Genomic DNA, 55,770 nt, shown 5'->3' with positions numbered 1-55,770 from the left:
GGTCGACGCGAACAACAACAAGCGCATGTCGGTCGCGCTGAATGCGTTGACGCCTGGGAAGTATTCGGTGGTGTGGGTCGCGGTTGCCGCCGACGGGCATCGCACGACCGGTCATTACGCGTTCGACGTGAAGTGAACGTGTAACGATGAAATGCGGCCACGCTGCGATTTCGTGCGAGATTGCAGCATGGCCCGTTCGTGATGGCGGGTTGGCTCGCCAGCTTACTGCGGCAGGGTTGCCGTAAAGGCTTCGGGCGAACCGTTCAACGCGTCGTACAGCTCGCCAACGGGCAAGTCGCCGATTTCGTTGTGGATATAGGCGTTAAACGTGCGTTCGTAGAGCGCGCGCCCGGCGTCGGTTTCCATCGTCATGTCGAAGCCGTTGAGAACCAGGCCGGCGATCTCGTCGGCTTCGAGCAGGATGTGTTCAGCTTTTTTTCGTTCCATGGTGGTGCTCCGGTACGGCAGTGTCATGGAATTTTAGAGGCAACGGCGCAGAAGTGGTGGCGAAATAAACGGGGGGCGATTCGGCTTTGAGTCAATGCGGAACGGGTCTTGCCTCTGAGCGCTTAGGCAGGCGTGATACGGTGGTGCCTCTTATGGAGGCACGCTCTATGCGTCAAATCATCTCTCCCGCGTTTCTGACCGCGGTTGCCATGGCAAGTGCGCTTGCCGCCTGCGCTAATCCTTCATCCAATACGGCATCGAATAGGCCCGGCGCCGATCGCGATGCGCATGGGTGCATCGGTTCGGCCGGATATTCGTGGTGTGAGGCGACGCAACGTTGCGAACGGCCCTGGGAACTGGCGAAACAGAAGGGATTCGCCGTGTCCGAAGAACAGTTCACGCGATATTGTTCGAGTCGAACGCCCGACTAGCGTGGAGCAAAGCGCCGCTTGATGAATCGCCGCTACACGCGCCGTGTCGAGTCCACGACATCGGAAGCCAGCATGGCAACGAGTTCGCGGGTGAACAGCGGGAGGTCTGCCACACTGCGCACGCAGATGTTCAGGCGCCGCTGCGCCCACTCGTCCTTGAGCGTGACCATGACGATATCCTTCACGCGTGCATGCTTCCACGCCACCGAGGCCGGCACGATCCCTATGCCCGCGCCTGCGGCGATCATCCTGCATGCCGCGTCGAACGAACCCACCTCGATGCGTATTCTGAGCGCCCTGCCAAGCGCGGCCGCGGCGCGGTGAACGAAGGCGTGAATGGCGCTCGAGGCCGGCAGGTCGACAAAATCGTTGTCCAGCGTTTCGGCAAAGTTCACCGCGTCACGTTGGGCAAGCGGATGATCCGGCTGGGTCACCAGCACCAGTCTTTCGTTCTGGTAGGGCAGCATCTCGAGCTGCCCCGCGTCGATATTGCCGGCAACGATGCCGATATCGGCCAGGTTGCCGGTCACGCCTCGCACGATATCGTCGCTGGGCGCTTCGCGCAGTTCGATGTTCACATGGGCGTGCTCGCAAAGAAAACGGCCTAGCGTGTCGGGCAGCGCGCCGGTAATGGCAGTCGTGTTGGTCCAGACCCGGATGTGCCCGGTCATCCCGCTGCCGAACTGCTCGATGTCTCCGGCGAGCCGCTCCACCTGTTCACGCATCAACAGTGCATGACGGATAAAGCACTCGCCGGCCGGCGTCGGAATCATGCCCTGACTCGTTCTGTACAACAGCCGCACGCCCAGAAAGTCCTCGAGATTTCTCAGGCGGCTGCTGGCTGCCGGGGCCGACATGTGACACAGGCTCGCGGCGCGTGCAAGATTGGCTGTCTCGCCAAGCGCCGTGAGCAAGCGCAGATCGACGAAATCAAAATGCATGGTGGCTGTCGGGTTGTTTGATCGCTTCTTCCTGCAAGCCTGGTGCGGACACGGCTTCGAGCGTCTGACCGCTCGCCTCGACGCGAAGGAAGAGCAACGCGACACACAGTGCAACGAGCACGCAGGCAACCATCGCTACCACACCCGATACCCCGAAGTTCGAATAGAGCAGGACGGCGAGATAAGGCGTGCACATCGACGCAGCCCGCCCGCACGTGCCTGCCACGCCGGTGCCGCGCAGACGGTGCGTGGTCGGAAACAGCTCCGGGATATAGACGAACAGACCGAGCGTGCAGACCGTATAGAGCGCGGTCACCAACGCGAAGCCCATCACAGAGATGGCAACGGGGTCGCGCATCTGCACGTAGAAGTATCCGAGCACGATCGAAACCAGCGCGCTGGCGATCAGCGCCCTGCGGCGGCCGAGACGGTCAGCGATCGCGAAGCCAACGACGGCCCCCATCGGTGCGCCGAACGACATGAGGAACACGAACCCGAGCGAGCGCGTGATGCTCAGCCCTTCATTGACGAAGAACGCCGGCAGCCATGCAACGAAACCGTAAAGGGACACGTTCACCGCAATGGCGGTGAGCGCCGCCACGAAAGTCCGGCCTTTCATGCCGGGCGCGAAAAGCGCAGAGAACGGCGCGGCCAACGCCTCGTGGCTCGTCACTCGGGTGACAGCCGGCAGGACGCCGCCCGTGTGGCGCTCGACCTCCTGCTCGATGGCGGCCACCGTTCGCTCGGCTTCCTCCAGCCGGCCCACGGTCTCCAGCCAGCGCGGCGACTCCGGCATGCGATGACGCAGCGCCCAAACGACGATGGCGCCCACGCCCGCGATCGCGAACATATAACGCCAGCCAAGATGCGGAATGACCCAGTAGCCCACGGCGGTGGCCGCGAGCAGCCCCGAATTGGTGATAAGCGCCAGCAACGAAGTCCAGCGGCCGCGGCTTGCCGGCGGCACGAACTCGCACAGCGTGCCGGCCGCGACCACCAGTTCGGCGCCGAGGCCGACGCCCATGATGAAGCGCAGCAGGATCAGCCAGTAGATATTGGGCGCGAACGCGGCAATGAACGACGCGCCGCCGAAAATGGCGAGGTTGGCCTGGTACGAAAAGCGGCGTCCGAAGCGGTCGCCCAGATAGCCCGAAAGGCCCGCGCCGATCATCATGCCAAGGAAGGTCGCCGACAAAAAGAACGAGCCGACGCGCAGGTCGGCGAAGCCTGTCTTGACCATGGCCGCCAGCGCGCCATTGGCAAGATAGATGTCGAACGCATCGAGAAATGCGCCCGCACTGATCAAGCCAAGAATTTTCCAGTGAAACCGGCTGATGGGTAGCCGGTCGAGGCGGGCGCCGGAATTGACGATTGCCATGCTGTCTCCTGTGTTGGGTCTGGCCCGGCGCAACGCCGATCGATGCGTCTGGCATCGCCATAGGACGCGTCGGCTTGCGCAGCCTGAGTTGGCTGCCAGACTGCTCGCAATACAGGGAGAGGGGAATTCGTTTTTCTGGAACGGGGAATTTCAGCCAGACTAACGGCTGCCCGAATCAAGGCGAACGTGGCGAGGTCGCAGCACGTGCACGCCGCTGTCTGGGCGCGCCTTTCGCACCGATTTGAATCATGTCGCGCTCGAGCGCGCCCGGCAATTCCGCTTTCAGCAACTCGACCCATGCGCGCGTCTTGGCTTCGAGAAACTTCCTCGAGGGCATCAGCACATACACACCGACGTCGGGCGAGCGCCATTGAGGCAGAACGTGTACGAGTTCTCCGCTGCGTATGCGGTCCACCGCAGCGAAGCCGGGCAGCAGCGCAATGCCGAGGCCGCTGCACGCCGCCTGCACGACGGCTTCGGGCTTGTCCGCCACCAGCGGGCCCTCGGGCTGCATCGAATGGGTCGTCTTGCCGTCGGTCAGCTCCCAATGCAACGTGGTCGACGGATTCACGAGACGCAGGCAGGCATGCCCCGCGAGATCCGCTACGGTTCCCGGCGCGCCATGCCGCTTGAGGTAGCCTGGCGTCGCGCATAACACGCCGTGGACCTCGCCAAGCCGCTGCGCAACCAGACTCGAATCCGGCAGGCTGCTCGTCAGATACACGCTCACGTCCACGCCTTCGGCCAGCAGATTCGGTACGTACTGCGAAGCACTGTATTCCACGCTCACCGCCGGGTACTGCGCGCAATATTTCGTCACGAGCGGCACCACGTAGCGGTCGCCGAAGCTTGCCATGCACAGCACCCGCAGCCTCCCGCTCGGCGCCATGCGCGCGCCGCTCGCCTCCCCTTCGGCTTCCGTCACCAGGTCGAGGATCGTGCGGCACTGGTTCGCGTAGCGCTCGCCCGCGCTCGTGACCGACATGCGCCGTGTGGTTCGCTGCAGCAGCTTCGTTTGCAAACGATTCTCAAGCTCCGATACGAGCCGCGAGACCTGCGCCGTGGTCAGCCCCATGTGCTCCGAGGCCGCCGTGAAGCTCCCGGCATCCACCACGCGCACGAAGGCGGTCATCGCGTGCAGCAAACCGTAGTCGAGATTCTTGCGCATGACGTAATAAATTTTCAGATCAGACTGTATTTTTGCATGGTAGCCGGGTAGTTAGGATCAGGGCGTACGTCAATGCACGACGTCTGGGCCCCACGGCAACCGAAGGGGCGAAGCTTCTTACAGGTTTGTTACTGAGGTGATCCAAAATGAATGGCGCTGAAAGTTTGTTGCGTTCGCTGGTCGCAAGTGGTGTGGACGTGTGTTTCGGAAACCCCGGCACGTCGGAGATGCATTTCGTGGCGGCGCTCGATTCCGTTGAAGGCATGCGGCCGATACTCGGCCTTTTCGAAGGCGTTGTCACCGGCGCCGCCGACGGCTACGGCCGCATGGCCGGCAAGCCCGCCGCCACGCTGCTGCATCTCGGCCCGGGCCTCGCCAACGGACTGGCCAACCTTCACAACGCGCGCCGCGCGTCGAGCCCGGTCGTCAACATCGTCGGCGATCATGCTTCGACGCATGCGCGTTACGAAGCGCCGCTCACGTCCGACATCAAAGGCTTTGCTCGCCCGGTTTCGAGCTGGATTCACTCGTCGAGCAGCGCGTTGACGGTGGGTGCCGACGCCGCGCGCGCCGTGCAGGCCTCCATGGCCGACGGCGGCCAGATCGCCACGCTGATCCTGCCCGCCGACACCGCCTGGTCGCAAGCCGACGGCGTGGCCGCACCGCTGCCCGTGCAGGCACCCGCGCTCGTGAGCGCCGACACCATCGAGCGGATTGCGGCCCTCGCCCAAAGCGGCGTGCGGACCGCCTTCCTGCTCCGAGGTCAGGCATTGCAGGAGCGCGGTCTGCGCGCCGCCGGAAGGATCGCCGCGAAAACGGGTGCCCGCCTGCTGTGCGACACGTTCGCGCCGCGTGTGGCGCGCGGTGCGGGACGTGAAGTGGTCGAGCGTCTGCCGTATTTCGCCGAGCAGGTGGTCGAATTCCTCGCCGGGACTGAGCTGATCGTGCTTGTCGGCGCGCAGCCGCCGGTGAGCTTTTTCGCCTACCCGGACAAGCCGAGCTGGCTCACGCCGGAGGGTTGCCGCATCGCCGTGCTTTCGCATCCGCATGAAGACGGCCCGGCCGCGCTCGAAGCCCTTGTCGAGGCGCTGGGCGCACAGCATGCGATCGCCCGAATCAACGCCCGCGCCGCGGTCGAGTTCTCGCCCGAGGGCGCGCTCGATGGCGAGTCGATCATGCGCAGCGTCGCGAAGCATCTGCCCGACAACGCCATCATTACCGAAGAGTCGTCGCTCGCGATGGCGTACTCGGGCCTGCTCGAGACCGCCGCGCCGCACGACCTGCTGGCGCTCACCGGCGGCGCGATCGGTTGCCTGATGCCCGTTTCGATCGGCGCGAGCGTGGCATGCCCGGACCGCAAAGTCGTCAACCTTCAGGGCGACGGCAGCGCCATGTACACGCTTCAGTCGCTCTGGACGCAAGCGCGGGAAAAGCTCGACGTCGTGACGGTGATCTACGCGAACCGCGGCTACAAGATCCTCGCGAACGAGCTCAAGCGTGTGGGCGCACGCACGGACGGCGCGCACGCCGCTTCCATGTTCGATCTGCAGGACCCGTCGCTCGACTGGGTTGCTCTGGCTCGCGGCATGGGTGTGGAAGCCGTACGCGCCGAGTCGCGCACCGACTTCGACGCCGCGTTCGCCGCAGCAATGAAGCGCCGCGGCCCGATGCTGATCGAAGCCGTGATCTAAGCGCACCGTTTGCGTCCCACGCGTTCAACGAGCGATTTCATTTTCTGATGAGGTTTAGGATGTCAAAGCCATTCATGCTGCCCGCCGAAGCGACGGCCGCGCAGATCCGCGCGCAACTCGATGCAATGAAAACGGCACAACTGAAGGAGGGGCCGCCACCGCTGGCCGTTCGCCGCGACCGTATCGATCGCGCAATCGACCTGCTGCGTTCGAACAAGGACGCGCTGGTCGAGGCCATCAACGCGGACTATAGCTGCCGCGGCAAACAGCAAACGCTGCTCGCCGATATCCTCGCCTCGATCGAAGGCCTGCGCTTCAATCGCGAACATCTCGAGGCGTGGATGGCGCAGCCGGCGACGGCCGAGCCGTTTCCGGGCGTGAAGGCCCGCGTCGAGTATCAGCCGCTCGGCGTCGTGGGGATCATCAGCCCGTGGAATTTTCCCGTCGTGCTGGCGTTCGGACCGCTTGGCGGCGCGTTCGCTGCGGGCAACCGGGCCATTCTCAAGCCGTCGGAGATGACGCCGCAAACGTCCGAGCTGCTAGCTGAACTGATCGCCCGCAATTTCGACAGCGACGAACTCACCACCGTGCTTGGCGGAGCCGAAACCGGCGCGGCGTTCAGCGCGCAGCCGTTCGACCATCTCGTGTTCACGGGCAGCACGCAAGTCGCGCACCATGTCATGCGGGCGGCGTCGGATAACCTGGTGCCCGTGACGCTCGAACTGGGCGGCAAGTCGCCGGTCCTCGTGGGCAACGACGCCGATCTCGCCCTCGCGGCGCAGCGCGTGCTCACGGTGAAAACCTTCAACGCCGGTCAGATCTGCCTTTCGCCGGACTATGTGCTGGTTCCGGCGAACCGCGCCGATGCCTTCGTGCAGCACGCAAAAGCGGCGGTTGCGCAAATGTATCCGACCATGCGCGAGAACCCCGACTACACCGCGATGATCAACGTACGCGGTTTCGAACGGCAACTGGCGCTTGTCGAGGATGCGCGTCAGAAAGGCGCGAACGTGGTGAACCTCGGCCCCGCAAGCGAAGACCTCTCTGATCCGGCGGTACGCAAGATGGCGCCGACGATCGTTCGGAATGCAAACGACACGATGCGCGTGATGCAGGAGGAAATCTTCGGCCCCGTTCTGCCCGTGGTGACCTACGAAACGCTCGATGAAGCGCTTGCATATATCAATGCGCGGCCGAGGCCGCTCGCGCTTTATCACTTCGGCAATGACGCCCTGGAGCAACACGAGGTGGCGAGCCGAACCACTTCGGGGGCGCTGGTCGTCAACGATGCGATGACGCATGTGTTCTTCGACTCGCTGCCTTTCGGGGGCGTCGGGGCATCCGGCATGGGCCATTACCACGGCGAATATGGCTACCGCACGTTCAGCCATGCGAAGCCGGTTGTCGTTCAAAGCGCCGGCGGCGAGTCGAATCTCCTGATGCGCGCGCCTTATCTGGCGGCTACGGAAGCCGCCGTCAAAGGCATGATCGACTCCTGACGCATTGGCCGTGGCTGGCCGCGTGCGAAACGCGGCCAGCTCGCGCGATGATGCATCGCATCATCAACGCCTCGCGCACTGACCCGCATGACCCATCATGCCTTGCCGCAGTTGTCGTATGATGGATTGAACGTTCCGGTTGGCAGCGCGCCAACCCTCGCCAATCCCTCATGGGCCCTCCTCTGAGCCGTTCAGCCGTGACTGAAGTGACAGAAGCGACGACCGTGGCGAGGCCACCTCTCCTGCTGACCACCAAGGTCATTGCGCCCCGCTTGCCCGCGGGTTTGGTCGATCGCCCACGGCTGAAGGCCTTGAGCGCACAGGTGGAGATACGGCGCATCACCGTCATCAAGGCGCCTGCCGGTTTCGGCAAGACGTCCCTCGCGCTCACCTGGCTCGACGCGCTGCGCGCGAACGGCGCGCAGGTAGCGTGGCTCTCGCTCGACGCGGACGACGACGAGCCGGCCCGTTATTTTCATCACCTTGCACATGCCTTGCAGCGCGCGTGCCGCAGCGTTGGCACATCCGCCATCGGGCTGACCGCCGAGTCGTCGTTCGTCCCGGCGAATTCGCTTGTCGCAACGCTCATCAACGAGTTGGCCGAAGTCGACGACGAACTGCACGTCTTCATCGACGACTATCATCTGATCCACTCAGCGGCCATTCACGAAGCGATGTCGCTATTCATCGCCAATGTGCCTTCTAATGTGCACGTCGTGATCTGCACACGTACCGATCCGCCGCTGCCGCTCGCGAAGCTGCGCGCCGGCAACAATCTCTGCGAGATCGATGCGGCCGCGCTGCGATTCAATTTCGACGAGACGCGCCGTTTCGTCGAACACGAGTGCCCCGGCAAGCTCGGCTTTGGCGATCTGAAGTCGCTCTATGCCACGACCGAAGGATGGGCGGCCGCCTTGCGCATTTCGGCGTCGGCGTTGGCGCGGCAGGATCGCCCGCAGGGCTGGCAATCGAACATGCAAGCGGGCATACCGCCGGGCACGAAACCGGGCGGCGTGTCGAAGCCTGTGTCCGACTACCTCGAAGACCTGCTTCAGCATCTGCCACCGCAAACGCAGGCCTTCATGCTGCGAACCGCGATTCTCGAGCGGCTGAGCGCGCCGTTGTGCGAAGCGGTGACGGGCGTCGCATCCAGCCAGGCCATGCTCGACGACATCGTTGCGCGCCAGTTGCTGCTCGAGCCGATAGACCTCGAAGGACGCTGGTTCCGCTATCACCGGTTGATGGCCGACTATCTGCAGCGGCGTCTGGCAGCCACGCACCCTGGCGAAGTCACCGAGTTGCACCGTCGCGCGTGGCATTGGCACGCCGCCCAACAGCATTGGACCGATGCGATAAAGCACGCGATAGCCGCTGGCGCCACCGACGAAGCCATCGCCATGATGGAGCGCTGCGCGAAGGCGCTTCTAAAGAGCGGAGACCTGCTCACGCTGGTCGGCTGGCAACGCCAGTTTCCCGCCGACCTCATGCGCGCGCAAACGGCGGTCACCGTTGCGACCGCGTGGGGCATGGCACTCGCCATGCGCTTCGGCGAGGTCAACGCGATGCTCGATTCGATCGAGCGCGGCGACGGCCAAACCGAGTCGGCCGACACGATTCAATGGGACTGCCTCGCCATTCGTTCTGCGCTCGCGGCCTTGCAGGACGATCCGCATCGCGCGCTGGAACTCGCGCGCCAATACCTGGGCCGCCCGTCAACGGACGCATGGACGACCAATGCGGTTTCCAACGTCGCGCGCTTTAGCTACTGGAAAACCGGCAATCTCGACGCGCTTTACGCCACGCCATGGATTCCCGATTCACTGGAAGAAGACCAGCGCAGTGTCTTTTCGTCGGTCTACCGCCTGTGCCTGCTCGGTCATGTGGAGTTGCAGCAGCTCCACGTTTCGATTGCGGAGCGCCGCTTCAACGAAGCGATGCAACTCGCCGAACGCTACGCGGGACCTCATTCCGTATCGGCTGCGTTGTGCGCGCCCATGATCGCGCAAATCCGCTATGAGCAAGGCCGCCTCGACGAAGCCGAAGCCCTGCTGCTCGAACTCATGCCCGTCATCGACCGTGCCGTTCTGCTCGATAGCGTTCTGATTGCCTACCGCATTCTGGTTCGCATTGCCGTCGCGCGCGAAGACTATGCGGGCGCGCATGTGCTGATCGATCAGGCGCAAATACTCGGCCAGGCGCGCGGCTGGAACCGGCTGCTTGCGGCAGCGCTGGTCGAGCGCACGCGGCTCTATCTCGCCGAAAATCGTGTTCCTGAAGCCGCTGCATGCGTGGCAGACCTTCGCGAACTCGCCGCTCCGCGTGAGCCGACCGCTACGCCTGTTTCACCCGAAATCGAGAACTACCGCGACCTCGCAGCGGCCTGCCTCGCCCTGCAACGACACCTCGTGCCCGAAGCCATCGAGTCCCTGCGCATGGCGCTCGCGCGTTGCGAACGCATGCAGGGCAACTATCTGGCGCTGCGCCTTCGAACCCTGCTCGCCGTGGCCTGGCTCAGCGCGGGAGAACCCAGCCGCGCGCTCGAGACATTTCGCGAAGTCGCAGATATTGCGGCGCCTACCGGCATTTATCGATCCATCCTCGATCAGGGGGCCGCAGTCGGACCGCTCCTGCGCATGGCGCACGAACGCATGCGCAGCGCAGCGCGCACGCCGGAGGTGACGGCATGGCTCGACCGTTTAATCGAAGGCTGGCGCGCGATGTATGAGCCGCAGAGCAAGCCGCGCCGCGAGGGCGAGCGCGAGCCGCTCAGTTCGCGGGAGCGCAATATCGTCGAGTTGATCGCGCAGGGGCAATCCAACAAGGAAATTGCCCGCACGCTGGGCATCACGCCCGAAACGGTCAAATCGCACCTGAAGAATATCTTCGCGAAGCTCGCGGTGGACAAGCGGGCTCAGGCTGTTTCGCGCGCGCAGGCGCTTGGGCTTGTCAAGCATAGTTAGACGTCGCGTCATCACATTGCGACGAGTACGCACGCGTGTATCAGCACGCCCACGAGCCCGCCTACGAACGTGCCGTTGATCCGGATGAACTGCAGATCGCGGCCGATTTCCGCTTCGAACTTGCCGCTGACCTCTTGCGCGTCCCATCCCTTCACGACGTCGGTGATCAATCCCGAAAGCTGATGCCGATAGCGCAACACCAGCATCCGCGCAATCTCCAGCCACCACGCATTGAGCTTGTTCTGCATTGCGCTAGCGCTGACCATGGTCTTGCCAAAGGAGGTCAACGCGCCGGCGATCATGTCGCGCGCGACCGACTGCTCGCTCGCGGCGTCGGCGGCAACGCGCGCGCGAACGCGGTCGAGCAGGAGGCGATAATAGTCGCCCGCTTTGAAGTGGCGAATGCAGTCGCGCAGCAAGAGTCTGCCGAATCTGCGGTATTGAGCCGCCGTTTGCAGGTCGCGCGACAACTCAGCCACGGCCGCATCGAATTGACGGCGCAGTTCGTGATCGGGATTCGCCGCCACTTCGTGGACCAGCGCGACCACGCCCTCGACGAACTTGTTGACGATATAGGTGTCGAGCGGCGCGGGCGTGAACCGCGATGCCTCGTTGAATTTCGCCTTGATCATGCCGACGTTGGCCGTAAGCCACCGTTCGACAGCGTCCAGCCCTCGATCGAGCAGCGGCTGATGGCGATTGCCTTCAGTCAGGACACCCAGGATCTGCCCTGCTACGCGCGACACATCGAGTGCGCGCAATTGTGGCAGGAGCAGTCGATCGAACAGATCTTCGACGTCCGACTCGTCGATACGCTCCAGCAAGCGCGGAAGCGACTCGACCACGACATCGGCAATCGTCGAACTGTTCTCCTTTTCGGCAAGCCACATGGCCAGCGCGCGTGCCGCGTTGTATTCACTCAAGCGCCCCACCACGAGTTCCGTGGTCAGGAAATTCTGCTCGACGAAGTTTCCCAGGCTTTCCGCAATGCGCGCCTGGTTTCGGGGAATGATGGCGGTATGCGGCATGGCGATGCCAAGCGGATGGCGGAACAACGCGACCACCGCATACCAGTCCGCGACCGCGCCTACGGTGCCCGCTTCGGCAAACGCGCGCACCCATGCAAGCCACGGATGGCTCGCCTGCCAGGCAATACTCACAACGAGCAAGGCGATCATCGCCGCGAGCAAACAGGTGGCCGTCGTGCGCATGCGCTTGAGCCGAGCCACTTTGATGCTCACGGGCGCGCGCACGTTCACACCATCAACGCGCTCGCTATCGTCGGTCACCGAACTCAACTCGCCTCCTGCTCGAGAAACGCTTTCACCAGCGGAGCGATTTCCTTTGCGCGCGTAATCAGAAACAGGTGACCGTCGTCGATCACATGGAGCGTCGCGTCGCGAATGCGCGCGGCGAGAATCTTTGCATTGGTGAGCGGCACGATCGGGTCGTCGTTGCCATGTATCACCAGGGTTTTTTGGCGCAGCGCGCCGAGCCACGGCAGGCTCGTCCAGCCCGACGCGGCCAGCAGTTGATACAGATAACCACGGCCGCGCGGCGCCTGGATATGGCGGCTGTGTTCTTCGAGCAGCGCGGCATCGCGCCGGTAGGCGCCGCCGTATATCTCGGCGCCAACCTGCTTCAGATAAGCCGGGTCTGTATATCGCCGCGGCCCAACCAGCTTCGACAGCACCGAAAGCCGCGCGGGCACCATGATCACCCCCGGCGACGTCGCGGCGAGTATCAGCCGGCGGCACCGCCTTGGGTAAAGGTGCGCGAACTGCTGCGCGAGCGCCCCGCCCCACGACACGCCCAGCACATCGACAGGACCCGCATAGCCGAGCCGCGTGAGCAGCTTGTCGGACAATACGGCGAGCGTCGAGAAGCGGTACGGAATGAGGGGCGCGGGCGAGCCGCCAACGCCCGGCACGTCGAAAACGATCACGGTGATGTCTTCGAGCGCATCAACGAAAGGCTCGACCAGTTCGAGATTGGCGCCAATGCCATTGAACAACAGCAGCGGCGGGCACGCATCGCGGCCGCGACGCACACCGACGCGCAACCACTGACCATCCAGATCGATCATCTGAATTTGCATGGCGTCGACTACCTCTGGGCTCGTTCGTGTATCGGTCATCCGGTTTTTCCCCTGGCTCGGCAATTCGTTTTCGTTGTGGATCGTGGCGGCTCGCTATATCACTTCTTCGGCTGCATCAGCGCCTTGATCTCCTCTACATGCTCCGCAAGGCGCTTCGTGACGACCGCGATGCTGTCGGTCTGGGCGCGATACGCCGCATCCGCGAGTTCCTGCATGTCGATGAACGCCTTTTGCAGCGCGTCCTTCACGCCCTCGCCAGCGCTTGCGACGCTTTCGCTTCCAGGCGTCGACAAACGCGTCACCAGCGACTGCAGTTCGGTCATCTTCGAGCGGAGAATCTCCACCTGCTTTTGACCGAGTTGCTGCACGCCGGCGAGCGCGGTCATGTTGGCCTCGGTGAGCGCCTCGACGTCCTTGCGACGCGATTCGAGGAACGCGCTCACATCCACGCCCGGCAGCTTGAACTGCGAGATGAGCTTCGTATATTCAGCGAAAATGCCGTTGGTGTTGGTCGTTGCCATGATTGAATCTCCTGATTGAATCGAATAAACGCTTAAGTAGCGGGTTGAAAATCGTTAGTCTTGCAAAACATACTTGCCGGGCGCACTTGCCGTTGCTGGGTGCTTTTTGCTGCCGTTCGCTGCCGGCGCGGCGCGCTTCTCGCCTGAGCGGGCCACGAGCCAGTCGCGCCAGTTGTTCCACCACGAATCCTTCTCGGCCTGTGCGTTGTCGAGCCACGCATCGGAATTGGCGGGCAACGAAGGATTGAGGAAATACTTCGCTTTCGGATTGCCGGGCGGATTGATCAGGCTTTGAATATGCCCGCTCGAACTCAGCACAAAGCGGGTCTCGCCGCCAAAGCGCCGGGCGGTGTTATAAACGCCCTTCCACGGCGTGATATGGTCGGTCATACCCGCCACCACGTACTTGTCGCAATTCACCTCGGACAAGTCGATAGGCGTGCCCAACACCGTCAGCGCGCCGGGCTTGCTGAACAGATTCCCGGTGAAAATGTCGAGCAGTTCGCCGTGGAATTTCGCCGGTAAGCGCGTCGTGTCGTTGTTCCAGTAAAGGATGTCGAACGCCGGCGGCGCGTTACCGAGCAGGTAGTTGTTGACCCAGTAGTTCCACACCAGATCGTTGGGGCGCATCCACGCGAACACGCGGCCCATTTCTTCGCCGGCCAGCACGCCGCGCGAAATGCTGTGCTGCTTGGCGGCCGCCACGGCCTCGGGCGTCGCAAAGAGGCCAAGCTGGGAATCGGCCGTGTTGTCGAGCACGGCAACCATCAGCGTGGTGGCGTTGACTGTCTTCTCGCCGCGGGCCGCCAGGTGGCCGAGCAAGGCCGAAATCGTCATCGCGCCAGAGCACGCGCCGTGCAGATTGATATCTTCGCTGCCGGTGATTTCACGCACGGCCGTAATGGCCTCGATCAGCGCAGTGACGTATGTGTCGAGGTCCCAATGGCTTTGCGCCGCGGTCGGGTTGCGCCAGCTGACCACGAACACCTGCAGTTCGTTGTCGAGCAGATAGTTGACGATGCTCTTACCTTCGGACAGATCGAAAATATAGAACTTGTTGATCTGCGGAGGCACGATCAGCTGCGGCCGGCTATAGACCTGCTGCGTCGTGGGCGAGTATTGAATCAGTTCCAGCAATTCATTGCGAAACACCACCGAACCTTTCGAAGTCCCGAGGTTCTTCCCCACTTCGAATGCTGTCTTGTTTACCTGCGCCGGCATGCCCTGATTCTTGAGCATGTCCGTCACGGCATTGTTGAAGCCGTCCAGCAAGCTGATTCCGCCCGAATCGACCACCTTCTTGAGCGCAGCCGGGTTGCCCAGCAGCGTGTTGGTCGGCGAGGCCGCATCGGTAATGAGCGAGACCACGAACTTCGCGCGCTCCCGGCTGTTCGCGTCGAGCCCCGAGCGCTCCACGAAACCGGCAAGCGAGTCGCGCCACGCGAGATAGCCTTGCAGCGTCATGCGATACATCGGGTTGTCCTGCCACGCCGTATCCGTAAAGCGTTTGTCGCCTTGTGGCGACGCAGCCTTGGAGCTGCCCGAAACGATGCTGAATATCTCGCGCGCCAGCGCCATTTCCTGCTCCATCACGAGCGCCGGCTGTCGCATTGCCTGAGCACCGATCTGCTGCACGGCCGCGAAGATATCGCAGGGGCGCAGCCCGACGAACGGATTGGGGCCCGGCAGGGCTTGCTCGACCGAAGCGGCCAAAGCCTTCGCGTTCTCGCTTTGCTGGGGCATTTCACGGGTTACCGCCATTTTCGACTCCTCAATAGTCTCTTTTCGTCGCGTATCACGCAATCAGCATTGCGAGGGTTTGCGCGACCAACGCGGGCTTGTCTTCGCCCTCGATCTCCAGCGTGTTCATCGTCTTGACGAGCACGCGGCCTCCTCCCTTGTTCTCCGCCGACTCGAGCGTGACGCGGTTGCGCACGCGCGCCCCAGCCTTAACGGGCGTCATGAAGCGCACCTTGTCGAGCCCGTAGTTCAGTCCCGCCGCCGCATCCTTGGGGACGATGCCGATTTCCATCGCAAGGCTCGCCAGCAGCGACAACGTCAGGTAGCCGTGGGCGATGGTTCCGCCGAAAGGGCTCTCGCGCCTCGCACGCTCCACATCCACATGGATCCACTGCCGGTCGCCGGTGCACGCTGCGAACGCGTCGATACGTTCCTGATCGACGAGAACCCAATCCGATACGCCCAGTTCCTGGCCCACAAAGTCGCCGAGCGTCTCGACGCGGTAATTTTCCAGACTCATCGCTTCCACTCCTCGCATGTTCCCGACCATTCAGGCGATCTGCTCGCGCAGCGCTTTCTTGTTGACCTTGCCGACGCTCGTTCGCGCCAGCGTCTCGACGAACTTGACGGTCTGCGGCACCGCATACTTCGAGATCCGTCCTGATGTCGTGAACGACAGCACGTGCTGCTTGATGTCTTCCTCCGTCACCGCCGCGCCTTCCTTGAGCACCACGAGCGCGACTGGCCGTTCTCCCCACTTCTCATCCTTGATGCCGATAACGGCGACTTCCGAAACGCCGTCGTACTGCGAAATCAGGTTTTCGATTTCCAGCGACGACACCCACTCGCCGCCCGACTTGATGACGTCCTTCAAGCGATCGGTAATCTGCACGTTGCCGGTCGGGTCGATATTGGCGATATCCTGCGTATGCAGATAACCGCCCGCCCAAAGTTGCTCGCTCGCCTCGGGATTCTTCAGATAGCCTTGCGTGAGCCACGGCGCACGCGCGACGATCTCGCCCGTGGATTTCCCGTCATGCGCAAGATCGGTCATCTCGTCGTCCACCACGCGCAGATCGACGAGCGGCACCGGCAGCCCGGTTTTGCACCGCAGGCGAATCTGCTCGTCGGCATCCAGCTTTTCGGCGCCCGGCGGCAATTGCGCGAGGCTCAGCACCGGACAGGTTTCGGACATGCCATAACCGGCGAACACGTCGATGCCGCGCGCCACTGCCGAAGCGGCCAGGCCCTGCGGCAACGCGCTGCCGCCAATAATCACTTTCCACTTGCTGAAGTCGGTTGCCTTCGCCTCGGCGCACGTAAGCAGCATGTGCAGGATCGTGCCCACGCAATGCGAGAAGGTCACGCCTTCGTCCTCGATGAGTCTCGCAAGACGCTCCGGCACATAGCGGCCCGGATAAACCTGCTTCACGCCCATTACCGTGGCGATATAAGGCATGCCCCATGCGTGGACATGAAACATGGGGGTGAGCGGCATATACACGTCGCCGCGATGAAAGCGTTGACCGGCAATCGGCGCTGCGAGCGCCGCCATGAGCGAGATGGTGTGCAACACCAGCTGCCGATGCGTGAAGTAGACGCCCTTCGGCAAACCGGTCGTGCCGGTCGTATAGAACGTCGTGGCGCGCGTGTTTTCGTCGAACTCCGGGAAGTCGTAGCTCGTGCTGTTTGCGGCCAGCATCGCCTCGTATTCGTTCGAGAACGCAATCGTATGGGCCGGCGCTTCGCTGCCCGGCTCGTCGATCCACACAAACTTGCGCACGGTTTCGAGCTGATCCTTGATGGACTCGACTACGGGAATGAAATCAGTGTGTACGAACAGGACTTCAGCGCCAGCGTGATTGATCGTATAAGCGATCTCCGCCGGAGACAGACGCACGTTCACGGTCTGCAGCACCGCACCCATCATCGGGATAGCGAAGTAACTCTCGAGATAACGGTGACTGTCCCAGTCCATCACCGCGACCGTGCTGCCGTATTCCACGCCGAGCTGGGCAAGACCGTTGGCGAGGCGCGCAATGCGCTCGCGAAGGGTCGCATAGCTCATGCGCACCTGGCCGCGATAGACGATCTCCTGCTCCTGTGCCTGAGCAAAGGGCGTATGCAGCAGTTGCTTGATTAACAGCGGATAAGCGTAGGCATTGCTGGCGTGAGCCGTCTTCACGTCGTCCGACATTGATATCTCCTGGGTTCCTGAACATGGATCGCATGAACGCCGATGCTTTGTTTTTCGTTCTGATCGGAGCGACGTTCCGTTGAAGCAATGATCCCGGCATCGGGACGCCCGCAATATCCCCCGGATGGGGGAGCGCAGCAAATACCCCGAGATAGCCCGATAAAACGCGATTCGATGATTTGAAAATCTCATCACAGCAATTCGCTGTGATTGTTGGATGTGATCGGATGCACGCCTAAGATTTGGCGCAGCAGTCGCCAAACGGAGCTTTCCATGCCAATGACCCATGTTTCGATGCGCGCCGGCCGGCCCGCGCCATTTCGCACCGCAGTCCTGAAGAGTATTCACGAGTCGCTGCACGAGGCGCTCAGCGTTCACCCGCAAGCGTTCTTCATGACAATCACCGAGCACGAAGACGCCGACTTCCTCGCGAACACGACGTTCCCGTTCAAGCGCAGCGCGGACCTGCTGCTGGTTCAGATCACGCTGACCGCCGGCCGCAGCCCCGACGACAAGAAACGCTTCTACGAGCACCTCGTCAGCAAACTGCAAGCAACGCTCGGCGTGGACCCCGCCGATGTCTTCATCAACATCATCGAAGTGGCCAGCGAAAACTGGTCGCCCGGTAACGGGATTGCCGGCCGCAATGCGGTCATTCCCGCTGCGAATTCGTCCGCCGCTTCCACCGCCAGCTGACAGCGACGTTAGATAACCTGAAAGCCATTCTCTGGCCGCAAACCCAATCAATCTGGAGTCTTCATCATGACCAGGCCTTACGCTGTTCCTCTCTCGCCCCGTGGACTTTCGAGCATCGCGCCCCCGCCGCCGTGGCACTATTCCGGCGACTTCATCCTCGTCGAATTCTGGGCCGATCCCGCTGCGGTCGCCGCCGTGCTCCCCAAAGGTTTGAGCGCCGATCCGGCGTCGCCGGGGCATGCCACGGCCCTCTTCATCGACTGGCAATTCACCGGCAGCAACGACGAGATGCTCGACCCGGCGCGCTATCAGTACCGCGAATTTTTCATCCTCGTGGACGCGCTGCACGACGGCAAGCCGGTTTCGTATTGCCCGTACATCTTCGTGGACAACGACTCCGCGATGATGCGCGGTCTGATTCAAGGCTTCCCGAAGCGCTATGGCCAGGTGCATCAAACGCGTTCGTTCGCGGCGCCGAGCCCCGCCGCCGCACCTGTTGCCGCAGGCACGCGCTTCGCCGCCTCGGCGAGCGCCGCCGGACAGCGTCTTGCCCGCGCCGAGGTCAAGCTGGAGAAGGCCGTTGAAGACGTTTCGAAACTGGGCATTGCGGGCCGACCGGTTGTGAACCTGCGCTATTTCCCGCGCCTCGCCGCTGGCCAGCATGAAACGCCGGCCGTGAACGAACTCGTGCTCTCCGTCATGAACAACGCGCAGATCGCCGGCGTGTGGACGGGTGAAGGCAAGCTCTCGTTCCCGGTCGCCGAAGGCGAAGAGATTTCGGATCTCCAGCCTGTGCGTGTGGGCGCTGGTTTCCGCGGTTCCATGGCTTATAGCGTGACGGACCTGAAAACGCTGAGCGACAACACGAAGTAAGCGCACTAAAACAATGAGGGCCGCGGCGTGACTCCCCCGTTTGAGGGAGGTCACGCCATCTTTCGACGAATAAAATGCGGTGCATGTAAGCGGCCAGCGCCGCGCTCGAACATTGATCTGCATATTGACTGCTTCACATGGCCCTCATGATCGACACGTCCGACGAAATGCGGACCAACCAGTGGTTCAGCGCGTTACCCGCCGAAGAACAGGAAGCGCTGATCGGCAGCAGCGAACTCATGACGCTCGGCCCGGGCGAATATCTTTTCCATCGCGGCGACGCACCAAGTGCGTTCTATGGCGTCAAGAGCGGACGCCTCAAAGCCTCTACCGTTCGCGAAGACGGCAAGGAAGCGATCCTTGCCGTGATCGAACCGGGCAACTGGTTTGGGCAGACCTCGTTGACTAGCCGCCAACCGCGTCCGCGTGACGTCATTGCACTCGACCGGTCGAGCCTCTTTGTCGTGAAGGCCGCTGCCTTCGAGGAACTGATGCAGCGCAGCCACGCGTTCGTGCGCGCGATTGCGGAGTTGCAGTCGCTCCATATGAACTGGCTTTACCGCATGGTCGAAGACGCGACGCTACATTCCACGCGTGCGCGCATTGCCCGCCGCCTGCTCTCGCTCGCTGCGGGCGATGTGACACTCGCGCCGCAGTGCCGCCAGGACGTGAGCCTTTCGCAGGACACGCTCGCCATGATGCTGGGCATCACGCGCCAGACGCTTTCGCTGGAACTCAAGGCGATGGCGGAAAAAGGTGCGATCACGCTTCGGTATGGCCGCATCGAAATCTTGTCGAAAGACCTCCTCTCGTCCTTTCAGGATTACCAATGATTTCGTCCACGAGCGCCCGCTGGATTCGCGGGCGCTCATTTGGCCCGCCTAGAACAGATGCCGCAAGCCTGCCGTCACGCCAAGCTGGGTGCTGCCGAAAGCCGAACTCACTGCGTTGATGCCCTGGAACTGCGCGCCAATCATGCCGCCCCGGTACAGCGAGTAATCGACTTCGACGTACGTATCCGTGCGCTTGGACCAGTTGTAGTCGGCAAGCAGCTGGAACTGCGTCGCGTTGCCGTCACCGGACTGAGCCTTGCCGGTCTGGATCGTGCGCCACACGTTCGCCGAGAGATGCGTGGCAAAGCCGATCTGCTGGCTCACGCCACCAAAGAACATCTCTCGTGCGCTGAACGTATTGAATTTCAGCGCGGTCAATGCGGGCACGGAGAACGGGCCGTTAGGGAAATTGCCGACGAAGCCCGAGTCCTGCCGGTTGACCATCCAGCCTGCATTCACGGTGGTCGAGGCGAACGTGTACGAACCGCCCACGGCCCAAGATTTGAAGTGCTGGGACCCATTCACAGCGTCGCGCGAGTCGAGATAGGCGGCGGAAAAGGTCAGCGGCGCAGCGGGCAGATACAGAATGGACGCGCCAATCTGGCTACCCGCACCGAACTGCCCCGCCTGGCCGCCAAACGCGTACGAGACCTCGGCGGTCAGGTACTGATAGCGCACGGCGTACTTGACCATGTTGCTCGTCCATACGCCCTGGGCCATCGTGACTTCCGGCCGGAACTGATAGAACGACGGTAGCCAGCGGTTCGATATGAACGACCCCAGCACGGCGTCGGCGAACGGATTGATCTGGCGACCCATTGTCAGCTTGCCGAACGTGTTCGATTGCAGGCCGACAAACGCCGTATTGAAGAACGGATAGGCCGGGTCCATTTGCCCGTTGTTCGGAAAGAAGCGATTTTCCAGGGTGAAAATAACCTTCGTCCCGCCGCCAATGTCTTCCGCACCCTTGATGCCAAAGTGGCTTTCGCTCGCGCCGCTCAACATCTGAAACTGCGAATCGCCTGCCGGGTTCGCGTGTGTCGTATAGCGCAGGCCGGCATCGACCAGACCGTAGAGGGTCACCGACGATTGCGCAGCCGCCGATGCCGAATACAACGTAGCCGCAGAAATGGCGCCGGCCAGCACGCCCGCCGTGCGGCCTCGCGGTCTCCTTCCAACCCGGCTACTCGCCACCGAAGCGACGTTGACGGGCAATCTCCTTACCTTCCTCATTCCATGACTCCAATCTTATGTTTATGTTGTACTACGAATTAATTTGACCAGATCGACACGCGCTTTTTGCGCGAAGATGCTGGAGGTCTCCCCCGCTCAAATTCTGTTATGCCTTGTGGCGCTTTTTATCGCCTTGTCGAGGCATCGTGCCCAAGACGATAAGTTGCCCGAGAAGGCGTCGCCAAACCGTCAGAAACTTTACATTTCCGGGCGCGCGTCAATTGCAAGGAATCTTGCAGTTGGATCACGACGATTCTGGTAGGCCTTTGCGCCGGTTTTCCGCCTCCTGCAACACGCGCCACTGAACCTTGCCGCTCGCCGTGCGCGGCAAGCTATCGGCAAACGCGATCACGCGCGGAACCTTGTAGGCCGCCATGCGTTCGCGAGCCCACGCGACAATGTCGTCTTGCGTCGTACACGCACCACTGCGTAGAACGATAACGGCCTTGACGGATTCGCCCCTGCGCGCGTCGTGAGTCGCGATCACGCAGGCCTCCTGCACGGCAGGATGTTCGAACAGCATGGCCTCGACCTCGGCGGGCCACACCTTGTAGCCCGATGCGTTGATCATGCGCTTGAGCCGGTCGACAACGAAGAAGTAGCCCTCCTGATCGACATAGCCGAGATCGCCCGTGCGCAGATAGCGCCGCCCATCGATCGAAGCGAACGCGTCACGCGACGCCTGCGGCGCGTTCCAGTAGCCGTCGAACACTTGCGGCCCGCTCACGAGGATTTCGCCCGTCTCGCCTTCTCCAAGGGTCTGCAGCGAATCGGGGTCGACTACGAGCGCATAAGTGTTGAAAACGGGCACGCCCATGCATTGCGGCTTGCTGCGCGTGCGTGGGTTGATGTGCGTTGCCGCCATCGTTTCGGTGAGCCCGTAGCCCTCCACGTAGGCAATGCCCCAGCGCTTCTCGATCTCCTGCGCAACCGCCTGGGGCATCGCGGCTCCGCCTCCACTCAGATAGGTGATCGAGCCGAGGTCGAAGCTCGCGATGTCTGCGAGATTCAGCAGATCGATCACCATCGTCGGCACGGTGACCCATGTGCTCACGCGGTGGCGTTCGATCAGGTGCGCTGCGCATCTCGCGTCCCAGCGGGTCATGATCACCATCGTCGCGCCGATGAAGACCGGCATGTTCATGCAGTTCTGCATGCCCGTTACATGAAAAAGCGGCACGGAGCACAGCATCACGCTCTCACCGGGGAGTTCGGGCCACGCGCCGCAAGAAACGGTCGAATGCATCACACTGCGGTGCGTATGGATGCATCCCTTCGGGTGCCCCGTGGTGCCGGACGTATACGGAATCACCGCCAGGTCATCGGGTCCCGCTTCGTGGGCGCGCGCAACGTACGCATGAAGTAGCGCGTCGTACCAGCCGGTAATGCTGGCATCGCTTTCGGACGGCAGTGCGTTGAGCTGCGGCTCGGGGACAGTCAGGATATCGGGCAGCGGCAGATCCGTCTGCAGGTCTAAATAGTCGGCATAGCGCGCCGTCACGACATGGCCCACCTGGCGCCCCATGAGCGGCCGCACGTGCTCCAACAACTCTTCGCCAACAAACGCGACTCGCGCGCCACTGTCTTCGAAGATATGTTGCAGCTCGGCGGTCCGGTTCATCGGATTGACGGGCACGACGACCGCGTCCGCGCGCAGCACCGCGTAGAACGCGATGACGAACTGCGGACTGTTCTGCATGAAGAGCACGACGCGCTCGCCACGACGGACTCCACAATGCTGTTGCAGGAATCCCGCCATCGTCTCCACTTCGTCGCGTAATTTCCCGTAGCTCAGGGCACTGCCGTAGTAGAGAATGGCGTCCTTCTCGGGATGACGATTCGCGCAGACTTCGAGATTCGCGTAGAGCGAGGTCTGCGGTGTAGCGAGTTGACGCAATGATGTTGCCGTCATAGGCACTCCAGACATGAAACAGGATGCCTCCGCACCTGGCGCAGTGCCCGGCGCAGAGGTTTTTCTTCACTGCGGCAGCAGTTTGCGGCTCCACTGGGCGATCGCTTCGAGCGTTTCGGCGGTCTCGGGCAAGAACGGGAACAGCGTGAAGACGTGAACGGAGTCGTCCACCATCTTTAGCGTCACGTTCGCCCCGGCGGCTTTCGCGCGCTCGGCAAAGCGCGTCGTGTCGCTTTCCAGCACTTCGCCATGCACGGCCGCGAGATACACCGGCGGAAGATCCGTGAGATCGGCGAACAGCGGCGACACCATCGGGTCGGTCGGCTCGTGGCCCTGGAAGTAGCCCGCGACGAGATTGGTCAGCGTCTCGCGATTCGCGGCCGGGTCGTCGCCCGAGTTCGCTTGCACGGAAGGGCCGCTCAGCGTGAGATCCGTCATCGGGCAGACGGCGATCACGCCGGCCGGCAGCGGCAGCCCCGCGCGGCGCAGCGCCGCCGCCAGCGCGAGTGCGAGACCACCACCGGACGACTCGCCGCTCAGGAAGAGCGTGGCGGGATCGACGCCCGTGGCGAGCAGGCCGCGATACGCGCTGAATGCATCATCGATGGCCGCCGGATACGGATGCTCGGGCGCGAGGCGATAGTCGACCGTGTAGCACGGGCCGTTCAGCGCATGCGAAAGACGGCTTGCGTATTCCACGGAACTATTAGCAGAACCAAGCACATAGCCGCCGCCGTGAAAATGCAGCACGGTCGCCTGCTTCCCCGCGCCTTCCGCTGTTACGCGCAGCGAGCGCACGCCATCGAGATCGACTTCCTTCACATGGGTGCTCGCCGGTGCGGGGAATTGCCCCAGCAGGAAGCGCTCGTATGCGGCGTGCTGGCCGCGGTCGCCGCGCGCCACGTCGTCGGGCGTGAAGACGCCCTTCCAGAGATCGAATGCACGCTGGCTCTCGGCGCGCTCCATGCGCTTGCCTTCACGCGCCGCGCTCAGGCCCACCACCTCGCCCGGCGGCAATTTGGCCGCCGCGATGATGTCGTGCCCCCAGGCGAACGACCACGAAATCTCGCCCAGCGGATCGATGCGCGAAAGCCCCTTGAGCCGCCCGTTGCGCTGACGCACGCGCGCCGCGTCGGGCTCGTGCGCCCAGTCGACCACGTAGCGCGCGCCCGCCTGAATGCGCTTCGTGCGCGGCTGGCGACGCCGTTCGTATTCGAGCAGCGCATCCTGCACACCGGCGCTGCCGTGATTCTTGAGGCAAGTGGCGAGCACCCATGCGTCCTCGATCGACTGGCAGGCGCCTTGTGCGAGATACGGCACCATCGCGTGCGCGGCGTCGCCGAGCAGCGCGATGCGGCCCGTCGTCCAGCTCTCGATCGGATCGCGGTGATACATGCCGGTGATGAACGTGTTGTCCACCTGCGCCAGCATCTTCTGCACCGTCGGCTCGCAGCCCTCGAACGAGCGTCGCAGTTGCTCGACATCGCCCGACTGCGTCCACGACTCGCGGCTCACTTCGGTTGCCGGCACGGAGGCGAGAATGCTGTACAGATCCTTGCGAACCCAGTACGACACGATATTGCGGCCCACGCCAAACCAGTTGTTGCCCGCCACGGGAAGGCTCAGCCCTTCGAGCCGGTCGGCCGGGATCAGCGAGCGCCACATCAGGATATTGGCGAACTGCTTCTCCTCCGGCCCGCGCAAGGCCGTGCGTACGGCCGAATGAATGCCGTCCGCGCCGATCACCACGTCGCCGCGGATCACCTCGCCGTTCTTCAGCGTGACCCAGGCGCTGTCCTCGTCCTGCGAAACCGATTCGCACTCCGCACCAAGACGCACCACGCCCGGCGGCAACGCCTTCGCGAGCAGGTCGATCAAGTCGGCGCGGTGAATGTTGTAGAGCAACGCGCCGTAGCGCGCCTCGGCTTCCTTGCCGAGCGGCGCGTAGTAGAGGCGCCGGCCCGTCGACAACTCGAGGTAATCGAAGCCTGCCGGCACCGTCGCGACGCTCGCCACGGCGCGTTCAAGCCCCAGTTCACGCAGCACGATCGTGCCGTTGGCGGCGATCTGCACGCCCGCTCCGACCTCGGTCAGCTGCGGAGCACGCTCCAGTACAATCGGCTCGATTCCTTGATGCAACAAGGCCAGCGCCGTGGTGAGGCCGCCGATGCCGCCTCCTGCAATTACGACTTTCATGCTAAGTTTCTCCTACCGGGTTAATTAACCCAGTGTAGTTAGTTATATCGATACGGTAAAGTAATGACGACACCAGGAAAACCCCTTAGATCGGACGGCGCCGAGACGCGAACGCGCCTGAAAGAGGAGGCGCAGCGGCTGTTCGCGCTGCGCGGGCTGGAGGGGGTGTCCGTGCAGGACATCATTTCGGCGGCGGGTCAGCGCAATAGCGCCTCGCTGCGCTACTACTTCGGGAACAAGCTCGAACTGGCGCGCGAACTGGTCGTAGATGGCGCGCGCCTGATCGACGAGGACCGCCAGGCGCGGGTGGACAAGCTGGAAGCGCAAGGCGCGCCAAGCGTGCGCGCGGTATTGGGGGCGTTGCTCTTTCCCATGCTCGAACTGGCCGATCGAACGGGCCAGCCGACGTACATCCGCATGATCGCCAACCTGCAGCTGAACGATCGCGCGTTCCTGCGCGAGGCGCTGGAGAACAAGTGGAATGCGGGCTATCAGCGCTGCAATGCGCTGCTGCGGGACCTGCTGCCCGAGATCGATCCGGCGATTGTCGACCACCGGCTGTCGCTCGTCGGCATCTATGGCAATGCCGCGCTGGCCGCCTGGGAGGCAAGCCGGGACAGCGGCGAGCCGGGGCGGCTCTGGGCCCCCGGCTACGCCGTGTCGAACTTGATGGATACCTTCGAAGGCATGCTCGTTGCGCGGCCTTCGGAGGAAACGCAATCGCTGTTGGGCGAGTCCAAAAGCAATCGCGAGACAGCTCGTTAGCGCGTCAGATACGGGCTTTCTTGGCCCGGTTCATAGGGCCGCGCCTTGACCTCCATGCGCGCAATGCTCTGAAGATGCACCTCGTCCGGGCCATCGGCGAACTTCAGTGCACGCCCCCACGTCCAGCTGTCCGCGAGCGGCGTGTCGGGGCTCAGGCCCATCGCGCCGAAGGTCTGGATCGCCCGCTCGCAGACGGCGGTGTGCACGCTCGGCACGAGCGCCTTGATCATCGAGATTTCCTTGCGCGCTTCCTTCGCGCCCACGTTGTCGATCATCCACGCGGCCTTCAGCACGAAGAGCCTCGCCTGATCGATTTCGATACGCGACTTCGCGATCCATTCACCCACCGTGCCCTGCTGATAAAGCTTCTTGCCGAACGCCGTGCGCGCCTGCGCGCGTTCGATCATCAGTTCGAGCGCCAGTTCGGCGGCGCCGATCGAACGCATGCAGTGGTGAATGCGTCCCGGCCCCAAGCGCGCCTGGGCGAGCGCGAAGCCGCTGCCCTCTTCGCCAAGCAGATTCGAGCGCGGCACGCGCACGCCCTTGAATTCGATCTCACAGTGGCCTTCCGGCGCCGTGTGATTGACCACCGTGATATTGCGGATGATCGTCACGCCCGGCGTGTCGCGCGGCACGAGAACCATGCTTTGCTGACGGTGCGCGGGCGCGTCCGGGTCCGTCTTGCCCATGACGATGAAGATCTGGCAATTCGGGTGCGCGGCGTTCGTGATGAACCACTTGCGGCCATCGATCACATAGTCGTCGCCATCGAGGCGAATGGACGTGGTGATGTTGGTCGCGTCCGAGGAGGCGACCGCCGGTTCCGTCATCGCAAACGCCGAGCGGATCTTGCCGTCGAGCAGTGGCTCGAGCCACTTCTTGCGTTGCGCCGGCGTGGCGAACATGTGCAGCAACTCCATGTTGCCCGTGTCCGGCGCGTTGCAGTTGAATACTTCGGAGGCCCAGGAAACGCGCCCCATGATTTCGGCAAGCGGAGCGTACTCGAGATTGGTTAGCCGCGTGCCCGGTTCGTCGTCGCGCAGATGCGGCAGGAACAGGTTCCAGAGACCTTCCGCACGCGCCTTTTCCTTCAGTTCCTCCATGAAGGAGACGGGATATTGTCCCGCGCTCACTTCTTCATGCCATTGGTGAATGCGCGGCACGATATGCGTGTCCATGAACGCGCGCACCTGCGTGCACAGCGCTTCGACTTTCGGGCTATAGGCAAAGTCCATTTTGCTCTTCCTTCAATACGGGTGTATGTCGTGCGGCGCGAGCGTCAGTGACGCGCGCCGCTCCATGGTCAGATCGTCAGGCCGCCGTCGACGACGATGCACTCGCCGTTGGTGTAGCTCGCCGCATCGGAGACGAGATACAGCACGGTGCCGGCCATTTCGCGAGGCTCCGCATGGCGGCGCAGCGGAATCTTCGCCATCCAGCTCTCGTACAGGGCCTCGTCCGCGAACAGGGCGCCTGCGAATTTCGTTTTGGTGAGGCCGGGCAGCAAGGCGTTCACGCGAATGCCGAGCGGGCCGCACTCCTTGGCGAACGCGCGCGTCATGTTGACCACGGCGGCCTTCGTGATCGAATAGATGCCTTGCTTGTCGCCAGGTTGCAGCGCATTGACGGAAGCCGTGTTGACGATCGCGCCGCCGCCGTGCTCGCGCATCAGCTTGCCCGCTTCGACCGACATGAAGAAGTAGCCACGCAAGTTGACCTCCACCGTCTTTTCGAAAGACGAAAGATCGGTGTCGAGAATGTGGCCGAAATACGGATTCGCCGCCGCGTTGTTCACGAGTATGTCCAGCCGGCCATGTTTCGCGCGAATATGCTGGAACACGCCTTGAATGTCGTCGAGACGCCCAACGTGGCACGGATACGCCTCGGCGCTGCCGCCCGTCTCCCTGATCTCGCGCGCCACGCTCTCGCAGTCATCGAGCTTGCGGCTCGAGACGATCACATGAGCGCCCTGTTCTGCAAGCAGCTTCGCGATTTCTTCGCCAATGCCACGGCTCGCGCCCGTGACCAGTGCAATCTTGCCGGTCAGATCGAACAAATTAGTAGTCACAACTGTCTCCTCAATGTATCCGCGCGTACGCGCCTAACGCCAGCCGTCAGATGACGTCGACGCCCATCCTCGCCAGCGAGCCGGCCATTTCACCGACCTGGCGCGCCTTCTCGTTCGATGCGTTGCCGCCCAGCGCACGCTTTTTCACGCCCTGCGCGATGGCGGCGAGCCGGAAGAAGCTGAACGCGAGGTAAAAATTCCACTTCTCGATCGACGCAATGCGCCGCAAGCTGCAATACCGCTCGACGATCGCGGCCTCGTCCGGCACGCCAAGCGCTGCCCGGTCCAGCCCCGCGAGACCGCCGATATGCCCTTTCGGCGGGAGCCGCAGGCACATGCAGAAGTACGCGAGGTCGGCGAGCGGATTGCCGAGCGTGGAGAGTTCCCAGTCGAGCACGGCGCGAACTTTTGGCGTGCCGCGGTGGAAAATCAGGTTGTCGATGCGAAAGTCGCCGTGCACGAGCGCGGGCTTGCCCGCTTCGGCCGGACAGTGCGCGGGCAGCCAGTCGATCAGCGCTTCCATGGCGTCGAGTTCATCGGTCTGCGCCGCGCGATACTGTTTGGTCCACACATCGACCTGACGCGAGAAGTAGTTGCCCGCGCGGCCATAATCGGCGAGTCCAACGGTCTCGACATCCACGTCGTGCAGGGCCGCCATCGTGCCGATCAGCGCGTCGTAGACGGCGCCGCGTGCTCCTGCGGCCAATGCGGGCAGGGACGGGTCCCAGTAGATTTCGCCGTCTTCGAAACTCATCACGTAGAACAGGCTGCCGATCACATCGCGGTCCTCGCACAGGTGCAAGGCCCGCGCGACGGGAACCGGCGTATCGCCAAGCGCACTCAGCACGCGGAATTCGCGGTCCACCGCATGCGCCGACTTGAGCAGTTCACCCGGCGGCTGACGCCGCAGCACATAGCGGCCGCTTTGCGCTTCGAGAAGAAACGTGGGGTTCGACTGTCCGCCAGCGAACTTCTCGACGGTCATGGGCCCCTGAAAGCCGGGCACGTGCGCGGCCAGATAGCGCGTGAGCGCGTCGACATCGAACTGAAGACTTGCATTCATCATGGAGCGGGCATCCGGATTCGAGTCAACCATAGGTGACGAGTTCGCGCCGCTCAGCCTGGTCGAGGTGCGGCAAGGTGTTGAAGGTGACCAGCGACACGGCGCTGTCGTTGAAGACGTACTGGCTCACGCTGCTGTTGCGGATCTGCATGTTGAGCGCGATGGCGGCCGCGGCGCTCGCCTGCAGAATCTGCTGCGTGAAGACGGCGATCGGGCCGCCCGAACTCACCACCAGCACGCGCTTGCCGCCCGCGCGCTGAATGGCAAGACGCGCGCGCTCGACGCGTGCCTGGAACTGCCCCCAGGTCTCGGGAACCCTCCCGGGCAGCTTATCCTCGGACCAAAGCTGCAAGACCTGCTTGAGCCCTTTGTAGAAGTCCTTCTTCGAGCCTTCGGCCTGCAGGCCGGGCGCGAGGCCGCTCTCGCCGAGCGCGGCAAAGAGGGCGCCAAAATCGTACTCGTTCAGATCCGCGTCCTGCACGATCTCCACGGGCGCGCCGCGCATCGCCGTGAGCAACGCGTCGGCCGTTTGCGCGTGCCGCCGCATCGTGCCGGTGACAACGCGATCGAACGTCAGGCCTGCCTGCGCGTAGTATTCGCCCAGCCAGCGCGACTGGGTGCCGCCAGCCGATGAAAGCTCGTCATAGTTTTCAGCGCCGAAAGACGCCTGCCCATGCCGTACCAGATAGAGTTCCGCCATGCCAACCTCGCTTGAACATGACTGCAACCATACCGGGGCGCGAAGTATTCAGGAAATTTATTCTTGTGATACTGCGGCATAACGATTCGTGACACCCCGGCTACTGCCGCTGCTTGCGCATGAGACGGCCGATCTGCTCGCGCAGCCAGCGATGCGCGGGGTCCGCCGTCACGCTGCGGTGCCAGTAGCCATGCGTCTCGAGATCGGGAAGATCGAACGGCAGCGCCAGGATGCGCGCGTCATAGCGCTTGAGCAGCATGAGCGGCGCGGTCAGCACGAGGTCGGTGCGCATCGCGATCAGGGGCGCGACGAGGTAGTGCTGGACGCGGGTCTGGATCGTGCGCCTCACGCCGAGCTTGTTGAGTTCCGTGTCGACGAGACCGGGCCCCTGCCGGCGGCTCGACACGTGAATATGGCCAAAGCGCAGGTAGTCGTCGATCGTCAGCTTCTTCTTCGCGAACGGATGCTCGTTGCGCACCATGCACGCGTAACGGTCGCTGCCGAGCGGCTCCTGTTCGAGATACGGGTCGTCGATGAGGGGCGCGTCGATCGCCAGATGGACTGCGCCGCTCGCGAGCGCTTCGGGCACGTCGCGGCGGGTCGTGAAGTAGCTTTCGATGCGGATGCCGGGCGCGAGGCGCTGCAGCACGTCTTCGAGCGCGGGCAGCAGCAACGCCTCGGTCAGGTCGTTCATGCTGAGCCGGAAGGTCCGCTGCGACGAAGCCGGATCGAAGCGTTCGCCGGCATGGGTGCTCGAATCGAGCAGTTGAAGCGCCTCGCGCACGCGGCCGATGATGTTCTCGGAAACCGGCGTGGGCATCATGCCGGCCGGCGTGCTGACAAAGAGCGGATCGTCGAATGCCTTGCGCATGCGCGCGAGCGCGTTGCTCACGGCGGGCTGCGTGATGAAAAGCAGTTCCGCTGCGCGCGTGAGGTTGCGCGTTCGATAGACGGCTTCGAAAACGACGAAGAGATTTAAATCGACTTTGGATGGGCGCATAGCCCGAGCCTAACCGCCCGGTCGCAATGCCGTCAATCGAGGGCGTGATCGGGAACCCCGCATCGCATGGCGTCGTGACCGCGAGCGGCAAGCCCCTCGCGGCTGCCCGAGTTGGACGTGGCTGAGCCGCCTGGCAAGTTCGTCGTCCCCCTGCGAATCGCTCCTGTTCAGTCGGCAAGCCGCCACGCGCAACCCCGGCGTATGATTTCCTCCAATGATGCTTGAGGGCCCTTCGCCATGAGCACGGGATATCAACACACCGGCCGCCTGCTCGATCTCGACGCCGTGCAGGCCTTCGTGCTGGTGGCCGACCTCAGCAGCTTCACGCGGGCGGCCGAGGTGCAGGACACCACGCAGTCGGCCATCAGCCTGAAAATCAAGCGGCTCGAGGAACGGCTCGGCAAGCGCTTGCTGGAACGAACGCCCCGGCACATTCAACTGCTGCCCGAAGGCGTGGCGTTTCTCTCTGCCGCGCGCGAGTTGCTGAGCGCACATGACCGCGCGTTGGCCAGCGACGTTCGCGAGCAGCGCAGCCTGCGCCTTGGCATCATCGATCACACCGCTGCGGAAGAGTTGATTCCCCTGCTTGCGCGCGTATCGAGCCACGACCCGACCTTGCGTGTGGAAGTGCGCATCGGCGCTTCGAGCGAGATGCTCGAAGCGTACGACGCCGGCGAACTCGACGCTGCCTACGCGCGGCGCGACCCGGCACGGCGCGATGCGGAGCGCCTCTTCGTCGAGCACTGCGCATGGTTCGCGGCGCCGCAGTGGTCGCCCAACCCGGACGAGCCGTTGCGCGTGGCTTCGCTATCCGCACCGTGCGGGGTGCGCGCCAACGCGCTCAAGGCGCTGGACGAAGCCGGCATCCCGTGGACCGAGGTGTTTGTCGGCGGCGGTATCGGCACGGTTGGCGCGGCCGTCATGGCAGGACTCGCCGTGGCGCCGTTGACGAGACGAGGACGGCCGCCGCGCGCGGTGGACGTGGGCAGCCGCTTCGGATTGCCGCCGCTCGCACCGATCGAAATCGCGGTCTACACGCGCGTACGCGACGCGTCCTTGAAAGAAGCCATTCGCATTTTTGGCGCCGCGCTGCGCAATGCGAATACGCGCTTCTGAAGGCAGGGGTCAGAACTTCTGCTGCAAGCCGACCATCACGCCAAGCTGGTTCATGCCGGTCGCGACCGTACCGCCAGCCGCGACCGCGTTCGCGGCCTGTGCACTGTTGAACATGTAACCCACCGACGTGTACACCATGGTGCGCTTCGAGAACAGGTAATTCACGCGCCCGATGAGTAGCGTCGAGTTGGCGTCCTTCGCGCCCTGAGAGCCGCGCTGAAGATAGCGCACGCCCTGCGTGTCGAAGAAGAACGCGGGCGTGACATAGTACGTGGCCCCCGCAAAGAAGATATCGGTCTGCAAATGGGTGGCGGCCGCGAGGTTGTTCCTGATCCACCCAAAACCGATCTTCGCCGAGCCCAATATCACGTAACCATCGACGATGTTGTGCGTATCCGTGTAGCGGCTGTTGTTCAGCGGCGCCGTGGCGCCCGCGCCGCCGCGCAATACGTCATACGAGGCCGCCACGCCAAAGCTCGCCGAATCGTATGCGAGGAGCGCCGTATATTGACGGCACGCCAGCATATTGCCTGGAACCTGCCCGGGGCAGTTGGTTGCACTGGGTCCGGCTGGGCCCGCGGCGTCGCGGCCGAAGCTGTAAGTGCCGCCAATCGTGACGCCGTGGAATTTGCCCATATAGCCAATCGCGTTATCGCTGCGGGCGTTCGGCAGATAGGAATCGAAGACGCTCAGCGAATGAATCGACGGGCCAATCACATCCGCGTTGAACAGCGCGTACATCGTCATGCCCATCTGCCTGCCGAGCGTGATCGAGCCGTAATCGCTGCTGATACCCACGTTCGACTGAATGCCGAAGAGCCGGCCGCCGTAATTCAACGTGCCGTTGGTGGGCTGAAAGCCATTCTCCAGCACGAAGAAGGTCTTGAATCCGCCGCCCAGGTCCTCAGTGCCCTTCAGGCCCCAGCGCGAAGGCAGCCGCCCGGTCAGCGAAGCCATGCCGACGAACGTCCCGCCGCTGGCCGTCGCATGGTTATAGTACGAGAGGCCCGTATCGATAATTCCATAAAGCGTGACGCTGCTCTGGGCGTGCGCGAGCCCTGTCACCGCGACCAGCAACGCGGCACTCCACTTCATCTTCATGACGTTCTTGTCTCCAGGTTCGGCAATGTTTCGCCGTATTTATTTGGATTACTTAGTAATTGCTCGAATATCTTCTCAATGATCTACGACTCATGACGATTGCGAGACGATTGTGCTAGCCTCGGCTCGCAATCGGCGCCAGCACGTCAGTCGAAATACATCAAATCGCCATCATCGCCGTTGAACGCTTTCCACGCCGGCAAGCCCGCGCCATTCGGATTACCGGACTCCACAAAATTCAGAAAGTGACTCTGAATTCGGGCCGACAACGCGCGGCTGTGCGGCTCGTCGATGCCTTCGAGCATGGGTGCCTCAATCCAGTTCTCAAAATTGCCAAAGAAGAACGGCAATTCAAGGCAATGGCAAGCGCCCACATCCGGCTGTGGAGAGGGAAAATCGAACCGATAGGCGAATACGCCGCTTCCCGCTTCGGCCATGCGCTTTGCAAAACGCCGCGTTGGCCCCACGATCAGCTTTTCCGAGCTCAACTCGACCAACGCGGCATAAGGCTTCCGCTCAAACCGGCCTTCGGCCACGCGCTCGTATCGAGCTTCCGCAGCGTCGCCGAATTCGTCCTTGAACTTCTGCAGGGCCTGTTCCTGCGTCGCTCCAAGGAGCGCTGGGCTGCTCGCAAAAAAACTGCCGGACTCATCGCGTGTCCAGCCTATGAAGACCGGTTTGCCTCCGAAGCGCTCCTGAGCATCTGCGCCGGGGTCCGCTGGCACGTTGCCGCTCGCTACCGACATGAACGCGATGGGAACCTCGGCAAACGTCGCCACGGCGCCAGTCAGCCGGGTTTGTGCTTGCAGGATGTCCTCGACAGGCATCGTGAGCAGTTCCTCGCCACTAGTAGCAATGCCAGCGGTTTCGCACAACTGCTCCGCAATCGTCTGTGCTTTAGACGGCGCCATCGGCTGAAGGCCCGGATAGCTGAGCATGGCAATCGCCTTCACCAGCCCATGGGTCGACGGCATCGATGCCAGCAGCTGCGCGAACCAGGCGCCCGCCGACTGGCCCGCTACGACGATGGAATCCGGGTCGCCGCCGAAGCTGGCGATGTTCTTCCTGACCCACTGAAGCGCCAGTTCAAGATCCGAAACGGCAAGATTGCCCGCCGATATGCCCTCCATATAGAGGTTGCCCAGCACGCCGAGCCGATAGTTCATCGTCACGACCACCGCGCGGCCAAGACCGGCGAGCGATTCGCCCGAGTAGCATGGCAGCGCCCCGCCGGTCATGAACCCGCCGCCGTGGATCCAGAACACGACCGGCAATTTTCCAGTGAGGTCGGGCGTAAAAACATTCAGCCTGAAAGCATCTTCGGACTGCTCAACGCCTCGAGCCGTCGGTCCCATGACGAAATCCAGGCGGCTTGGCAATTGAGGAAAGACCGGGCCAGGTCGGGTAGAATTTCGCTGACCGTTCCAGCGCGCTGGTTCTGTGGCGGGCCGAAAGCGCCCGCCATTCGCCGCGTAGGGAATATCGAAGAACGTGTGTACACCATCGTTGGTCACGCCTTCGAGTACGCCCTGCTCGCATTGGGCAAGTACGGTGCCCTTCATGTAGCCTCCTTTGTCTTGCGCACTCGCGCACATAGGTTTATCGCATCCGACAACCACGAGCTTACGGATCGACAGCGGAAAGAAAATGGAATTCTTCGCCGCCCCCCCATGACAAAAGTTCAACCCGGCCCGGATCATGAACTCACTGCAACAACGCCTGAAGCTCCGTCACATCACCGTCGTGGTGGAAATCGCGCGGCTAGGCAGCCTGCAAAAAGCGGCTGAAGCGCAGAACGTCAGTCAGTCCGCGCTTTCCAAGGCGTTGGCCGAGATCGAGGGGATAGTCGGTGCGCAGCTTTTTGAACGCACGCCGAGCGGAATGCGCCCGACCCTTTACGGCGAAACCCTCGTGCGTCACGGCCATCTGATCGCGAGCGACGTTCAGCGAGCGGAGGCCGAACTCGAGGCATTGCTGAATGGGGATATCGGCAACCTGTCGATAGGCATCTTTTCGCCGCTTACCTGGTGGGGGACGCTATCGGATTGCGTGAGCGACTTTCGGATCAAGTGGCCACGCGTGCGACTAGCGCTGCGCGAAGGTTCGATGGAAATGTTGCTGGAGAATCTCGACCAGGACCTTGTGGATATTGTGATCGGGCGGATGGCCAGTGGATTCGGCAGCGAACTCTATAAACTCGAAATGTTGAAGCGTGACATGCCCGTCTTTCTCGCCCAGCGAGGACACGCTTCGACTTTGAAGCCGGTGGCGCTTCACGAGCTTCTGGACTATCCGTGGATACTCCCGCCCCAGCCGAATATCATCAGGCAACAGCTCGAGTTCGCGATTCGGGACATGGGGCTGGCCATGCCGCCGAATGTGTTGTCGTCGCAGGTGTCGCCGCTGGCCTTCCGTCTGGCCAGCCAGAGCGATGCCCTCGTCCTCTCGTCCGAATGCATCGCCGATGAGCTATGCGCCCAATATCGCCTGCAACTCGTGCAATGTGAATTGCCGCTCCATATCGGGCCTCTCGTCGCCATCACGCGTAGCGATAAACCGCTCACGCACGCATCGGCAACTTTTCTAAGGGAGCTTAAAGGGCGATTAGGCCACGCCCAAATGGAGGAGTGAGTTTGACTGCGCGCGACTGAACAGCGGACAACCTAGCGCCTCACCGCACGCTTGAGGGTTTGCGACGGCGTTTCGCCAAAGAGCTGCTTGTAATCGTTGGAAAAGCGGCCGAGATGCGAAAAGCCCCAGTTCATCGCGATGGAAGAAACATTGCGCTCGGAGCAGTCGGAAAGAATTTCGCGCCGCACGGCTTCGAGCCTGTACTTCTTCAGATAGGCCATAGGCGCGTGCCCGAAGTGCTGCCCGAAGCCTTCGAACAGCTTGTAGCGCGAGACGCCCGCTGCGCGCTCGATGTCTTCGAGTGCAATGTTTTCACGAGCGTTGTCGTGGATAAACTGTTTCGCGCGCAACAAATAATGCGGACACGCTGGGCGCATTGCATCGGCAAGCGCCTGCGAGTAGTTGTGCGGCTGCGAGAGCAACAGCCCCTTGATCAGCGCCTGTTCGAGATCGCCCACCATCTGCTGATGATTGAGCAACGGGCCGGCGCTCCCCATTTCGGCCAGCAGGAACTTGACCATGCGCACCACGATGCCTGATCGCCGTCGGCGGCATTCATCTGCGGCTCGAACGTCAACGCGGCCTCGAGCGGCCGCTGCAATAGCCCTTCCAGCACCTGACGCAAGGCCGGGCTCGGAATCGACACGATGATCTTGCGGCAATTGCCCGTGATCGCAAGGTCCTGCGTCTCATGCGGCGACAGCACGAGGCCGCTGTCCTGGTCCGATAACCACAGGCGGCCGTGCGCGGCAAGTTCCTGTTGCCCCGTGAGCGGCAAACTCACGCTATAGCAGTTGAGCGGTGCATCGTTGTGCACGGAGACGGTGACGTCGGTGCCGTACTCGACGTAGCCCAATGTGCTCGCCATGGAGCGCATTACCGTGCCGCTATGATGGAATTGCAGTGCCTTCGGGCTGCGAACCTGCAGCCCATGCGGTCCGCAAATCGACGCCATCCAGTCGCGCGCGCCTTCGAGGTCGTGACGCAGTGCGTCAATACCTCGGCTGTCGTGGGCGGCGGGGGTTGGCATGGTGTATCACTGAGCGATGGGGGAATGCTCAATGGTAAACCACGCCACGCGCGGACAAAATAACGAAACACCCCGAGTGCGTACAACCCCGCAGCGTTACACAGCGGTTTGCGCGCTGTTGCTGTCCCCAAATTTTTCGTAGTAAAGACGGTGGTCGTCGAGGCTTGCGTTCGCGAGCCATGTCTTGATTGCCTCGACCATCGGCGGCGGGCCGCACACATACATGTCGAACGGGTTCGCTTCGAGCATCTCGCGATCAAAGTGTTCGGGAATGAGCCCAGTCTTGCCTTGCCATACTTCAGACGGATTCATCACCACGATATCGCACGCGAAGTTTGCAATGCGCTCCTCGTACGCCTTCAAACGATCGAGTTCGCACAGGTCACGCGCGTTCGTCACGCCATAGTAGAGGTGAACCTTCTGGCCACAGCCGCCCTTGTGCGCGAGATCGTCGAGCATGCCCAAAAAGGCCGAGAGCCCCGTGCCGCCTGCCACCATCACGAGCGGCCGTTCGACCTGCCGCAGATAGAACGTGCCGAGCGGCGCCTCGAATTCGACGCTCTGCCCCGGCTCGCAGCGCTCGCGCATGTAGTTGCTCATTGCGCCATCGGGCAACAGGCGAATCAGGAACTGAAGCTGGTTGTTGTCGTCGGGCCGGTTGGCAAACGAATACGAACGCCACACGTCTGCACCCGGCACTTTCAGGCGCGCATACTGCCCGGGCAGGAAGTCGAGCCGACCTGAGTGAGCACTTGCGTCCAGATGCAGGATCGCCGTTGTTTCGGATACCTGCTTAACGGCCGTGACACGGCCCGTGATCGACGTGGTGCCGCCCGCGCTGCACAGGCTCGAATCGAAGTCGAAGTAAAACGACGCGCCCGATTGCACACGCGTCTGGCAGGACAGGATCTTGCGCGCGGCGAGATCGTCGGCGGACAGGGTTTCTTCGTCGACATAGTCGAGCGTATAGCTGCCCGATTCGCAGCGCCCCTGGCAGGTTCCGCACACGCCCTCACGGCAATCGAGCGGAATGCTCACACCATTGCGCAGCGCGGCGTCGAGCAGGAGTTCGCCCGAGCGGACATCGAAGAACACGGTCTTGCCGTCGGCAAAACTAAAGGCGACCTTGTGGCTCATTTCGTGGCACTCCCGCTTACAGATGGTAGAAGTCGAGCACGGCGTTGATCGTGTCGTTGAGCAGCAGGACATGCTTGCGCGCGATCTTCCAGGTGTCGCCGTCCGGGCGCAACTGATACGTGACGCGTCCGAAGAAGTGTTCGGCAACGCCATGGCGCGCGTAAAACGTGGCCCAGTTGGCCTTCACTTCCAGCTCGCCGTTTTCGCACTCCGCGATACGCACATTGGTGATCTGGTGCAGCGTGCGCGGCAGCGGCGTCGACGCTGCCGACTTGCCCGTGCGCAGGCGGAACACGCGATCTTCGAGACCCGTGCGGTTCGAGTAGTAGATGAGCGACATGCCGCGCTTCGGGTCGGTCGTGTACACGTGCTCGGAGTCCCATTGGGGCACATGAAATTCGCTGTGTTCGTCGAACAGGTCGAGGTACTCGTCCCAGCTCTGCGCGTCGCAAAGCTCGGCCTTGCGATACAAAAACTGCTCGACCGCGTGTTGCTGCGCGTGCGTGATGGCCATGGCTCAAGCCTCCTTCGTGTTGTTCGATTGCTGTGCGAGGCCCTTCAGGAGATACGTCTGCCACGCGCCGTGCTGGTTGACGTAAAGGCCCTCGTGGGTCAGCTCCGTGCCGCACAGCACAGGCTCGATGCCGAGCAGGCGCGCACTCGCCGTCTCGCCCGCCACCCACTTGTGATGACCGCGCGAGATATCGCTCCAGCGCTCTAGACGCGCCTGGAAGCCGCGTTGCTGCTCGCGGAATTCCACGAGATCGTCCGGCGTGCCCATGCCTGAAACATTGAAGAAGTCTTCGAACTGGCGAATGCGGCTTTCGCGGTCCTGATCCGATTCGCCCTTCACGCCGATACACTGGCTGATGACCTCCGTTTTATTCCAGGCGACCGGACGCACGATACGCAACTGCGAGCTGATCTGATCCATGAAAAAGAGGCTCGGATAGACGTTCAGGTTGCGCAGCCGATGCATCATCCATTCGGCCTTCTCTTGACCATATGTCTCGACGAGGCGCGGCATGACGCTCGCATAGCCGGGGCGCACGCTCGGGTTCGGCATGTCGCTGAACAACACGCTATGGCCGTTCTTGAACGCGAACCAGCCGTCGTCGGTCTCGGCATCGCCCGCGCCTAGCTTGCTGTAGTCGAGCGTGCCATTCGCCGCGCCGCCGTTCTGCGCGTTCGCCTCTTGACGGCGCTGCACCGTGGCGACGTAGTTGTAGTGGACCGTGCTCACGTGATAGCCGTCGAGGCCATTCTCGTTCTGCAGTTTCCAGTTACCTTCGAACGTATAGGCCGACTTGCCCGGCAGCACCTCGAGTTCGCCCGTGGGCGATTGCGCGACCATCATGTCGAGGAAGATGCGCGAGTCGCCCAGGTATTCTTCGATCGTATCGGTCCCATCGACGTCGAGGCTGATGAACACGAAGCCCTTGTAACTCGCGATACGCGCCTTCTTGAGGCCGCGCGTGGACTTGTCGAAGTCTTCGCAGTACTCGCCGGGCGCCTTGACCTTGACGAGGCGTCCATCGCTCTTGTAGCACCACGCATGGAACGGGCACGTGAAGGTCGACTGATTGCCCTTGCCCATGCGCGTGAGCGTCGCGCCGCGATGCTGGCACGCGTTGATCATCGCGTTGAGCTGGCCATTGCCGTCGCGCGAAATGATCATCGGCTGGCGACCGGCGCGCATCGTCATGAAGTCATGGGGCTTGGGGATCTCGCTCTCGTGGCACGCGTAGATCCAGTTCTTCTCGAAGATGAACTCCATCTCCAGGTCGAACAGTTGCGGCTCCGTGAACATCTCCCGCGCAATGCGATAGACGCCTTCTGCCGGACGGAAATCTAGGCATCCGCCAACGAAATCCTGCCATTGCGACGCGATTTTCTCTGTGCTCACGATGGGTTCTCCTCCTGCCATTTAGCGGTCTTGCGACCAGGTCCTTGATGAGCTGGATTGAATACCCACGGCGGCGCCGGCGCTATCCGCCTGGTCGGCGTTCGCTATCCGCTTTTTTTGCCGCGCGTTTTCCTCGTGGCCGGACGTGGCTTTGCGACGCCCGGCGGCCGGCCATGCACAGGCCGCTTCAAAGCGGTTTCGCGCCCGCGCCGAAAAAAACGGATAGTGAGTGTCGACCAGGTGGATAGCGCCTGCGCGGGCCCGGATATCTAATGCGCTCAACGCCCCCCTAAAACCAGTTGGAGACAGTCATCATGAGCGTGAAAGTATTCGAAACCAGCGAAGTGCAAGACCTGTTGAAGGCCGCCACGAACGTGGATGGCAACGGCGGCAGTACGCGTTTCAAGCAGATTGCCCACCGCCTGCTGAGCGATCTGTTCAAGGCGATCGACGATCTCGACATCACCCCCGATGAGGTCTGGACCGGCATCAACTATCTGAACAAGCTCGGCCAGGACGGCGAAGCGGCGCTGCTCGCGGCTGGCATCGGACTGGAAAAGTATCTGGACATCCGCATGGACGCCGCCGACGAGCAAGCGGGCATCCGCGGCGGCACGCCGCGCACGATCGAAGGCCCCTTGTACGTTGCGGGCGCGCCAGTGCGCGACAGCGTTTCGCGAATCGACCTCGACGCCGATGAGCAAGCAGGCCCGCTCGTGATTCACGGCACGGTCACGGGCCCGGACGGCAAGCCGGTAGCAGGCGCCGTGGTCGAATGCTGGCATGCCAACTCGAAGGGCTTCTACTCGCACTTCGACCCGACCGGCGCGCAGAGCGACTTCAACCTGCGCGGCGCGGTGAGGACCGGCGCCGACGGCAAATACGCATTCCGCACGCTCATGCCCGTGGGCTACGGCTGCCCGCCGCAAGGCGCCACGCAGCAGTTGTTGAACGCGCTGGACCGTCACGGTGAGCGTCCGGCGCACGTGCACTTCTTCGTCACGAGCGACGCTCACCGCAAGCTGACCACGCAGTTCAACGTCGAGGGCGATCCGCTGATCTGGGACGACTTCGCCTACGCAACGCGTGAAGCGTTGATTCCGCCGGTGACGGAAAAGACCGGCGGCGCCGCGCTCGGGCTGAAGGCCGACGTGTACAAGGACATCGAGTTCAACCTCACGCTGACGCCGTTCGTTCAGGGCAAGGACAACCAGATCGTCAACCGGTTGCGCGCTGCCGCTGTGGCATAACTGGCGTCAAACCGGCGAAGGCGCCGACTCCACCTGTCCCGCACGCCGCCGATACAACCAGAGCGTCGCCGCGAACCCGCACAGCGCGGCAAAGCTGAGCCAGTAGCCCGGCGCAGCTTTGTCGCGCGTGATCTCGATCAGGTACGTCGACACCGCCGGCGTGAAGCCGCCAAACAGCGCCGTCGCCAGACTGAACGCCAGCGAGAAGCCGGCTACGCGCACCTGGGCCGGCATGACTTCGGTGAGCGCGGCGACCATCGCGCCGTTGTACATGCCGAAGAAAAACGAGAACCACAGCAGCACGATCAGCATGCGGCCAAAACTCGGCGCAACGGCAAGCCACGAAAGCGCCGGATACGCCGTGAGTATCGCCAGCGTGGAGATGGCGAGCAGGATCGGCTTGCGGCCTATGCGATCGGAAAGCGCGCCGCCAATGGGAAGCCACGCGAAGTTCGATATGCCCACGAAGAGCGTCACAATCAGCGTGTCGGCCGTGGAGAGCTTGAGTACGGCTTTGCCGAAGGTCGGCGTATAGACGGTGATGAGATAGAACGTCGTGGTCGTCATCGCCGTGAGCAGCATGCCGGCGATCACCGTGCGCCAGTTGACCAGCAGCATCGCGAAGATTTCGCGCGCGCCCGGGTGATGCGGACGCGCTGCGAACGCAGCGGTCTCCTGCAGCGAACGGCGCAGAATGAAGAGAAACGGCACGATCGCGCAGCCGATGAAAAACGGAATGCGCCAGCCCCACGCTCCGATCTGCTGCGCGGAAAGCCACTGATTCAACGCGTAGCCGAGCGCAGCCGCCATGACGATCGCGACCTGCTGGCTCGCCGATTGCCAGCTCGTGTAAAAGCCCTTGTTTCCGGGCGTCGCCATTTCCGCGAGATACACCGAAACCCCGCCGAGCTCCGCGCCCGCCGAAAAGCCCTGCAACAGCCGGCCGAGCAGCACGAGCGCGGGCGCAAGCAGGCCGATGCTCGCGTAGCCCGGCACGCAGGCGATCAGGATCGTGCCGCTCGCCATGATGGAAAGCGTGACGATCAGGCCCATGCGCCGCCCCACTTTGTCGATATAGGCGCCGAGCAAAATCGCGCCGAGCGGACGCATGAGGAAGCCCGCGCCGAATACGGCGAAGGTCAGCATCAACGAGGCATATTCACTCGACGAAGGGAAGAAGATCTTCGAGATCGACGTGGCGTAGAAGCCAAACAGAAAGAAGTCGAACTGTTCGAGGAAGTTGCCGCTCGTGACGCGCAGCACGGCCGCTGCCCGCGAGGCACGCGAGGCTTGCGAGGCGCCGTGTACGCCCGAAATGGCGCTCGGCTCTGTGGGGTTCATGGGACGTCTCCTGTGGTTGTTGATGTCGTGCGGGGGAGCATGACGCTCCCCCGTTTTTGCCCGCTTCCAGCCTTTAGTCAGAACCGAGACTCAGCGTATTGCGCTGCCGCTTTTCTATCGACGATTTGAGCAACGCCGCCGAGCGGAAGATGCCGTGTGCAAACTTCCCGTAAGGCAGCGTCGCGAACAGCGCCATCACGATGCCCAGGTGACTCGCGAGGAGCGACGGCATGGCGGAAGTCGCCCGCAAAACCATGAGCGCGAGGCCCGACGCACTCGTGAGCAGCAGGAGCGCGATGAAACCGCGGTCCATCGGGCGCTGGCGCGTATCGCCCTGCTGCGCATGCCGTTTGAGGTTCAGCCACAGCAGCCCCGCCGGCCCAATGATCAGACCGATGCCGCCCAGCGTGCCCAGCAGCACCGGCACGCTGAAGAAAGGATACGGCGCTTCCAGCCCGAGCACGTAGTGATATGCCGTCGCGACCGCCGTCGCGGCAAAGCACAACATGAAGCCGTAAAACGTCAGATGGTGGAAGCGCCTTCTCGCAAGCGTGAAGGCGTCGTTCGATTCGTTGCAGCCGTCGCCGTGGCCGCCGTCGAGGTACTTGAGCGTCAGCGCGTTTTTCGCGGCTTCGGCGAGTGCAGGCGCGCTCGCGTTCGCCGTTCCTGCCGATACGTCACGCCAGAAGCGCGTCACACCCACGCCGAGCGCCAGCACGGCGAACAGGAACACCGCGCCGAACATCGCAGCAAGCAGGTTGTGCGGGAAGATCGCGTAAAAGCTCGCTGCGGCGGTGTCGCCCGTGAGTCCGCCATACATCGCAGTGCCAAGCAGCAAGAAGAGCGCGAGCCCCGCTGCGAGCGCGACTGAAAGTGTGAGGCCATTGCGCTTGTACAACGCGCCAAATGCGGCCGGAAACGCGTATTCCGTGTAGGTTTCCAGGCGGACCTGCGCCATCGCCTTCGGCACGTTCACGGCGAATTCGTGCGGCGGCGCGTACTGGCAGGCGTGATAGCACGCGCCGCAGTTGTGACACAGGTTCGCGAGGTAGTTCACGTCCGCCTTGCCGAATTCGAGGCGGCGCGTCATGGCCGGAAACACGGCACAAAAACCTTCGCAATAGCGGCAGGCGTTGCAGATCTGCATCTGCCGCGCCACTTCGCTTTCGCTGTCGCTCATCGGCACGATGGGGATCACCCGCGCGCCACCACCTTGCGTCCCGCGAACTGGCATCTTTGCATCGGCTGGCGCGGTGCGCGTGTGTTCGGCCGCGAGGGCGTCAGTGCGCTGCATGGTGAGTCTCCGTCGTCTGAAGTGCGGCGCGCGCAGCCTGCGTGCCGGCAATACGTCCGAACGCGGTGCCGATCGACATGCCGACACCCGCCGTATACCCCTTGCCGAGCACGTTGCCCGCCATCATCTCGCCCGCGACGAACAGGTTCTCGCTCGCCTCGCCGCCGAAATGGACCTGCGCGCGGTCGTTGGTTTTCAGGCCGAGGTACGTGAACGTGATGCCGGGCCGCAGCGCATAGCCGTAGTACGGCGGTGTATCGATGGGGCGCGCCCAGTGCGTCTTGGGCGGCGCAATGCCGTCGGTGTGGCAATCGTCGAGCGCGGTGTGATCGAAGGTGCCGACACGGCACGCCTCGTTGTAACGTGTGAGCGTTTCCATGAAGCGCGCTTCGGGCAGGTTCAACTTGCGCGCGAGTTCAGGCAGCGTGTCGGCTCGTTCGCCGGGAAACACAGGCGGCATGAAACGGCCAATGGCTTTCGAATCGATGATCGAATAGCCAATCTGACCCGGCTGCTGCGCGACGAGCCGCCCCCAGATCGCGTAGCGTTTTGGCCAGAAGTCTTCGCCTTCGTCGTAGAAACGCTCGGCGTCGCGATTCACGACCACGCCGAGCGACACGCAGTCGATGCGCGTGCAGATGCCGCCGTCATAGAGCGGCGCGCGCGCGTCGATCGCGACGCAATGCGACTGCGACGGGTCGCCGATCATGTCCGCGCCCGCGTCGATCATGTGCCGGATGAGCACGCCCATGTTGAAGCGCGTGCCGCGAATGCGGAAGTTGTCGGCGGGCCATTCGCCGCGCTCGTTTTGCCCCCACGCTTCGCGCAGCCATTCGCGGTTCGATTCGAAGCCGCCCGCCGCCAGCACGCAGGCGCGCGCCTCGAAGCGCTGGCTGCCGCTCTTCGCCGCGATGAAGCGGCCGTCTTCCAGTTCCAATGAATCCACCGGCGTGTCGTAGCGAACCTCCACGCCAAGCGCTTGCGCACTGCGGTAGTACGCGTTGACGAGCGCCTTGCCCCCGCCCATGAAGAACGCGTTGGTGCGCGCCACGTGCAGCGCGCCGGAAAGCGGCGGCTGGAAGCGCACGCCGTGCCTTTGCATCCACGGACGGCACGTGGATGAGGCCCGGATCGTCAAACGTGCGAGATGCTCGTTGGTGATCCCGCCCGTGACCTTCAGCAGGTCTTGCCAGAATTCCTCTTCGGGATACGCGTCGACGAGCACGTCCTGCGGCGCGTCGTGCATGCAGCGCAGATTGCGCGTGTGCTGTGAATTGCCGCCGCGCCACTCGCGCGGCGCCGATTCGAGCAGCAGGACCGACGCGCCGGCTTCACGCGCCATCAACGCCGCGCATAGTGCGGCATTGCCTCCTCCGATCACAAGTACATCGACCATCCTGTGTGCCTCCTTTCGGGCACACTCTAATGACCGCGCGCTCGCCTCGCCATCAGCGGGCCGTTAATGGGTCTTCAGTTTTTGTGAAGACCGCCGTCAGGGCGCAGGCGCGCGCCGGGCCAGCGCCCTTCGCGCACCAGTTGGCGGGCCACATCGGCGAGCACGACACGCGCCGCCAGCCCGGCAGGCGACAGTTCGTCGTCGGAAACACTCGCGATCATGTTGGGGCGTGTTGCAAAGCTATCGGCCACGCGCACGCTCGCCAACGTCACGTTCTCCGGGCGCGCGAGCGCTGCGCCGGGCTGAATGGTCGCGCCGAATCCGGCACGGACGTAATCCATCAGCAGCGCCAGGCCGTCCACTTCGGCAATGACATTGGGTTCGTATTTGGCGCGCTTGAACGCTGCACTCAGCAGCGAACGCAGCCCGTGCGTGCCGCTCGGAAGAATCAGCGGCAGCCTGCCGATCTGCGCGAGACGTACCGAAGCGCCGCTGGGCATGCCATCGAGATCGCTCGCGCCGATGACGAATAGCCGCTCCTCGAGCAGCGACGCCACGCTCCAGCGTTGCGCCGGGACCTCGCGAAACAGCACGGCGAGATCGATTTGCCGTGCGCTCAACATGGTGGCGAGATAACCGGAAAGGCTTTCGACCATGCGCAGACGCACATGGGGATAGCGCTCGCGCATGGCCTGCATGAAGGCAACGCCAAGCACGCTCGCCGTGCTCGGCGCCATGCCGACGCTCACGTGCCCGGATAAACGCGCTTCGCGTGCGGCGAGCGCGGCATCGTCGATATGCCGCAGCGCGAGTTGCGCCTGACGCCAGAACGCGAGGCCGGCATCGGTTGGAACGACGCCGCTGGACGTGCGCTGCAGCAAACGTGTGGAAAGCTCGCCTTCCAGGCGGCTAATCTGCTGACTCAGCGCCGATGTCACGACACCGAGTTCCAGCGCGGCTTTGCCCATGCTCCCGTGTTCGACGACACTGAGAAAATAGCGCAGTTGTCTGAGTTCCATTTCATGATCGGCAAGAGCGGAAATTGCGGGCTATTGTCGCAGAATGGAATCGGCTTCCCGCTACGACGGCATCGAATCGAGGAAGACATAGAGCGCGGCGATTTTCTCGTCGCGAACGATGATCACATCCACGCCCGTATACTCGGGCGCCTCGTCCCGCGGCCCCGATCCCCACGACAGACGGCCCGCGTTGTGCAGCGCCTGTGGCTCACCAAGCGGCACGTAGGCGAAATGCGAGTGCGTCGCGCGCAGGGCCCCGGCGAACGTGTCGAGCGCATCGTGGCCGGCGAATACGCCGGGAGGCGCGTAGAGCACACAGTCCTCCGTATAGAGTTCCTCGATCGCCGCGCGGCGACGCTTTGCATCGCCTTCGCCGAAAACCTCTTGCAGGTTGCGATAGAGCAGTTCGTTGATCCGTTCGTTCATGGCATTTCTCCTTATCGATTCAGTCAATCGCACTACTGATTAAATCCGGGCCTTCCCACCGCCGACGACAATCTCCGTACCGGCGTTGTGACGAGACAAATTTAAGGCCGCATGTTATTTTTCGAAATAGAAATGACCGAAAACCATCGTTGCAAAATTGTCGATGTCAAAGCTACCGGACTTCGAAGGATTCGCGATGTTTGCGAAGGTTGCCGAGGAAGGTTCGTTCGCGGCTGCCGCGGCGGCCATGGGCGTATCCGTCGCCACAGTCTCCCGCGCCGTGACCCGGCTCGAGGGGCGGCTAGGCGGCAGGCTGTTCAACCGCACGTCCAGGCGGCTCGCGCTCACGGACTACGGGCATACGCTCGCCGAGCGCGCGGCAAAAATCTACGCCGACGCCGAAGAGGCTGAGGATTTCGCGCGCGAGACCTCGAGCCGGCCGCGCGGCCTGGTCAAGCTCGCGGCACCGCTTTCCTTCGGCGCGCGCTGGGTGGCGCCACTTCTGCCCGAGTTCTTCCGGGCCTATCCCGACATATCTGTGGAGCTTCATCTCACGGATGCCCAAGCCGATCTGATTGGCGAGGGGTTTGACGCCGCCCTGCGTATCGCCATCCTCGAAGATTCCTCGCTCGCGGCACGTCTCATCGCGCCCGTGCGCCGGTTTGTCGTGGCATCGCCCATGTATTTGTCGCGCAATGGCCGGCCGCAGCATCCGCACGACCTCGGCGCGCACCAATGCCTGACCTATGCCAACAGGAGCAGGCGGGACGTTTGGCGTTTTACGCACGAAAATGGCGAGGCATGCACGGCCACGCCAAGCGGCGCGCTGCGAGCCACGACCGTGGAAGCGTTGCTGCCCACGCTCCTCGCCGGACTCGCCGTCGCCGAGCTTCCCGAGTTCGTGGCGACGCAGTATTTCGCGGACAAACAACTCGAACCGGTTTTGACCGACTGGCGCTTGCCCGAAGGCGGCCTGTATTTCGTCACGCCCACCGCCCGCACACGGCCAGCCAAGGTGAGCGCATTGGCCGACTTCTTCATCGCGAGGCTCACAGCGGCGCAATGGAGCGCCGAGACGCTGATGGGTTGGAAGCCGCCGGGAGCGCGCAGCCGGTGATTGCGTGACCTGCTTTATCGGCGAGCGGCGATGCGCTCTGGCGCGATTTTCGCGTGATTGCACTGGCCTCGAACCGAGTCTATAATTGAGTGCGTACTCACTCTACATTGAACCGAAATACGATGGCACGTCCTTTGAGCCCTGAAAAGCGCAATGCCCTGCTGGTTGCGGCAACGCACGCCGTGGCCGAACAGGGCGTGCTGGCCAGCACGGCGAGTATCGCCCGGCGCGCGGGTGTTGCCGAAGGAACGCTGTTCACGTATTTCGAGAACAAGGACGTGCTGTTCCAGGAACTGTATCTGCACCTCAAGCACGAACTGGCTGAAACCATCATGCCTGGCTATCCTTCCGAGGCGGGCTTCCGGCTTCGGCTGGAACATGTCTTCCAGCACTATGTGCGCTGGGGCGTGGCGAACACGGCCGGGCGGCTCGCCATCGCGAGGCTTTCGGCTTCAGGTCAGTTGTGGGATGAGACGCGGACACAAGGCATGGAGCCGTTCATGGCCGTTTCGCAAATGATGGAAGAAGCGGTGCAGCGCGGCGTACTGCTGGACGCACCGATCGCGTTTCTCTACTCCATCATCGAGCGCATTGCCGATACGACGATCGAATTTGTCGAGCGCCAACCCGACGATGCCGAGCGTCACCGCCAGCTGGGTTTCCATGCCGCCTGGCGAGCCATCACGCCGTAAAAATTTTCTTTAATAATTGAGTGCGTACGCACTCAATGTGGAAAAGGAGAAATCAACATGTCCAGTCAAAAGTGGTTCATTACCGGCGCATCCGGCGGTCTCGGGCTTGCCCTTGCCGAAAAGGTCCTGGCCGAAGGGCATCGCGTGGTTGCAGCGGTGCGGCGCGTAGCAGCGTTGGACGCGCTCAAGCAGTCCTGGCCGGATCAGCTCGAAGTGGAGTCGCTCGACGTGACCCGTCCCGAGCAGGTGCAGGCCGTGGCGGCACGCCATCCGGATGCCGATGTCGTCGTCAACAATGCGGGCGGCGCGGTCATCGGCGCGATGGAGGAGTTGAGCGAAGCCGACATCGAGCAGCAGATCGCGCTGAATCTGCTCGCGCCCATCCACGTCACGCGCGCCTTTCTCCCAGCAATGCGCGCGAGAAAGCACGGCACGTTCATCCATGTCACGAGCGTCGGGGGACGTGCAGCCTTTCCGAGCGGCTCGATGTATCACGCCGCGAAATACGGTCTCGAAGGCTTTGCCGAAGCGGTGAGCCAGGAAGTGGCCGAGTTCGGCATCAAGACCCTCATCATCGAGCCAGGCTCCATCAAGACGGGGTTCGTCGCGAATATCCGCTGGACCGAGGCGCTTGCGGATTACAAGGACGGTGTCGTCGGCAAGCTGCGCCAGCAGATCAAGGAAGTCGGCGATGAGTATGCCTCGGGCGATCCCGTGAAAATGGCCGGCGCCATCTACGAGGTAAGTCAGTTGCCGCAGCCGCCGCTGCGTACTGTTCTCGGCGGCGACGCCTACGCGGTGCTCGAGGCCGGCTATACGCGCAGTCTCGCCGCGCTGCAGGCTCAAAAGGACCTTGCCAACTCGGTGATGTTCGAAGGCAAGGCAGGATTCAATCCGCAGTGAGCTTTGCGAGTCGCATTTCGCAGGCATTCACCCACCCTTTCATTGCCAAATTGTCGATGCCGCTCGCTCGACGAAGGTTGAAACGATCATGTCAAAAGTCTGGTTGATTACTGGCGCGTCCCGGGGTCTGGGCCGCGCCATTCTCGAAGCCGCGTTGCAGGACGGCGGCAAGGTGCTGGCGAGCGCGCGCGACACGTCGCGTCTCGCCGATTTGCAGGCGCGCTATGGCGAGCGCCTCGCGACGTTCGAACTGGACGTCACGAACGAAGAGCAGGCACAGCAGGCGGTGTCCGAGGCGGCACGGCGATTCGGATGCCTTAACGTTTTGGTCAACAACGCCGGTTACGGACACATTCAGCCGTTCGAATACATGCCTGCCGATGATTTCCGCGCGCAGATCGAAACCAACTTCTTCGGCGTGGTGAACCTCACGCGCGCGGCCATCCCCGTGATGCGCGCCCAGGGCGGCGGCCATATCTTTCAGGTCTCGTCGGCAGGCGGGCGCATCAGCAGCCCGGGGCTCTCCGCTTACCAGGCGGCCAAATGGGCCGTTGGCGGATTCAGCGACGTCGTGGGCAAGGAGGTCGCGCCGTTTGGCATTCGCCTCTGCACGCTGGAACCCGGCGGCATGCGCACCGAATGGGGCAACGAGGCGCGTACGACGCTGCACACTCTTCCTCAGGACTATGAGGCTTCCATGGCCGGATTCAAGGCGCTGATCGACGCCTACGTGGGTCATGAAGTGGGCGACCCCGAGCGCATTGCGAAGCTGATCGTGATGCTCGCCTCGCATGAAGCGGTGCCCGCGCGGCTCGTGCTCGGCTCGGATGCCTGGCAGATCGTGGAAGCCGAGGAGCAGGCCCGCCGCGAATCCATGCAAGCCTGGAAGGGCGTGACGCTCGCGGCCGACTTCGATTCCGCAATGCCCGCGTGGCCGTCGGAGTGACATCATGCGCGTCGTACTGATCGGCGCGACCGGCATGGTCGGCCAGGGCGTGTTGCGTGCGTGCCTATCGGCGGCGGACGTCACCGAAATCATCGTGATCGGCCGGCGCGCGCTGGAGGGCTACGATGATCCGCGACTCAAGCTCTTCACCGTGCCGGATCTTGCAGGCTTTCAGGCCACGGACGAAGCGTTTTCCAGTATCGACGCGTGCTTTTTCTGTGCAGGCGTATCGTCCTTCGGCATGGCCGAAGCGGCTTATCGGGCGATCACCTACGATCTCACGCTCCACATCGCTCAGGAACTGCTTCGCGTGAGCCCCGCGATGACGATGGTCTATGTGTCCGGCGCGGGCGCGGACAGTAGTGAACGAGGCAACAGCATGTGGGCCCGCGTGCGCGGACAAACCGAAAATGCGCTGCAGCGCCTGCCGTTTCGGCAGGTGGCTATTTTCCGGCCGGCGGCGATCTTTCCCGAGGACGGCATACAGTCGCGCACGGCCGCGTATCGATGGATGTACGTCGCCCTCAAGCCGCTACTCGCATTGGTTCGGCGAATCTCGCCAAATAGCGTATTGACTACCCGAATCATTGGCGATGCGATGCTAAACGCGGTGCGCCGCGGTGTACCGCAAGCTATTCTGAAGCCTGCCGATATCCATGGACTCGCCAGTTCGCGAGCGTGATCCAGTTGCGCGCATGCGCGGTCCCTGCGTGTGTCGCTCGATGGCTTATGCGTCCAGCGATTCGTGCGGCGCGCTCGCGGAACAGTCGCGCAGTTGCTCGATCAGCCATCTTCCAGCCGGACCCGGCGGTGCCGCAACGGGGTACACGGCCAGCATCGGAAGCACGAGCCCACCGGCAGGCACGTCTTCGACGTGAAGTTCAACGAGACGTCCTGCCGCAATGTCGTGCTGGATGGCATGCACGGGCATGCCGCCCCAACCTAGCCCGTGCACCAAAAGCGCATGCTTGGCGAACAGATCGGCAACGCGCCAGGTCGCCGCAGACATCACGCCGAATTCGTGGCCTGCCGACAATTCGGTCCGGTCGGTTAGCACCAGTTGCGTATGGCGCGCGAGTTCATCCTTGGGAATCGGCCCACGAATCGCGGCGAGTGGATGCGTACTGGCGGCAACCATCGTAAATGCGACGCCAGCGAGCCGCTCCGACGTCAGTCCTGGCGGCACAAAAGGCAAGGAACCCACGATGCCGACCGCAGCACGTCCGTCGATGACGGGTTGATAAGCACCGCCGAGCGCTTCCGCGTAGAGCCGCAAAGGTACACCCGGAAAGTGCTCGCGAAACGCCTTCGCGGCCTCGACGACAACCTGAAACGGGAAAAAGACGTCCACCACGACGGACAATTCGGGTTCGAGCCCGGCCGCCATGCCCTTGGCACGCGCCTTCATGCCATCCACGCCGGAAACAACATTGCGCGCGTCGGCCAGCAGCACACGCCCTTGCGCGGTCAGAACCGGGTAGCGCCCTCGCCGGTCGAACAGCGCTACGCCGATCTGTCCTTCCAGATTCGACACTAGCTCGCTGACCATCGATTGCGCGCGGCGAAGCTTCCTCGCCGCCCCGGAGAAGCTGCCTTCGTCGACCGCCGTGATGAATGCCCGGAGCTGGTCCAGCGATACGCCATCCAACATTTTGGTTTCCTAAACTCGAAAACTCACCGGGGCGGAAGCGGACAAAGGCCGCCCCGTCGATACTGCACGGGCGGCCCATCGCGCTGCCTCAGCCCGGTGCCTCAGCTCGCACTGGCCGCTGCCAGTCGCGCGCTGAAGCGCCCAAGCCGTTGATCCAGGCTATAAGCACCCGCGCCGAAGTAAGCGATCTGCAGAAGGCCGCCCGCCATCATGACGTTCTTCAGGAAGTGAATCATCTGATTCTGGTCTGCGAAATTGTTGTGGAAGAACGCTGCCGTGACCAGACAGAACACGGCCATCACGACCGACAGGGGACGCACGCGGTAGCCCGAAATCAGCAGCAGGCCGCCGCCCAGCTCGATCACGATCGAAACCAGGTACGCGAGCGGCGGAACGGGCAAACCCATCGCTTTGATATAGCCAACCGTTGCCGCGTAGGCGGCTAGCTTGCTGAGCCCGCTCATCGCAAAGGGCACACCCAGCATGACGCGGCCCAGCAACGGAATAAACTTGAATCGTTCCATGACGATCTCCTCAAAGAAGTTCACTTTGGTGGACCAGGATAGGGATTCGCGCCAGCCTCCACCATCGCCAGTCGCGCACAGACCATTTCAATCAGGATTACGAAACATCACCCCTTCCGATCGACAGATCGCCCGCATCCACCGTGTTGCCCGGACGCTCGAAACCGGCGCGATTCAACTGTTCTGTAGCCGCTGAATAACCCGTCCTCGGTCAGTTGCGCCATACTAAATCCGCAACGATCACGCGCCAATCTCCCGAATTGCAAAGCAACGTTGCGCGTGATAGAACGACGCATCCTCAGCGAGAGCCCGACGATGAACCAGATCACCGACCTCAACGACCTCCGGATCTTTGTAGAAGTTGTCGAGCGCGGGAGCTTCACGGCGGCGGCGCACGCCCTCGGCTCGCAGACATCCAAGCTCAGCCGGCGTGTTCGTGCACTCGAGGAGGAGCTGGGTGTTCGCCTGCTCAATCGCACCAGCCGCAGCCTGTCCTTGACCGAGATTGGGCGGCGCTTTCACCAGCATTGCCTCGCCCTCGTTGCGGAATCGAAAGCCGCCAAGGATATCGTCGACCAGACACGCTCCAAACCGCAGGGCACGATACGGATTAGTTGCCCGCTAGGATTGCTCAGCTCGGGCATTACCCCGATGATCGCGCAATACATTCAGGACAACCCCGAGGTGCAGGTGCTCGTCGATGCCACCAACCGCCGCGTGGACGTCGTGGAAGAAGGGCTCGACTTCGCTATCCGCGTGCGGCTTCCCCCTCTCGAAAGCACCGATCTCGCCGTCCGGCAACTCGGGCTCTCCTCGCAGATCCTCGTTGCCAGTCCGGACCTGGCCGCACGCCATGCCGCGCCCGCGTCGCTGCAGTCACTCGAAGCGTGGCCTACGCTCTCCATGGCGAACAGCAGCGAGAAGTTTGTCTGGAACCTCGTAGACGCCGAAGGCAACGCATCGTCATGGGCACATCGGCCGCGTCTCGCGAGCGATGACCTCGCCAGCCTGCGCATCGCAGCGATGAATGGCGTTGGCGTGGCCTTGCTGCCTCGCGAACTCGTGGATGCCGATATCCGTTCCGGCCAGCTTCTGCACCTGCTGCCTGGGCTTGCCACCGAACCCGGTCTCGTGCACGCGATTTTCGCCTCGCGCCGCGGCATGGTTCCAGCAGTCCGGCAGCTGCTGGACGCGCTAGTCGCGGGCTTCGAAAAGCTGAACAGCAAGCAATAAAGAGAGCCTGAGTGCGCGTTGGCCCTTCAGCGGCCGACGCTTCCATTTATTTCGTTATCCAAATTGATTGCTGAAATGTTGCCTGCAGAGCCCGGTGTCTTCACGCCGACATTTGAAAAGTCACGTCAGTGGCAAAACGGGTTGACACGTCCGTGAGCGCATCCTAACATACAACAATGCTGTACACATTCACTATTGTTGAATGAAAAACACCCAGGAGACTTCATGAATACGCTTTCGTATGAGCGCGGAACACGCTCCACGGCGCTCATCAATCAGACGATTGGCGACTACTTCGATGCAATCGCCCATCGCTTGAATGAACATGCTGCGGTCATCAGCCGGCATGAAAGCATCCGCCTCACCTACGGCGAGCTTCGGCAAAAATCGGACGATCTCGCCGCGGGATTGCTTGCCTCTGGACTCGAGCCCGGCGACCGGATCGGCATCTGGTCGCACACGAACATTGCCTGGCTGCTCATGCAATTGGCCACGGCAAAGGCCGGGCTGATTCTCGTGAACATCAACCCGGCCTACCGGAGCGCTGAACTCGAGCATGCGCTGAACCTGGTGGGGTGCAAGGCGATCGTGACGATGGTCCAGTACCGTTCGAGCGAATACCTGAACATGCTGAGGGAATTGGGCAAGTCGCGCTTGCCGAAGCTCGAGACGATCTGGTGGATCGACGAAAGCGGCGCGCCGGACGAGGCGGGCGCGCAACGCTTCTCCGGCCTGTTCGACCTCGCAGCGGCCGGCCGCACTTTGCTCGACGAGGTTCGCCCAACCGTGCGTCCGGACGACGCCGTCAATATCCAGTTCACGAGCGGCACGACCGGACTGCCCAAGGCAGCGACGCTCAGTCACCGCAATATCCTGAACAACGGGTACTTCGTGGGCGAATGCATGAAGCTCACGCAAATGGATCGCGTCTGCGTGCCCGTGCCGATGTACCACTGCTTCGGCATGGTCATGGGCAATCTGGCATCGCTCACGCACGGTTCGACAATCGTCTACCCCGCCGCAAGATTCGACGCTGAAGCCGTTCTCGAAGCCGTGCAGGCCGAGCGATGCACGGCGCTGCTCGGCGTGCCCACCATGTTCATTGCCGCGTTGAATCACCCGCGCTTTGCGGCATTCGACAAGCGCACGCTACGCACCGGCATCATGGCCGGCTCCCCTTGCCCGATCGAAATCATGCGGCGTGTCGTGGACGAAATGAACCTCTCCGAAATCACCATCGCCTATGGCATGACGGAGACCAGCCCCGTGAGTTGCCAGAGCATGACGGATACTCCGCTCGACAAGCGCGTGACCACGGTTGGTCAGGTACTGCCGCATCTCGAGATCAAGATCGTCGACCAGGTGAGCGGAGAAACCGTGGACCGAGGTCAGCCCGGCGAGCTTTGCACGCGCGGCTATTCGGTCATGCTCGGCTACTGGAACCAGGAGGAAAGGACGAAAGAAGCGATCGACGCCAAAGGCTGGATGCACACAGGCGACCTCGCAACGATGGATGCGGCGGGCTACGTCAACATCGTTGGAAGAATCAAGGACATGGTGATCCGCGGCGGCGAAAACCTCTATCCGCGCGAGATAGAAGAATTCCTGTACACCTGCCCCGGTGTGCTCGACGTTCAGGTGGTGGGCGTACCCGACAAGCATTTTGGCGAAGAACTCTGCGCTTGGATCGTCACCGCGCCCGGCGCCATTCTTGACGAAGGCAGTGTCCGCGAATTCTGCCAGCCACGCATCGCGCATTACAAAGTGCCCAAATACATTCGCTTCGTCGACTCGTTCCCGACTACCGTAACCGGGAAGATCCAGAAGTACCTGATCCGGCAAATCATGAGCGATGAACTCGGTCTGCAAGACCAACAAACGGCCTGACACTCATGAGCGCGTGGCACTCGCCAGGTCCCTCACCTTTCCTCATCACAGTTTGCTGGAGCACTCGCCATGGCAGAAGTTGATATGCAATCGGTCTATATTGTCGCGAAAGATGTTGGCCGGCTTTCCGAGTTCTATATCGCGGCGTTAAATATGCCGGTCCAGTTTCGCGACGCGAACAAGTGGACGCAATTCCGCCTGCAACGCAGTGCGTTTGCGCTGAGTTCCGCAGAGGAAGCCGCACAAGGCGCGGTCGGCGCCGTCCCCGTTTTCCAGATTGCCGGCGAGGCGCGTGCGGAAGTCGAACAGAAGATTCTCAGTTCAGGCGGTCTGCTGCTCGGGCAGCGCGACATGGGAACGCACGGTTTCGTCGCCACCTACAAAGACCCCGAAGACAACATCTTTCAGGTCTTCAGCAAGCCTTCGACGCTTTAATTTCCGCACCCGCGTCAGGCCAAATCTTAGCTAATCCCCAATTACTGGAAAAATCATGAAGTTTGGAATTTTTGACCAAAATGATCGCAATGATCTGCCAATCAATCAGCAGTACGAAGAGAGACTGCAGATCATCGAACTGTACGACAAGCTCGGTTTTCACTGCTATCACATGTCGGAGCACCACGCGACCACGCTGAGCGCGTGTCCGTCACAAAGCGTGTTCCTCGCCGCCGCCGCGCAGCGCACGCGCAAGCTGCGCCTGTCTCCGCTCGTCTACATTCTTCCGATTCATCATCCCGTGCGACTCGCCGAAGAAATCTGC

Annotated in this window: 53 protein-coding genes (2 of these 53 cut by a window edge); 21 read left to right on the top strand and 32 right to left on the bottom strand. The window is 62.6% G+C overall.

Annotated elements, in window-relative coordinates; all coding sequences use genetic code 11:
* On the top strand, positions 1-136 hold the 3' end of the coding sequence (locus tag U5A65_RS10420; protein ID WP_321909543.1) for a copper resistance protein CopC. Its footprint begins 227 nt before the window's first position; 136 of the gene's 363 nt are visible here — the last part of the coding sequence; the start codon falls outside the window, past its left edge; it ends in the stop codon at positions 134-136.
* 86 nt (positions 137-222) lie between these two features.
* On the opposite strand, the gene U5A65_RS10415 is transcribed toward U5A65_RS10420, so the two are convergent.
* Positions 223-447, bottom strand: a complete 225-nt coding sequence (locus tag U5A65_RS10415; RefSeq protein WP_321946225.1) for a hypothetical protein — start codon at positions 445-447, stop codon at positions 223-225.
* 167 nt (positions 448-614) lie between these two features.
* Between U5A65_RS10415 and U5A65_RS10410 the strand changes: the two genes are divergently transcribed.
* Positions 615-878: a hypothetical protein gene (locus tag U5A65_RS10410; protein ID WP_415764550.1), complete on the top strand. Its 264-nt coding sequence runs from the start codon at positions 615-617 to the stop codon at positions 876-878.
* 32 nt (positions 879-910) lie between these two features.
* Here the strand turns inward: U5A65_RS10410 and U5A65_RS10405 are convergent, their stop codons facing one another.
* The 3 genes from U5A65_RS10405 to U5A65_RS10395 form a co-directional block, all read right to left on the bottom strand.
* Positions 911-1,819 carry a LysR family transcriptional regulator gene (locus tag U5A65_RS10405; protein ID WP_321909546.1) on the bottom strand — a complete coding sequence of 303 codons (909 nt, stop codon included), beginning with the start codon at positions 1,817-1,819 and terminating at the stop codon, positions 911-913.
* Positions 1,809-3,197, bottom strand: a complete 1,389-nt coding sequence (locus U5A65_RS10400; protein WP_321946224.1) for an MFS transporter — start codon at positions 3,195-3,197, stop codon at positions 1,809-1,811. Before U5A65_RS10400 ends, U5A65_RS10405 begins: the two co-directional genes overlap by 11 nt.
* Before the next feature lie 175 nt (positions 3,198-3,372).
* Positions 3,373-4,365, bottom strand: coding sequence for a LysR family transcriptional regulator (locus U5A65_RS10395; RefSeq protein ID WP_321909549.1), 993 nt, complete (start codon positions 4,363-4,365; stop codon positions 3,373-3,375).
* Between the two features lie 146 nt (positions 4,366-4,511).
* On the opposite strand from U5A65_RS10395, the gene U5A65_RS10390 reads away from it, so the two are divergent.
* From U5A65_RS10390 to U5A65_RS10380, 3 genes are all read left to right on the top strand, one after another.
* Entirely contained in the window at positions 4,512-6,056 is a 1,545-nt protein-coding gene (locus U5A65_RS10390; RefSeq protein WP_321946223.1) for an acetolactate synthase large subunit, read from the top strand.
* A gap of 59 nt (positions 6,057-6,115) precedes the next feature.
* Positions 6,116-7,555, top strand: a complete 1,440-nt coding sequence (locus U5A65_RS10385) for a coniferyl aldehyde dehydrogenase (protein WP_321946222.1) — start codon at positions 6,116-6,118, stop codon at positions 7,553-7,555.
* A 197-nt stretch (positions 7,556-7,752) separates the two neighbouring features.
* Positions 7,753-10,515, top strand: coding sequence for a LuxR C-terminal-related transcriptional regulator (locus U5A65_RS10380; RefSeq protein WP_321946221.1), 2,763 nt, complete (start codon positions 7,753-7,755; stop codon positions 10,513-10,515).
* Positions 10,516-10,526: 11 nt separating this feature from the next.
* On the opposite strand, the gene U5A65_RS10375 is transcribed toward U5A65_RS10380, so the two are convergent.
* Genes U5A65_RS10375 through U5A65_RS10350 form a run of 6 tightly spaced genes read right to left on the bottom strand, consistent with a single transcriptional unit; the run spans position 10,527 to position 17,071 of the window.
* On the bottom strand, positions 10,527-11,804 hold the full coding sequence (locus tag U5A65_RS10375) for a DUF445 domain-containing protein (RefSeq protein ID WP_321946446.1): 1,278 nt from the start codon (positions 11,802-11,804) through the stop codon (positions 10,527-10,529).
* A gap of 5 nt (positions 11,805-11,809) precedes the next feature.
* On the bottom strand, positions 11,810-12,652 hold the full coding sequence (phaZ, locus tag U5A65_RS10370; protein WP_321946220.1) for a poly(3-hydroxyalkanoate) depolymerase: 843 nt from the start codon (positions 12,650-12,652) through the stop codon (positions 11,810-11,812).
* A gap of 59 nt (positions 12,653-12,711) precedes the next feature.
* Positions 12,712-13,134, bottom strand: a complete 423-nt coding sequence (locus tag U5A65_RS10365; protein WP_321933698.1) for a TIGR01841 family phasin — start codon at positions 13,132-13,134, stop codon at positions 12,712-12,714.
* 54 nt (positions 13,135-13,188) lie between these two features.
* Positions 13,189-14,895: an alpha/beta fold hydrolase gene (locus U5A65_RS10360; RefSeq protein ID WP_321946219.1), complete on the bottom strand. Its 1,707-nt coding sequence runs from the start codon at positions 14,893-14,895 to the stop codon at positions 13,189-13,191.
* 34 nt (positions 14,896-14,929) lie between these two features.
* Positions 14,930-15,394, bottom strand: coding sequence for a MaoC family dehydratase (locus U5A65_RS10355; protein WP_321909561.1), 465 nt, complete (start codon positions 15,392-15,394; stop codon positions 14,930-14,932).
* 30 nt (positions 15,395-15,424) lie between these two features.
* The gene (locus U5A65_RS10350; protein ID WP_321946218.1) at positions 15,425-17,071 is read right to left on the bottom strand and encodes a fatty acid--CoA ligase; all 1,647 of its coding nucleotides are present in this window, start codon (positions 17,069-17,071) and stop codon (positions 15,425-15,427) included.
* Positions 17,072-17,344: 273 nt separating this feature from the next.
* Here U5A65_RS10350 and U5A65_RS10345 point away from each other — a divergent pair, with 273 nt between their 5' ends.
* The 3 genes from U5A65_RS10345 to U5A65_RS10335 all read left to right on the top strand — a co-directional run bounded on the left by U5A65_RS10345 (position 17,345) and on the right by U5A65_RS10335 (position 19,473).
* The gene (locus tag U5A65_RS10345) at positions 17,345-17,767 is read left to right on the top strand and encodes a tautomerase family protein (RefSeq protein WP_321946217.1); all 423 of its coding nucleotides are present in this window, start codon (positions 17,345-17,347) and stop codon (positions 17,765-17,767) included.
* A 66-nt stretch (positions 17,768-17,833) separates the two neighbouring features.
* Positions 17,834-18,640, top strand: a complete 807-nt coding sequence (locus U5A65_RS10340; protein ID WP_321946216.1) for an acetoacetate decarboxylase family protein — start codon at positions 17,834-17,836, stop codon at positions 18,638-18,640.
* Between the two features lie 137 nt (positions 18,641-18,777).
* The gene (locus U5A65_RS10335; RefSeq protein ID WP_321909567.1) at positions 18,778-19,473 is read left to right on the top strand and encodes a Crp/Fnr family transcriptional regulator; all 696 of its coding nucleotides are present in this window, start codon (positions 18,778-18,780) and stop codon (positions 19,471-19,473) included.
* A 48-nt stretch (positions 19,474-19,521) separates the two neighbouring features.
* Here the strand turns inward: U5A65_RS10335 and U5A65_RS10330 are convergent, their stop codons facing one another.
* The 3 genes from U5A65_RS10330 to U5A65_RS10320 all read right to left on the bottom strand — a co-directional run bounded on the left by U5A65_RS10330 (position 19,522) and on the right by U5A65_RS10320 (position 24,814).
* Positions 19,522-20,706 (bottom strand): porin, encoded by a 1,185-nt coding sequence (locus U5A65_RS10330; protein WP_321909568.1) that lies wholly within the window; start codon positions 20,704-20,706, stop codon positions 19,522-19,524.
* Positions 20,707-20,950: 244 nt separating this feature from the next.
* Positions 20,951-22,618, bottom strand: coding sequence for a long-chain-fatty-acid--CoA ligase (locus tag U5A65_RS10325; protein WP_321933707.1), 1,668 nt, complete (start codon positions 22,616-22,618; stop codon positions 20,951-20,953).
* Positions 22,619-22,684: 66 nt separating this feature from the next.
* Positions 22,685-24,814: an alpha/beta hydrolase fold domain-containing protein gene (locus U5A65_RS10320; RefSeq protein ID WP_321946215.1), complete on the bottom strand. Its 2,130-nt coding sequence runs from the start codon at positions 24,812-24,814 to the stop codon at positions 22,685-22,687.
* A gap of 63 nt (positions 24,815-24,877) precedes the next feature.
* Here U5A65_RS10320 and U5A65_RS10315 point away from each other — a divergent pair, with 63 nt between their 5' ends.
* Positions 24,878-25,579, top strand: coding sequence for a TetR/AcrR family transcriptional regulator (locus U5A65_RS10315; RefSeq protein ID WP_321946214.1), 702 nt, complete (start codon positions 24,878-24,880; stop codon positions 25,577-25,579).
* On the opposite strand, the gene U5A65_RS10310 is transcribed toward U5A65_RS10315, so the two are convergent.
* From U5A65_RS10310 to U5A65_RS10290, 5 genes are all read right to left on the bottom strand, one after another.
* Entirely contained in the window at positions 25,576-26,814 is a 1,239-nt protein-coding gene (locus tag U5A65_RS10310) for an acyl-CoA dehydrogenase family protein (protein WP_321909576.1), read from the bottom strand. The two genes, U5A65_RS10315 and U5A65_RS10310, sit on opposite strands and share 4 nt — an antisense overlap.
* 68 nt (positions 26,815-26,882) lie before the next feature.
* Positions 26,883-27,647, bottom strand: coding sequence for an SDR family oxidoreductase (locus U5A65_RS10305; RefSeq protein ID WP_321909578.1), 765 nt, complete (start codon positions 27,645-27,647; stop codon positions 26,883-26,885).
* A gap of 46 nt (positions 27,648-27,693) precedes the next feature.
* Positions 27,694-28,713, bottom strand: a complete 1,020-nt coding sequence (locus tag U5A65_RS10300; RefSeq protein ID WP_321946213.1) for a phosphotransferase — start codon at positions 28,711-28,713, stop codon at positions 27,694-27,696.
* A gap of 22 nt (positions 28,714-28,735) precedes the next feature.
* Positions 28,736-29,410 carry a histidine phosphatase family protein gene (locus tag U5A65_RS10295; protein ID WP_321946212.1) on the bottom strand — a complete coding sequence of 225 codons (675 nt, stop codon included), beginning with the start codon at positions 29,408-29,410 and terminating at the stop codon, positions 28,736-28,738.
* Positions 29,411-29,510: 100 nt separating this feature from the next.
* Complete coding sequence (locus U5A65_RS10290) at positions 29,511-30,410, bottom strand: LysR family transcriptional regulator (protein ID WP_321909583.1); 900 nt, start codon at positions 30,408-30,410, stop codon at positions 29,511-29,513.
* A gap of 237 nt (positions 30,411-30,647) precedes the next feature.
* Between U5A65_RS10290 and U5A65_RS10285 the strand changes: the two genes are divergently transcribed.
* Positions 30,648-31,526 carry a LysR family transcriptional regulator gene (locus U5A65_RS10285; protein WP_321909585.1) on the top strand — a complete coding sequence of 293 codons (879 nt, stop codon included), beginning with the start codon at positions 30,648-30,650 and terminating at the stop codon, positions 31,524-31,526.
* A gap of 9 nt (positions 31,527-31,535) precedes the next feature.
* Here U5A65_RS10285 and U5A65_RS10280 read toward each other — a convergent pair whose 3' ends face one another.
* Positions 31,536-32,627: a porin gene (locus tag U5A65_RS10280; protein WP_321946211.1), complete on the bottom strand. Its 1,092-nt coding sequence runs from the start codon at positions 32,625-32,627 to the stop codon at positions 31,536-31,538.
* A 146-nt stretch (positions 32,628-32,773) separates the two neighbouring features.
* The gene (locus U5A65_RS10275; protein WP_321946210.1) at positions 32,774-34,189 is read right to left on the bottom strand and encodes a carboxylesterase/lipase family protein; all 1,416 of its coding nucleotides are present in this window, start codon (positions 34,187-34,189) and stop codon (positions 32,774-32,776) included.
* A 136-nt stretch (positions 34,190-34,325) separates the two neighbouring features.
* Between U5A65_RS10275 and U5A65_RS10270 the strand changes: the two genes are divergently transcribed.
* On the top strand, positions 34,326-35,258 hold the full coding sequence (locus U5A65_RS10270; protein WP_321933725.1) for a LysR family transcriptional regulator: 933 nt from the start codon (positions 34,326-34,328) through the stop codon (positions 35,256-35,258).
* Positions 35,259-35,290: 32 nt separating this feature from the next.
* Here U5A65_RS10270 and U5A65_RS10265 read toward each other — a convergent pair whose 3' ends face one another.
* The 5 genes from U5A65_RS10265 to antA form a co-directional block, all read right to left on the bottom strand.
* Positions 35,291-35,737: a helix-turn-helix domain-containing protein gene (locus U5A65_RS10265; protein ID WP_321946209.1), complete on the bottom strand. Its 447-nt coding sequence runs from the start codon at positions 35,735-35,737 to the stop codon at positions 35,291-35,293.
* Complete coding sequence (locus U5A65_RS10260; RefSeq protein WP_321946208.1) at positions 35,692-36,288, bottom strand: hypothetical protein; 597 nt, start codon at positions 36,286-36,288, stop codon at positions 35,692-35,694. Before U5A65_RS10260 ends, U5A65_RS10265 begins: the two co-directional genes overlap by 46 nt.
* Positions 36,289-36,384: 96 nt before the next feature.
* Positions 36,385-37,425, bottom strand: coding sequence for an anthranilate 1,2-dioxygenase electron transfer component AntC (antC, locus tag U5A65_RS10255; RefSeq protein WP_321946207.1), 1,041 nt, complete (start codon positions 37,423-37,425; stop codon positions 36,385-36,387).
* Between the two features lie 16 nt (positions 37,426-37,441).
* Positions 37,442-37,939 (bottom strand): anthranilate 1,2-dioxygenase small subunit, encoded by a 498-nt coding sequence (gene antB, locus U5A65_RS10250; RefSeq protein WP_321946206.1) that lies wholly within the window; start codon positions 37,937-37,939, stop codon positions 37,442-37,444.
* A 3-nt stretch (positions 37,940-37,942) separates the two neighbouring features.
* On the bottom strand, positions 37,943-39,331 hold the full coding sequence (antA, locus tag U5A65_RS10245) for an anthranilate 1,2-dioxygenase large subunit (RefSeq protein WP_321909596.1): 1,389 nt from the start codon (positions 39,329-39,331) through the stop codon (positions 37,943-37,945).
* A gap of 314 nt (positions 39,332-39,645) precedes the next feature.
* Between antA and catA the strand changes: the two genes are divergently transcribed.
* Positions 39,646-40,581, top strand: a complete 936-nt coding sequence (gene catA / locus U5A65_RS10240; RefSeq protein WP_321946205.1) for a catechol 1,2-dioxygenase — start codon at positions 39,646-39,648, stop codon at positions 40,579-40,581.
* A gap of 6 nt (positions 40,582-40,587) precedes the next feature.
* On the opposite strand, the gene U5A65_RS10235 is transcribed toward catA, so the two are convergent.
* The 5 genes from U5A65_RS10235 to U5A65_RS10215 form a co-directional block, all read right to left on the bottom strand.
* The gene (locus U5A65_RS10235) at positions 40,588-41,922 is read right to left on the bottom strand and encodes an MFS transporter (protein ID WP_321946204.1); all 1,335 of its coding nucleotides are present in this window, start codon (positions 41,920-41,922) and stop codon (positions 40,588-40,590) included.
* A gap of 73 nt (positions 41,923-41,995) precedes the next feature.
* Complete coding sequence (tcuB, locus tag U5A65_RS10230; protein WP_321946203.1) at positions 41,996-43,216, bottom strand: tricarballylate utilization 4Fe-4S protein TcuB; 1,221 nt, start codon at positions 43,214-43,216, stop codon at positions 41,996-41,998.
* Positions 43,203-44,612: an FAD-dependent tricarballylate dehydrogenase TcuA gene (tcuA, locus tag U5A65_RS10225; RefSeq protein WP_321946202.1), complete on the bottom strand. Its 1,410-nt coding sequence runs from the start codon at positions 44,610-44,612 to the stop codon at positions 43,203-43,205. Before tcuA ends, tcuB begins: the two co-directional genes overlap by 14 nt.
* 74 nt (positions 44,613-44,686) lie before the next feature.
* On the bottom strand, positions 44,687-45,631 hold the full coding sequence (locus U5A65_RS10220; protein ID WP_321909607.1) for a LysR family transcriptional regulator: 945 nt from the start codon (positions 45,629-45,631) through the stop codon (positions 44,687-44,689).
* 60 nt (positions 45,632-45,691) lie between these two features.
* Positions 45,692-46,057 carry a nuclear transport factor 2 family protein gene (locus U5A65_RS10215; RefSeq protein WP_321946201.1) on the bottom strand — a complete coding sequence of 122 codons (366 nt, stop codon included), beginning with the start codon at positions 46,055-46,057 and terminating at the stop codon, positions 45,692-45,694.
* A gap of 163 nt (positions 46,058-46,220) precedes the next feature.
* Here U5A65_RS10215 and U5A65_RS10210 point away from each other — a divergent pair, with 163 nt between their 5' ends.
* The 5 genes from U5A65_RS10210 to U5A65_RS10190 all read left to right on the top strand — a co-directional run bounded on the left by U5A65_RS10210 (position 46,221) and on the right by U5A65_RS10190 (position 50,397).
* Positions 46,221-47,174, top strand: coding sequence for a LysR family transcriptional regulator (locus U5A65_RS10210; protein WP_321946200.1), 954 nt, complete (start codon positions 46,221-46,223; stop codon positions 47,172-47,174).
* 122 nt (positions 47,175-47,296) lie between these two features.
* Positions 47,297-47,866, top strand: coding sequence for a TetR/AcrR family transcriptional regulator (locus U5A65_RS10205; protein ID WP_321946199.1), 570 nt, complete (start codon positions 47,297-47,299; stop codon positions 47,864-47,866).
* Between the two features lie 57 nt (positions 47,867-47,923).
* The gene (locus U5A65_RS10200) at positions 47,924-48,769 is read left to right on the top strand and encodes an SDR family NAD(P)-dependent oxidoreductase (protein ID WP_321946198.1); all 846 of its coding nucleotides are present in this window, start codon (positions 47,924-47,926) and stop codon (positions 48,767-48,769) included.
* Between the two features lie 88 nt (positions 48,770-48,857).
* Entirely contained in the window at positions 48,858-49,715 is an 858-nt protein-coding gene (locus tag U5A65_RS10195; protein WP_321946197.1) for an SDR family NAD(P)-dependent oxidoreductase, read from the top strand.
* Between the two features lie 4 nt (positions 49,716-49,719).
* Entirely contained in the window at positions 49,720-50,397 is a 678-nt protein-coding gene (locus U5A65_RS10190) for an NAD-dependent epimerase/dehydratase family protein (RefSeq protein WP_321946196.1), read from the top strand.
* Positions 50,398-50,442: 45 nt separating this feature from the next.
* Here the strand turns inward: U5A65_RS10190 and U5A65_RS10185 are convergent, their stop codons facing one another.
* Together U5A65_RS10185 and U5A65_RS10180 are read right to left on the bottom strand one after the other, a co-directional pair.
* Positions 50,443-51,366 carry a LysR family transcriptional regulator gene (locus U5A65_RS10185; protein ID WP_321946195.1) on the bottom strand — a complete coding sequence of 308 codons (924 nt, stop codon included), beginning with the start codon at positions 51,364-51,366 and terminating at the stop codon, positions 50,443-50,445.
* Positions 51,367-51,467: 101 nt separating this feature from the next.
* Positions 51,468-51,890, bottom strand: coding sequence for a DoxX family protein (locus tag U5A65_RS10180; RefSeq protein WP_321909620.1), 423 nt, complete (start codon positions 51,888-51,890; stop codon positions 51,468-51,470).
* 315 nt (positions 51,891-52,205) lie between these two features.
* Here U5A65_RS10180 and U5A65_RS10175 point away from each other — a divergent pair, with 315 nt between their 5' ends.
* From U5A65_RS10175 to U5A65_RS10160, 4 genes are all read left to right on the top strand, one after another.
* Entirely contained in the window at positions 52,206-53,123 is a 918-nt protein-coding gene (locus U5A65_RS10175; RefSeq protein ID WP_321946194.1) for a LysR substrate-binding domain-containing protein, read from the top strand.
* Between the two features lie 225 nt (positions 53,124-53,348).
* Positions 53,349-55,010 carry an AMP-binding protein gene (locus tag U5A65_RS10170; protein ID WP_321946193.1) on the top strand — a complete coding sequence of 554 codons (1,662 nt, stop codon included), beginning with the start codon at positions 53,349-53,351 and terminating at the stop codon, positions 55,008-55,010.
* Between the two features lie 69 nt (positions 55,011-55,079).
* The gene (locus tag U5A65_RS10165) at positions 55,080-55,445 is read left to right on the top strand and encodes a VOC family protein (protein WP_321946192.1); all 366 of its coding nucleotides are present in this window, start codon (positions 55,080-55,082) and stop codon (positions 55,443-55,445) included.
* 55 nt (positions 55,446-55,500) lie between these two features.
* On the top strand, positions 55,501-55,770 hold the 5' end (the start) of the coding sequence (locus U5A65_RS10160) for an LLM class flavin-dependent oxidoreductase (RefSeq protein WP_321946191.1). It continues 753 nt past the right edge of the window; 270 of the gene's 1,023 nt are visible here — the first part of the coding sequence; it begins with the start codon at positions 55,501-55,503; its stop codon lies beyond the right edge, outside the window.

The organism is Paraburkholderia sp. J10-1 (assembly GCF_905220165.1).
Taxonomy (GTDB): Bacteria; Pseudomonadota; Gammaproteobacteria; order Burkholderiales; family Burkholderiaceae; genus Paraburkholderia.
The sequence above is the reverse complement of the archived record's forward strand: the minus strand, read 5'-3'. Positions and strand labels throughout refer to the sequence as shown.

Excerpts from the sequence above, each read along its gene's own strand:
- U5A65_RS10415 (WP_321946225.1), bottom strand. The coding sequence starts at position 447 with ATGGAACGAAAAAAAGCTGAACACATCCTGCTCGAAGCCGACGAGATC.
- U5A65_RS10410 (WP_415764550.1), top strand. The coding sequence starts at position 615 with ATGCGTCAAATCATCTCTCCCGCGTTTCTGACCGCGGTTGCCATGGCA.
- U5A65_RS10405 (WP_321909546.1), bottom strand. The coding sequence starts at position 1,819 with ATGCATTTTGATTTCGTCGATCTGCGCTTGCTCACGGCGCTTGGCGAG.
- U5A65_RS10400 (WP_321946224.1), bottom strand. The coding sequence starts at position 3,197 with ATGGCAATCGTCAATTCCGGCGCCCGCCTCGACCGGCTACCCATCAGC.
- U5A65_RS10395 (WP_321909549.1), bottom strand. The coding sequence starts at position 4,365 with ATGCGCAAGAATCTCGACTACGGTTTGCTGCACGCGATGACCGCCTTC.
- U5A65_RS10390 (WP_321946223.1), top strand. The coding sequence starts at position 4,512 with ATGAATGGCGCTGAAAGTTTGTTGCGTTCGCTGGTCGCAAGTGGTGTG.
- U5A65_RS10385 (WP_321946222.1), top strand. The coding sequence starts at position 6,116 with ATGTCAAAGCCATTCATGCTGCCCGCCGAAGCGACGGCCGCGCAGATC.
- phaZ (WP_321946220.1), bottom strand. The coding sequence starts at position 12,652 with ATGACCGATACACGAACGAGCCCAGAGGTAGTCGACGCCATGCAAATT.
- U5A65_RS10365 (WP_321933698.1), bottom strand. The coding sequence starts at position 13,134 with ATGGCAACGACCAACACCAACGGCATTTTCGCTGAATATACGAAGCTC.
- U5A65_RS10360 (WP_321946219.1), bottom strand. The coding sequence starts at position 14,895 with ATGGCGGTAACCCGTGAAATGCCCCAGCAAAGCGAGAACGCGAAGGCT.
- U5A65_RS10355 (WP_321909561.1), bottom strand. The coding sequence starts at position 15,394 with ATGAGTCTGGAAAATTACCGCGTCGAGACGCTCGGCGACTTTGTGGGC.
- U5A65_RS10350 (WP_321946218.1), bottom strand. The coding sequence starts at position 17,071 with ATGTCGGACGACGTGAAGACGGCTCACGCCAGCAATGCCTACGCTTAT.
- U5A65_RS10345 (WP_321946217.1), top strand. The coding sequence starts at position 17,345 with ATGCCAATGACCCATGTTTCGATGCGCGCCGGCCGGCCCGCGCCATTT.
- U5A65_RS10340 (WP_321946216.1), top strand. The coding sequence starts at position 17,834 with ATGACCAGGCCTTACGCTGTTCCTCTCTCGCCCCGTGGACTTTCGAGC.
- U5A65_RS10335 (WP_321909567.1), top strand. The coding sequence starts at position 18,778 with ATGGCCCTCATGATCGACACGTCCGACGAAATGCGGACCAACCAGTGG.
- U5A65_RS10330 (WP_321909568.1), bottom strand. The coding sequence starts at position 20,706 with ATGAGGAAGGTAAGGAGATTGCCCGTCAACGTCGCTTCGGTGGCGAGT.
- U5A65_RS10325 (WP_321933707.1), bottom strand. The coding sequence starts at position 22,618 with ATGACGGCAACATCATTGCGTCAACTCGCTACACCGCAGACCTCGCTC.
- U5A65_RS10320 (WP_321946215.1), bottom strand. The coding sequence starts at position 24,814 with ATGAAAGTCGTAATTGCAGGAGGCGGCATCGGCGGCCTCACCACGGCG.
- U5A65_RS10315 (WP_321946214.1), top strand. The coding sequence starts at position 24,878 with ATGACGACACCAGGAAAACCCCTTAGATCGGACGGCGCCGAGACGCGA.
- U5A65_RS10310 (WP_321909576.1), bottom strand. The coding sequence starts at position 26,814 with ATGGACTTTGCCTATAGCCCGAAAGTCGAAGCGCTGTGCACGCAGGTG.
- U5A65_RS10300 (WP_321946213.1), bottom strand. The coding sequence starts at position 28,713 with ATGATGAATGCAAGTCTTCAGTTCGATGTCGACGCGCTCACGCGCTAT.
- U5A65_RS10295 (WP_321946212.1), bottom strand. The coding sequence starts at position 29,410 with ATGGCGGAACTCTATCTGGTACGGCATGGGCAGGCGTCTTTCGGCGCT.
- U5A65_RS10290 (WP_321909583.1), bottom strand. The coding sequence starts at position 30,410 with ATGCGCCCATCCAAAGTCGATTTAAATCTCTTCGTCGTTTTCGAAGCC.
- U5A65_RS10285 (WP_321909585.1), top strand. The coding sequence starts at position 30,648 with ATGAGCACGGGATATCAACACACCGGCCGCCTGCTCGATCTCGACGCC.
- U5A65_RS10280 (WP_321946211.1), bottom strand. The coding sequence starts at position 32,627 with ATGAAGATGAAGTGGAGTGCCGCGTTGCTGGTCGCGGTGACAGGGCTC.
- U5A65_RS10275 (WP_321946210.1), bottom strand. The coding sequence starts at position 34,189 with ATGAAGGGCACCGTACTTGCCCAATGCGAGCAGGGCGTACTCGAAGGC.
- U5A65_RS10270 (WP_321933725.1), top strand. The coding sequence starts at position 34,326 with ATGAACTCACTGCAACAACGCCTGAAGCTCCGTCACATCACCGTCGTG.
- U5A65_RS10260 (WP_321946208.1), bottom strand. The coding sequence starts at position 36,288 with ATGCCAACCCCCGCCGCCCACGACAGCCGAGGTATTGACGCACTGCGT.
- antC (WP_321946207.1), bottom strand. The coding sequence starts at position 37,425 with ATGAGCCACAAGGTCGCCTTTAGTTTTGCCGACGGCAAGACCGTGTTC.
- antB (WP_321946206.1), bottom strand. The coding sequence starts at position 37,939 with ATGGCCATCACGCACGCGCAGCAACACGCGGTCGAGCAGTTTTTGTAT.
- catA (WP_321946205.1), top strand. The coding sequence starts at position 39,646 with ATGAGCGTGAAAGTATTCGAAACCAGCGAAGTGCAAGACCTGTTGAAG.
- U5A65_RS10235 (WP_321946204.1), bottom strand. The coding sequence starts at position 41,922 with ATGAACCCCACAGAGCCGAGCGCCATTTCGGGCGTACACGGCGCCTCG.
- tcuB (WP_321946203.1), bottom strand. The coding sequence starts at position 43,216 with ATGCAGCGCACTGACGCCCTCGCGGCCGAACACACGCGCACCGCGCCA.
- tcuA (WP_321946202.1), bottom strand. The coding sequence starts at position 44,612 with ATGGTCGATGTACTTGTGATCGGAGGAGGCAATGCCGCACTATGCGCG.
- U5A65_RS10220 (WP_321909607.1), bottom strand. The coding sequence starts at position 45,631 with ATGGAACTCAGACAACTGCGCTATTTTCTCAGTGTCGTCGAACACGGG.
- U5A65_RS10215 (WP_321946201.1), bottom strand. The coding sequence starts at position 46,057 with ATGAACGAACGGATCAACGAACTGCTCTATCGCAACCTGCAAGAGGTT.
- U5A65_RS10210 (WP_321946200.1), top strand. The coding sequence starts at position 46,221 with ATGTCAAAGCTACCGGACTTCGAAGGATTCGCGATGTTTGCGAAGGTT.
- U5A65_RS10205 (WP_321946199.1), top strand. The coding sequence starts at position 47,297 with ATGGCACGTCCTTTGAGCCCTGAAAAGCGCAATGCCCTGCTGGTTGCG.
- U5A65_RS10200 (WP_321946198.1), top strand. The coding sequence starts at position 47,924 with ATGTCCAGTCAAAAGTGGTTCATTACCGGCGCATCCGGCGGTCTCGGG.
- U5A65_RS10195 (WP_321946197.1), top strand. The coding sequence starts at position 48,858 with ATGTCAAAAGTCTGGTTGATTACTGGCGCGTCCCGGGGTCTGGGCCGC.
- U5A65_RS10190 (WP_321946196.1), top strand. The coding sequence starts at position 49,720 with ATGCGCGTCGTACTGATCGGCGCGACCGGCATGGTCGGCCAGGGCGTG.
- U5A65_RS10185 (WP_321946195.1), bottom strand. The coding sequence starts at position 51,366 with ATGTTGGATGGCGTATCGCTGGACCAGCTCCGGGCATTCATCACGGCG.
- U5A65_RS10180 (WP_321909620.1), bottom strand. The coding sequence starts at position 51,890 with ATGGAACGATTCAAGTTTATTCCGTTGCTGGGCCGCGTCATGCTGGGT.
- U5A65_RS10175 (WP_321946194.1), top strand. The coding sequence starts at position 52,206 with ATGAACCAGATCACCGACCTCAACGACCTCCGGATCTTTGTAGAAGTT.
- U5A65_RS10170 (WP_321946193.1), top strand. The coding sequence starts at position 53,349 with ATGAATACGCTTTCGTATGAGCGCGGAACACGCTCCACGGCGCTCATC.
- U5A65_RS10165 (WP_321946192.1), top strand. The coding sequence starts at position 55,080 with ATGGCAGAAGTTGATATGCAATCGGTCTATATTGTCGCGAAAGATGTT.